This is a genomic window from Actinomyces sp. ZJ308, assembly GCF_011752065.1.
Classification (GTDB): Bacteria; Actinomycetota; Actinomycetes; order Actinomycetales; family Actinomycetaceae; genus Actinomyces.
Genome location: NZ_JAAIJY010000009.1, coordinates 57,672 through 114,397, shown reverse-complemented (window position 1 = coordinate 114,397; position 56,726 = coordinate 57,672). Strand labels below are relative to the sequence as shown.

Genomic DNA, 56,726 nt, shown 5'->3' with positions numbered 1-56,726 from the left:
CTCCTGGAAGACCCGGCCCACCGGATCACGGATGATGAGGTCGGCGCGGGAGTCGTAGGGCGTGGGAGTCGCGTTCATGAGCACCAGGCGCTCACCGGCGTAGTAGTCGATGAGGCCCGCCGCCGGGTAGACGACCAGGCTCGTGCCGGCCACGATCAGCAGGTCCGCCTCGGAGATGGCCCGGACGGCGCCCTCGACGACGTCGTTGTCCAGCATCTCCCCGTAGAACACGATGTCCGGCCGCAGCACCGAGGCGCACTCCGGGCAGCGGGGAACCGCCCCGGAGCGGGCGCCCTCGACCTCGGACAGTGAGAAACGCTCAGCGCAGCCGGTGCAGATCAGGCGCGACCAGTTGCCGTGGAGTTCGAGGACCCGCTCGGAGCCGGCCCGCTGGTGGAGCCCGTCGATGTTCTGCGTGACCACGGCAGACAGCTTCCCGGCCCTCTCCAGGTCGGCCACGAACCTGTGGGCGGCGTTGGGGGCCACGCCCTCACGGGCGTTCTCCTGGGCGAACCACTCCCAGTAGGCCTGCGGGTGCACGGTGAAGAAGTCGATGGACAGCACCTGCTCCAGGGGGATCTCGAGGTCCTGGTGGTAGAAGCCCGTGGCTCCCCGGAAGTCCGGGATGCCCGACTCCGTGGAGACCCCGGCGCCGCCGAAGAAGACGATGCGTCTGGACTCCTCGATCCACTGGGCGAGCAGGCTCCGTCGGTCGGGTTGGCCGTCCTGTTGGTCCATGCCTCCAGGCTAACGCCGGGCGTCGATCCGGCAGGGGCAGAAGCCGAATCCGTCACGGCGCCGGACCAGGTACAGGCTCAGGGCGCAGGTGAGGGTTGACAGCGTTCCGGTGCCGTAGCGCTCGAAGGCACTGGTGGTGATGAGGAGATTGAACACCGAGGCGATGAGCAGCCACAGGGTGGAGGCGTACACGATGGCGCGTGCGGTGCGTTCCTGCAGAGGGCGTCGCAGCAGGCCGCCGTACCTGAGGTAGGCCAGAGCGCAAGCTGACCAGACCAGGAAGAAGGCCAGGTTGACCGGCCTGAGCAGGGGAGGGGAGACGGTGTAGGCCCCTCCGAGAACGAACCGACCCAGGGGAAGCCCCAGAGCCAGTAGCAGCTGCAGCACACCGTTGGCGAAGAAGGAGACGGCGCACACGGTCGCGATCGTGGGTGACCTCATGAGCTCGACTGTACCGATTCGCGGACGCCGTATCCCCTTCAACGCCTCCGTCGTGCGACGGCGCCGCCTCCCGTCTGGAGAGGCGGCGCCGACGTTGAGAGAACGCGGCTCAGATGCCGAAGCCGACCCGGCGGGGCTCGGCCTCGCCGAGCTCGATGTAGGCCAGGGACCCGGCCGGGACGAAGACCTTCCGGCCCTTGTCGTCAGTGAGGGTGATGGCCTTGGTCTCGGCGTCGGCCACGGCGGCCAGGACCTTCTCCTGAGAGTCGGAGGTCTCCAGCGAGAGCTCGCGGCTGGCGTGCTTGATTCCGATCGTGACCTGCATGGGACTCCTTCGCATCGTCTGTGTGCCGTATTGAGCGGCGTGCCGCCCGTTCGGGGAGAGGCGGCTTGAACCTGCCCTGATCCTAGAGGCGCCTGGGTCGCGCCATGCGTCCCAGCGCCGCGGAACCGCGCCGTTTCGCGCCACGCGGACATGCGCGCGGCCGACTTCCCCGGGGGCTGCGGGCCCGCTGCCGGTGACGATCCCTTAACGGTGCGCCTTCCATGTCAGTGGCTCGTGGTGAGATGGTCCCATGTCCCAGGACCCGATCCACCTCCTCCCGCCCCCTGAGGCGCCGCAGCTCCCCTGTGCCGACGCCGACGGGCAGCGGGTCCTGGACCGCGTGTCCGAGGGCTCCAACGTCGTCGTCCTGGGCGCGCCCGGAACCGGGAAGACCTCGCTGGCCCTGAGGCTGCTGTCGGAGGCGGTCGCCGACGGTCGGGACGCCGTTCTGCTCGCCCCCACCCGCGCGCGCGCGGACTCGCTGCGCGGCCGGGCCGCCCACCTGCTGCGAGAGGGTCACGGCGACGGCGTCGTGCGGGTGCGCACGCCCACCGCCCTCGCCCTGACGATCCTGACCACCTCGCTGACCAGACGACCCGACCCGCTGCCGCCCCCGGTCCTGCTGGCCGGTGCGGAGGAGGACTCCGTCCTGGCCTCGATGATCAGCACCATCACCTGGCCCGGGCTCCCCACCGAGGCAACCGGCTCGCGGGCCTTCCGCTCCGAGCTGCGCAATCTCCTGGCGCGCGCCGGAGAGCTCGGTACCACCGCCGAGGAGCTGGCCGACCTCGGACGCCGGCTCAACGTCCCCATCTGGGAGCCGTCCGCCCAGCTCCTGCGCACCTGGGACGCCCAGGGCAGACCCAGTGCCGAACGCAGGGCGCAGACCCGAAAGATGGACACGGCCCGTCTCCAGGACCGGGCCGTTGAGGCCCTGCGGGCCTGGAGCTCCGACGGCGTCACCGTCCCCCGGCCCGTCCCCGACCTCGTCATCGTGGACGACTACCAGGACTGCACGGCCGCCACCGCCAGGCTCCTGACGGCCCTGGCCACCCCGGACCCCGACGGGCACCGGGCGCAGATCGTGGTCCTGGGAGACCCGGACGTCGCTGTCGAGACCTTCCGCGGAGGCACGCCCAGTCTGCTCATCGCCGCTGAGGACCGCTCGGGACTGGCGGCCACGCGCCTCACGCTGACCACCTGCTACCGGGGAAACCCGGCGATCGCGGCAGCAGTGGCCGACCAGAGCGCCCGCGTCCCGGTGACCGGCACGGCCACCCACCGGCAGACGACGCTGGATCCTGACCTCTCGGACTCAAGCTCCTCCCGTGCGCCTGATGATGACCGGCCTGCGGCTCCGGCCGGCGTCGAGGCGATCCTGGCCTCCAGCACCTGGCAGGAACGCGCCCACATCGCCCGGGCGCTGCGGCTCGAGCATGTCCACCACGCCACCCCCTGGTCGCAGATGGCCGTCATCGTCCGCAGCGCCGGAGACGCCGAGGCACTGGCCAGGGACCTGCGCAGACGGGGGGTGCCCCTGGCTTCCCGCACGCCCGCGGTGCTGCTGCGCGCCGAGCCGGCTGCCGCCGCGCTTCTGGACATCGTTCGTGCCGCCGTCCGCGGCCAGCTGGGGGAGACCGGCGCACCACCGCAGCGGGAGGCCGCCATCAACCTGCTCACCAGCCCCATGGTCGGGCTGACCACCATGGATCTGCGCCGGCTGCGCCGCAGGCTGCGCCAGCACCCGGCCGCCGCAGACAGGAGTGCCGGCGAGGCTGAGCCCACTGAGTCCACTGACTCCACTGGGGTTGCCGAGCTCGTGACGCCCACCGAGCCGACTCCGGGGACCGGTCCTCGAACCGGCGCCGACACCGCCCTCCTGACCCTGCTGGCGCAGACCGATCAGGCCACTGCCTTCGCCCGGTCCCTGGATGGTGAGCCGCTCAGCGCTCAGGCGGACCGGCTGCTCGCCGCCGCCCGCATCATTTCGGCGCTGCGCGACGCCATCGGTGACACCTCCGCCGACTCCCCTCGCGATGTCGAGGCCCTGCTGTGGGCCGCCTGGGCCGCTTCCGGTCGGGCCGAGGCCTGGCGGGCCACCGCCCTGCGGCCATCCGCCGGCTCGGTGCGTTCACTCCTGTCCGAGGCCGCCGAGCACGACCTCGACGTCGTCACCACCCTGTTCAAGCGTGCCGAGGTCTGGGCCGAGCGCCACCCCGGTCAGGACGCGTCCAGCTTCCTGGCCGAGCTCGACGCCGAGGTCCTGCCCTCGGACTCCGTGGCCCCCCAGGGGCGGCGTCCCGAGGGCGTGGCCGTCATGACTCCGGCGCGTTGCGCGGGGCAGGAGTGGGAGCTCGTCGTGGTGGCCGGGCTGGAACGGGACCGCTGGCCGGACCTGCGCCTGCGGGACTCCCTGACGCGCACCGGTCTGCTCGTCGATGCCGTCACCGACCGCCTGCCCGCAGGCGGCGACACCTCGAGGGGTGGGGAAAAGGTTGGAGGCAGCGGCGTCGTTGCGGCCGCCCGCGCCCAGGTGCGGGCCGACGAGCGACGCATGCTCATCATGGCTCTCTCGCGCTCCACCCGACGCCTCCTGCTGACCGCCACCGCCGACGCCGATCACTCCCCGTCACCCTTCCTGACGGAGATCGCCCGGGCAACCGGGATCGCCCTGACCGACGCCGACGGCGCCCCCGTCGTCAGTCCCGACACCGGCGACCTCACCCTGCGCGGCCTGGTGGGGGAGCTGCGCCGGGCGGCCGTCGCCGGAAACCTGGAGACGGCCACCGCCGCCGAACGTCGGCGTGGACGGGTCGCCGTCGATCTGCTGGCCGACCTCGCTCGTCAGAACGTACCCGGTGCGGACCCCGTCACCTGGATCGGTGCGGGAGGCCCCACGTCCACCGCCCCGCTCGTCGCCGCCGGCGAGCGGATTCGGGTCAGTCCCTCCGACGTCGAGGGCCTGGCCGCCTGCCCGCTCAAGTGGTTCCTGACCCGCAACGGCGGCTCCGCCCCCGCCAGCGACGCCCAGGCCCTGGGCAGCCTCATCCACGCGGTGGCCGAGCGGGCGGAGGCTGAGCACCTGCGCGGTCCCGCCCTGCGGGAGGCCTTCGAGGAACGCCTGGGCGACCTCGGCTACCCCGGTACCTGGCAGGGGGGCCTGGCCGCGGACCGCGCCCGCGCCATGATCGAACGGCTCGACGCCTACCTGAGCGACTGCGACGCCCTGGGCATCCGCGCCGACGTCGAGCAGCCCGTCCGTGCCGACGTGGACATCCCCCTGCGGGTCCTCAGCCCCGAGGTTCGTGACCGGGCCGGCGTGCGGATGTCCGCGGTCGGGCTCGATGCCGTCCCGGTGAGGATCGCCGGCCGCATCGACCGGCTCGAGCACCTCGGGGCCCGGGCAGCACAGACCCCGGAGGACCCCGCCGGGGCTGCCGGAAACAGTGCGGTGCGCGTCATCGACCTCAAGACCGGTCAACGCGTTCCCAAGGACGTCCAACGCCACCCCCAGCTGGCCACCTACCGGCTCGCCCTGAGCTCTCAAGGACGCGACGTCGTCGGCGGGGCCCTGGTGCTCCTGGGCAAGGAGCCCTCCAGGCGCTCCGGTGACGGCTACGTCCTGGCCCCACCGGGCGCCGCGCTCGACCCCAGCCCCGCAGCCCCGGAGCCTGCGGGCACGCCCGGTGACGAGCCCGTTGACGCAGACGTGAGCGCCGCGGCAGAGGGCTTCGAGGACTACTGGGCCGAGGATCTCGTGGCCGGCGCGGCCGTGGCCGGCCTGGGGCCCCTGCTCGAGGCCCGAACCGGCGATCACTGCCGCACCTGCATGGTCAAGGACTCATGCCCGGTCCAGGTCGAGGGAAGGAGGGTCGTCTCATGACCCCCACCGGCCCTGGCGAGCTCACCCCGCAGGTGCTGGCGGCGGCGCTCGGCATCCACACCCCCACCGAGGAGCAGGCCCGCGTCATCGCCCACCGGCTCGGCCCGCTCCTGGTGGTGGCCGGGGCGGGCTCGGGCAAGACCGCCACCATGGCGCAGCGGGTCGTCCACCTGGTCGCCACCGGACAGGTCCGCCCCGACCAGGTCCTGGGCCTGACCTTCACCCGCAAGGCCACGGCCGAGCTCGACCAGCGCGTCGCCTCCCGTCTGGCCAGCCTCGGCGCCGCCGGCCTGCTCCCAGTCAGTGCACCGGACGGCGGCGGGGGAGCCGGCGATGCCACCGACGTCGGCGAGCCGATGATCGCCACCTACAACTCCTTCGCCGGCTCACTGGTGCGGGACCACGGTCTGCGTATCGGCGTCGACCCCGACTCCACCCTCATCACCCAGGCCCGCTCCTGGCAGATCGTCACCTCCCTGCTCGAGGCGCGTACGCTCCCGCTGCCCAGTGAGGGCCTCATTCACAACGCGAGCGCGGCCCTGGTCCTGAGCGACGCCCTGAGCCAGAACCTGCTGACCATCGAGGAGGCCGCCACGGACCTGGCCGACCTGACCGAGCAGTTCACCGCCCTGGCCGCCATCAAGGGCTGCAAGACCCTGGTCGGCAAGGCGCCCGAGGTCATGACGGAGTGGGAGGCCCTGCTCGACGTCGTCGCCGAGCTGCACGACCACAAGCGCCGCCACGGCCTGCTCGACTTCGGCGACCAGATCGCCCTGGCCTGCACCATCGCCGAGTCCGTCCCGGAGGCGGCCGCCCAGGTGAGGGCGCAGTACCCCGCGGTCCTGCTCGACGAGTTCCAGGACACCTCGGTGGCCCAGGTCCGCCTCCTGTCCGCACTGTTCGCCGACTCCGGGGTGACCGCCGTCGGCGACCCCCACCAGGCCATCTACGGGTGGCGCGGGGCGAGCGCCGGGGCACTGGACACCTTCCACCAGCGCTTCAACCCCACCGGTACCGCCCGCCTCGCCTCCGGGGACTCACCGGCCGACGCCGCCCCCGTCCTGGAGCTGTCGACCTCCTGGCGCAACGACTCCACCATCCTGGAGGTCGCCAACGCCGTCTCGGCGCCCCTGCGCTCTGGGGTCGTCCAGGACGGGGACCCGGTGGGTGAGCACATCGCCGTCGCACCTTTGCAGGCCCGGCCCGTCGCCTTCGGCCTGGAGCCCGGGTCGGTGCACGGAGCCTTCCTCCAGGCCCCGGCCGAGGAGGCCCGCACCGTGACCGCCTTCCTCGCCGAGCGCTGGTCGCCCAGCGCCGAGATGGCAGTCCTGTGCCGCACCCGCGCGCAGATGGAACCCATCGCCGTCGAGCTGGAGGCCGCCGGCCTGCCCTACACGATCGTCGGTCTGGGCGGGATGCTCTACGTCCCCGAGGTCGCCGACGTCCGTGCCCTGCTGACCGCCGCCTCCGACCCCGAGCGCGGCGACAGGGTGGTCAGGCTCCTGACCGGCTTCGGCATCGGTGCCGGCGACCTGCACGCCCTGGCGGCACTGGCCCGCGAGATCGTCCGCCCCGCCCCCCAGGAGAGCCGGCCCGGCGCCGACGGCAACGGTGACCAGGCCGACTCCCCGCTGCTCAGCGAGGCCCTGGAGACCCTGCTGCGCCGCCACGAGGAGGGGACGGGCGAGGCGGTGCCCACCACCGCCGTCGAGCTGACCCCGGCCGGCCTGGCCGTCGCACTGCGCACCGCCCGGGCGATCAGACGCGTCCGGGAGGCCATGTCCCTGCCCCTGCCCGACCTCGTCGCACTGGCCGAGCAGGCCCTCGACCTCGACATCGAGATCGCCGCCCGGGTCGGAGACCCGATGGGGCACCGCGCCCTCGACTCCTTCCAGGAGACGGCCCTTGCCTACGCCACGGACACCGACGCCGCCACACTCACCGGCTTCCTGGAGTGGCTCGACGCCGCCGAGGAGCACGAGGACGCCATGAGCGCCCCCGAGGTCGACCCCGCGCCCGGTGCGGTCCAGCTCCTCACCATCCACGCCGCCAAGGGCCTGGAGTGGGACGTCGTCGCCGTGCCCGGCATGGACGAGCAGGTCTTCCCCTCCTACACCAGCAGTGTCAAGGAGGACCTGCGTGTGGTGGAGACCGGATGGATGGGCAGCACCTCGACCTTCCCCTACCCGCTGAGGGCCGACGCCGAGGACCTTCCTCCCTTCACCGTCGGCGACCTCAACCCGGCGGCGACCGACAAGCCCCTCCTGACCGAGACCATGACCGCCTACAAGGAGGCCCTGGGCCGCCAGAGCCTGCGCGAGGAGCGCCGCCTGGCCTACGTCGCCTTCACCCGGGCCCGCCACGAGCTCCTCCTGACCGGCTCCCACCTGTCCAAGACCGCCTCCAAGCCACGTCAGCCCTCACGCTTCCTCACCGAGCTCCGACGGCGCGACCTCCTCGTGCCCTACGCAGAGGGCTGGGTGGACTTCGACGAGACTCGCCCCAACCCGCTGACCGCTCTGACCCATGTCGGCACCTGGCCTCCGGACGCCGAGGAACCGGAGAGCGGTGCGCCGGGTCATGGCGCAGAGGGAGAAGGAGTCTCGGACCGGGCCGGCGCCTTGCGCCGGGCCAGGCATGAGGCCGCAGCCCGGGTCAACACCGCCATGACCGAGGCCGACCCCACTGAGCCGGCTCCTGGCAGGAGGGGACCAACGGGCCTCGGCCAGGGACCGGAGGCGAGCGATGACACGTTGCGGCGCTGGCAGGTCGAGGCGGGTCTGCTCCTGGCCGAGCGCGCCAGTGCCTCGACCGAGGTCCCCTCCGTCCGGCTTCCCGAGCACCTGGCCGCCACCCGCCTGGACGACCTGCGCGCCGACCGGCGGCGATTCGCCCTGGACCTGCGTCGCCCTCTCCCGCCAGAGCCCCGCGCCGCGGGCCGGCTCGGAACCGTCTTCCACGACGCCGTCGCCCAGCGCCTGAGCGCCCGCGGCACCCTGTTCGGCCTGGGGGAGGCGGGGGTGCCCGACAACCTCGCCCCCCAGGACCGGGCCCGCATCGAGCGCTGGCTGGAGACGGCCGAGAACCTGCCGATCCTGGACGACTACGTCCTGGCCGCCACCGAGACCGACCGGGAGATCACCGTAGGCGCCACCACCCTGCGATGCCGCATGGACGCCGTCTTCCGCCGCCTGGACGGGACCGGCTGGCTCATCGTCGACTGGAAGACCGGGCGCCGCCAGGTCCCCGTGGACCAGCTCAGCGTCTACGTCCACGCCTGGGCGGCGTCCCAGGGCGTGCCCACGAGCTGCGTGCGCGCCGCCTACGTGTACGTCGACTACCCCGCAGGGCGCGTTGACGAGCTCACCGCGGAGGGCCTGCTCAGCCTCGAGAAGATCGCCTCCGCCCTGACCCCCGACTCATCGCGCAACGAGATGACGGCTCTTCCCGCCTCCGAGCAGCCGGGCTAACGTCCGCCTCAGGAGCGTCCTCGGCTCGGCCGCCCGGCCAGAGGCGGCCGGTGCGGTCCGGCACCGCTCCTCGCATTCGACGCTGTAAGGAGACTTCACGTGCTGGTGACCTGGTCGATGATCGCCTTCCTCGTCAGTGCCCTGTGCTGGATCCTCGGGGACGCGCTCATCGTCGGCTTCCACAGGCCTGACAAGCACGAGCACGGCGAGTTCATCGAGCTCATGGGTGACGACGCCTACGCCTTCTACACGCGTACTCACGAGCGCCGCCTGCGATGGGGCGCACTGGTCGCCAACTACTCGATCCCGTTCATGCTCGCCGGCCTCTACGCGCACTGGGTGCTGCTGCGCGGATCACCGGTCGGGATGGCGGGTGTGGTGCTTCTTGGAGTGGGGTTCAGCCTCTCACCCCTGGCCCACGCCTCCTTCTACCCGCTCGCGCTGGCCTCCGAGCGCGCCCACGCCGCCTACCTGGAGGCAAAGACGGTGAACGATGGGAAGGCCGACGACGAGGCGTCCGAGCCCGCCGCCCTGGAGCACGCGCGCAGGCTCTACCGCTTCCTCATGCAGGCCTGGGTCCCCGCTGTCGGGCTGACGACGCTGGGATGGATCCTCGTATGCATCGCCCTGGGCTCCGGGGCCACCGCCTTTCCCCACTGGTCACTGCTCCTGACCCCTCCGGTGCAGGCCGCCCCGTGGTACGCCCTGACCCGCCTGCCCTACCCCGGCAAGCCACTGCTGGACGGGGCCCTGCTCAACATCGTCAACCTGGTATGGGCCATCGCCTTCCTGGTGCTCCTGAGCCGAATCCCACTGACACCCCACTGACACCCCACTGACGTCCCACGGGGGTCCACTGACCTGATCCCCATGAGGCACGAGGTGGCAGCTAGCTCTCCTCGTCGTCGACGCGCACCATCGCCACCGGGTTGGTGACGGCGTCGGGCTCCGCGGGCTCGCGCTGGCCGGGCACCGGTGCCAGCCGGGGCGTGGCCGGCTCCACCAGCGGGGCGTCACCCACCTGGGCCGCCAGGTCCTCCAGCATCGCCACCGCGTCATTGATGACCGGCTTGTCCCCGGTCCGCACCCCGTGCAGCAGCCAGCGCGCCAGGCTGAGCTCACTGACCAGCTCGGCCCGCTCGCGCAGGTGCCGATCGACGCCCTCGGAGCGCGCGATGTCGTAGGCGTCCTCGATGGAGTCCAGGCAGTCCACCGGCGCCGAGGAGTACACCCAGGCCAGGTCCTCGGCCGGATCACCCACGTGCGCCTGGGTCCAGCCGCGCACGGCCACCACCGTGCCACCGGCCACCAGCACGTTCTCCTCGGCGAGGTCCCCGTGGACCACGGTGGGGCGGAAGCGCCACAGGGCGGTGTCCTCCAGGGCCTGCTCCCACCGCCCCAGCAGGGACGGCGGAGTCTTGCCGGTCGCGGCGGCGTCGTCCAGCAGGCTCAGCCAGCGCCGGCGCACCTCCTCGGCGTCGTAGACCGGCATGCCCGCCTCGGAGATCACCGACATCGCCAGCTCGTGGATCTCGCCGAGGGCCTTGCCCAGGCCCGCCGACATTCCCGGGCCCGGACGAAGCGCCTCCACCGGGATCGGCTTGCCCTCCACGTGGGAGCGGACCTGGACGTGGGCGCTCTTCTGGCGCAGGGACCCGCTGACGCGAGGAACGTCGAAGGAGAGCCTGCCGTCGTCGACGACCCGGCCGATGCGGCGCAGCACCTCGGCCTCGGCCTCCAGGGACGCGCCGACGGCGTCGGTGCGCGCCTCATGAACCTCCCAGTGCCGTCCCTGGGTGTCGATGACGCCGATGATGTGCCGTTCCGCGGTCTCGGACTGCGGCAGTGCCAGCCGGGCCGGGTTGAGACCGGCGACGGCGACGCTGGCCATCGCGGCCAGGGCCAGCGCGGAGTGATGGGGCCGGGGTTCCTCGATGGGCTGGGCCTGCGGGGCCGGTCCGCCGCTCGGCGGCGGCCCGGCCGATGCGCCGGGCAACGGCGCGACGACCACGGGCGCGCGGTAGCCGTCGTCATGCTCGTCGGGCAGCTCAGTGTGCTGATCGCCGGGATCGTCGCGGTCATCGGCAGTCGGAGCCGCAGCGACGTCGGAGGCTGCCTCGTCGGTGAGGCCGTCGACACCGTTGTCGACATCGGTGGTGCCGGGGGCGTCCGGGGACTGCGGAGGCTGTGACATGGTCCAACCGTAGGCGACAGGTCCTACATCTCGCAGGACAGCCGCGCCCGTCCGCTGGCGGCAAACGTCGAAAACGATGGGAGCCGGTCCGACCGATGCGCGACACCCTCCGAGTTATCCACAGGTCCTGCCAAGGCAGTGGCCATTTCGTGACCAGGTGCCCTAGAGTTCATTCGTGACAGCGGTCACCAACCGACCGGTGTGTCGGGGGTTCGGCGCTGAACCCCCGATCGATCCTCATTCATCCTCACTTCTCCCTCTGACAACCCCACACACGCTGAGAGGCATCATGGACGCTGCCGATCTTCTCCTGACGGAGGTTCGCGAGCTGGTTCGCGCTCGCGAGATCGACCCGCTCAAGGACACCTCCGCCCTTGAGCAGCTCGTGACCGAGGCAGAGGATGACTACCTGCGCCGCTCCGACGCCGGACTCGTCCCACCGCTCATCGACCCCACTGGCGCCCGCTCCCACGTGCTGGACTCCATGGCGGGCCTGGGACCGCTCCAGAGCTACCTGGACGACGAGTCCATCGAGGAGATCTGGATCAACGCCCCCGGTCGCGTCTTCATCGCCCGCTCCGGGCGCCCCGAGCTGACCACCACGATCCTGGAGAACGAGGACCTCACTGTCCTGGTCGAGCGGATGCTGCGGGCCTCCGGGCGGCGTCTGGACCTGTCCAGCCCCTTCGTCGACGCCCAGCTGGCCGGGGGACAGCGGCTTCACGTCGTCATCCCGCCCATCACCTCCCAGCACTGGGCGGTCAATATTCGTAAGCACACGTCCCGTGCCTCACGCACCAGCGACCTCGTGCGCATGGGCTCGCTGACCAGCCAGGTGGCCGCCTTCCTGGACGCCTCCGTGCAATCCGGTCTCAACATCCTGGTCTCAGGGGCCACACCCAGGCCGGGAAGACCACGATGGTCCGGGCACTGGCCGGGGCCATCCCGGGCGGGCAGCGGGTGATCTCCTGCGAGGAGGTCTTCGAGCTGGCTCTGCGCAACCGGGACTGCGTGGCCATGCAGACCCGGCCGCCCAACCTCGAGGGCGTCGGTGAGATCAGCCTGCGCCGACTGGTCAAGGAGGCCCTGCGCATGCGCCCCGACCGGCTCCTCATCGGGGAGGTGCGTGAGGCCGAGGCCCTCGATCTTCTCATCGCGATGAACTCCGGTCTGCCCTCGATGTGCACGTTGCACGCCAACTCCGCGCGAGAGGCCGTCATCAAGATCTGCACGCTGCCTCTACTGGCGGGGGAGAACGTCTCGAGCGACTTCGTGGTCCCCACCGTGGCCAGCGCGATCGACCTGGTGGTCCACCTCGATCTGGACCGCAGTGGGCGCCGTACCGTCAGAGAGGTCTCGGCCCTGTCCGGTCGGGTCGAGAACGGCGTCATCGAGCTCTCCGACGTCTTTCACCGCGACCCAGCCGGCAACCTCGTGCGGGGCGCGGGTATGCCGGGCTCCGCCGAGCGCTTCAGCCGGGCCGGTCACGACCTCACCGCCCTGTTGAACGCGCGCCCCGCCAACGGCAGGGAGGGGTACTGATGGGTGCTGTCGCGGGACTCCTCGCCGGCGTGGGGATGCTGCTCATCTGGCTGGCCTGCACCTCCGACCCGCCCCAGTGGCGCTCGCGGCGCTCCCGGCTCCTGGCCGACATCCTGGTTCAGGCCGGTGCCGGACGCACCAGTCCCACGATGTTCGTCCTGGGCTCTGTCGGGCTGGGGCTGCTCGTCGGTCTGGTCTTCCTGGGAGTGTCTCGCGCCTGGCCGGTCGCGGCCTCCTTCGCCGCCATCTTCACGACGATCCCCTTCCTCGTCATCTCCTCGCGGGCGCGCAACCGCCGCACCCGCCTGCGTGAGGTGTGGCCCGAGGCCGTCGATACCCTCGTCTCCGGTGTCCGTGCGGGCATGAGTCTGCCGGAGGCCCTGACCAACCTCGGTGAGCGTGGCCCGGAGGCTGTCCGTCCCCAGTTCCGGGCCTTCGCCACCGACTACGCCGCCACCGCCCGCTTCGACAGCTCTCTGGACCGACTCAAGGCCCGCTTCGCCGACCCCGTCGCCGACCGGATCGTCGAGGCCCTGCGCCTGGCCCACGAGGTCGGCGGTACGGACCTGGGGACGCTGCTGCGCTCCCTGTCGCAGATGCTGCGCGAGGACATGCGCACCCGCGGAGAGCTCGAGGCTCGCCAGTCGTGGACCGTCAACGGCGCCAAGGTCGCGGTCGCCGCCCCCTGGCTGGTCCTGGCACTACTGTCCACCCGCCCCCAGGCGGCGGCCGCCTACGCCACCACCACCGGTGCCCTCATCCTCCTTGTCGGCGCCGTCGTCTCGGTGATCGCCTACCGCCTCATGCTGCGCCTGGGGCGGCTGCCCGAGGAGGAGAGGATGCTGCGATGACGCCGATGAACGCAACACTCGCCGGAGGACTCGCGGGTCTGGTGGGCGCCGTGGGGATCCTGACTATCATCTCAGCCGTCCGCCGACGCCGTCCCACCCTCATGGCCAGGCTGGAGCCCTATGTCCACCGGCAGCCCAGGACCTCGGGACTCCTGACCTCACCGGCGGGCCTGGCCTCCGACGGGCGCACCGTGGTCGGTCTGCTCATGTCGTCGACCGCCAGTGCCCTCAACCTTGGCCGGATGCTCGACTCCCTGGGCTCATCGGCGGAATCGGTCCGTCGGCGTCTGACGCGCTCCGGTTCATCTGTCGATCTCGACCAGTTCCGCCTTCAGCAGGTCCTGTGGTCGACGACGGCGCTTCTCCTCGTTCTGGCAGTCGGTGGCCTGGCGGCCCTGGTCAGGTCCGTCAACGTGCCCGCGCTCATCGTCCTGTCCCTCATGGCGACCGTGGCCGGGGCGGCCGCGCGTGACTGGTGGCTCAGCCGGGCGGTGGCGAAGCGGCTCTCACGGATCGAGGCCCAGCTGCCCGACGTCGTCGAGCTCCTGGCCCTGGCCGTCGGCGCAGGCCAGGGCCCGGTGGCCGCCATTGAACGCGTCGTGGCACTCGGACGGGGCGACCTCATCGACGAGCTCGGTGCCACCTTGACCGACATCCGCTCCGGAACCGTCCTGTCCACCGCGCTGGACCGTATGGAGAGGCGAGTCGGCTCCGTCCACGTCACCCGCCTGTGCGAGGCGATCGTCGTGGCTCTCGAGCGCGGCACGCCACTGGCCGACGTCCTGCGCTCCCAGGCCACTGACGCGCGTGAGGCGGCACGTCAGGACCTCATGGAGGAGGGCGGCAGACGCGAGATCGCCCAGATGGTCCCCGTCGTCTTCCTCGTCCTGCCCGTCACCGTCGTCTTCGCCCTCTTCCCGGGGCTGTTCGTCCTCAGGCTGGGGGTGTGAACGCAACAGCCGTCCTCCACCTCATCTCCAGAGCTCGTCCATTCGCCGTTCCTCCCAGAAGATTCCTACCCGCCAGCAAGGAGCAGTCATGAAACGCCCTCTCTCCCTCTCCCGCCAGTCCTGTTCCAGCTCCAGGTCGTGGTGGCTCTCCCGCCTGCCCCGAGTCGATCTGCGGGACGAGCGTGGTGACGTTCCCGGCTGGGTACTGGTGACTCTCATGACCGCCGGCCTCGTCGTGGCCCTGTGGACGGTTGCCGGCAGCACGCTGACCGAGGTCTTCCTCAACGCCATTGCGAAGGTGACGAGTGCTATCTGAACGGGGTCATCGTCGCCTCGTGCCTCAGCGCCTGGAGCGAGCCGTCTCCTGCGGGATCCGGGGCCGTCTGGGCACTCGGGGAGAGTCGGGCTCCGCCGTCGTCGACTTCGTCATGGTCGGCGCACTCGTCATCATCGTGTTCGTGGCGCTCCTCCAGGTCGCCCTGGGGGTATACGCGCGCAACGTCCTCACCGATGCCGCCGGCGACGGGGCCCGCCGGGCCGCTCTGGTCGGAGGTACGGAGGCCGAGGCCCGCCAGCGGGTGCAGGTCCTGTCCGACGCCGCACTGCGTCGCGGCTACGTGGACACCGTCACCGTCTCCCGCGTCCCCTCCGGTGATCTGACGATCGTTGAGGTAACGGTGAAAGCCCCCTTTCCGGTTCTGGGACTCTTCGGCCCCGGAGGGACGCTGACGGCCACGGGGCACGCGGTCGACGAGTCCTCCCTCATCCGGGAGAGGTGAGTACGAGTGATTGCCGTGCCCTTCTCCAAAGTCCCCAGACTCCCCGTTGTCTCTGTCATCTCTGTCTTCTCCCGGGCCTCGGTGGAGGGGCGTGCCCGCTTGATCGGGCGGCTGGGGCGGCGCTCCGCCCTGTGGCTGCGAGGCGTTGTCGGCGGTGGCGGTCGGGGCGGCTGGAGGCTGGCGCGCCGGGAGGAGGGCAACGCCATCGTCGAGTTCATCGGCTGGAGCGCCGTCCTGGTGGTGCCCGTCCTCTACCTCGTGGTCACACTCGCCCAGATCCAGGCCACGACCTTCGCCGTTGCCTCGGCGGCCGACGCCGCCAGTCGGGTCCTGGAGGTCGATGACTCGCCCTCCGCCATGGACAAGGCCCGGGTGGCGACGGGGTTGGCCCTGTCCGACCAGGGTGTCGACGCCGATCCGGCCGGGTCCCTGTCGGTGGCCTGTGCTCGCGGCTGTGCTCGCGGTCAGGCCGCGATCGTCAAGGTCGCGGTCGGCGTGGACCTGCCGGGTTTCGCCTCCCTGGGTATCGGCCGTGACGTCGTCGTCGTGGACGCCGAACGGGCCATCACCCTGCCGGGCAAGGAGGAGCAGTGAGAGGAGCAGCGGGCGCAGGGCAGAGCATCAGGCCTCAGCGCCTCAGGGCCGTTCTTCAATGGGCCGGGGCGCTGACGCGTCGGCTTCGCCGGGAGGAGGACGGTCAGACGCTACTGCTGGGAGTCGGGCTCATCTGCGTCGTCCTCGCACTGCTGTTCGTCGCGGCCTCGGCCACCGCCGTCTACCTCGACCTCAAGACCCTCACCTCGCTGGCTGACTCGGCCGCGGCCGCGGGTGCGGACGGGGTGGACGGGAACCCGTACTACGAGGGTGAGGGGATCGACGGAACCGATACAGTACCCGGCGCTCTGACCGACGCCGCGGTGAGCACCAACGCTGCCGCCGACCTGTCCTCCCAGCCCGCAGCGGCCAGGCTGGAGGGGATCACGATCGTCAGCGCCCGAGCCGCCAACGGCCGCACCGCCGTCGTGACGCTCCAGGCCCGTTCCCGCCCGCCCTTCCTGCCCTGGGGGATCGTCCCTGCCGACGGCTTCACCATCACCGCCACCGGATCGGCCCGGATGACGACGACGCAGTGAGCCGGCGGGACTCACCGCGTCGTAGCGGACTGTTGGGTGGTGGTCGGTGAAGGAGCAGGCTGGGGCTCCGAGCCGTCAGGCCTGCTCGACGAAGCCTGTCGGGACGATGGGGGAGTGGCGCCGGCGAAGGTTCATCCGGGCCCTCAGCTCCTCCTTCTGCCGGCGGGAGAGCTGGGCGATGTAGGCCCGCTTCACCGTGAACAGGATGTTGATGCCCACCAGGAGGTAGAAGGCGTTGGCGATGACGCTGGGCCAGGCCCCGGAGTTCGCGCAGTTGATGGTCAGCAGCACGGAGCCGGTGATGTTGAGGGCCTGGTACTTGAGCGAATCGCCCGCGATCGTGCCCTTGGAGACCAGGAAGTAGGCCACGAGGAGCTCAGCGGCACCGATCCAGCCGCCGATAGAGATGAGGGAGGAGAGCACGTCGTTCACGGAACCGATTCTTGACTCCGTGCAGATGAAGGTCAATCGCATCTCTCTGCATGAGGGATGTAGATTTGCTTCATGCAGGTACTACCTCAGAGGCTCTCGGTTCTCTTGGCCGTCCACCGTGCCGGAGGAGTCGTCGCAGCGGCAGATATCCTTCACATCACGCCCTCTGCCGTCTCCCAGCAGATTCGTCTGCTGGAGCGCGAGTGCGGTGCTCGGGTCCTGGACCGCGCGCCCACCGGTGCCGTCCTGACCGCGGCCGGGAGGGTCCTGGCGGAGGCGGCCGAGCGCATCGAGGACGAGCTGACCACCGTGCGCCGGGAGCTGGCGGACCTGGACGACTCCGTCCCCTCCGGTGTGGTGCGGGTGGGCAGCTTCGCCTCCGCGGTCCGTGCGCTCCTGCTGCCCCTGCTGTCGTCGCTAGCGACCACCAGCCCGGAGCTGGAGGTGATCGTCGAGGAGGTCGAGGAGCGCAACGCCCTGTCCCGGCTGCGCCGCGGCGAGCTCGACCTGGTCCTCATCGAGCGCGACGAGCACACGCTGCCTCCCGCCCCCCGGGGCATGACTGACGTCCCGCTGCTGGACGAGTCCTGGCTCGTCGTCGTCCCGGCCGAGCAGGCGACTCCCTCCACCTTGGCGGACCTGGTCCGCGCCACGTGGATCGACCTGGCTCCGGGGACCGCGGGCGCCTTCGCCCTGGACCGCCTCGAGCGCCAGCTGGGCACACCGCTGACGATGCGGCACATCGCCTACGACTACGACGTCGTCCTGGCCATGGTCAGCCAGGGCCTGGGATGTGCGCTCCTGCCCGAGCTGGCCGTCTACTCCGGGCTCGTCCCGGACGAGCTGAGCGTGGTGCGCCTGCCCGGGCTGGGCGTGCGCCAGCTGGTGGTGCGTCACCGCTCGACCCGCACCGAGCCGGGCCCGGCGACGCGCGCGGTTCTCGAGGCGCTGCTCACCCAGGCCCAGGGGCTCGAGCTGGGGTGAGGCTTGACGGCGGACGTCCCAGCAGCTCACGACCCGGCGTGCTGGACCGGCCCCGGCGACGCCCCCGGTGCGTTCTGCCGTAGACTCCCCTTCGTGGCCACTGACTTCTCCGCCGAGATCGAACGACTCCGACACACCTACGCCTCCATCGCCGCGGTGACCGACCCCGAGGCCCTGCGTGCCCGCATCGCCGAGCTCTCCGAGCAGGCCTCCGCCCCTGACCTGTGGGACGACCCCGACTCCGCCCAGGTGGTCACCTCCGCCCTGTCCCACGCCCAGGCCGACCTCAAGCGGGTCGAGAGCCTGGGGGAGCGCATCGAGGACCTCGAGGCCATGGTCGAGCTCGCCGGCGAGGAGGAGGGCGACGACGCCGCCGAGATCCTCGCCGAGGCCGAGTCGGACCTGAACGCCATCGGCAAGGACCTATCCGACCTGGAGATCCGCACGCTGCTGAGCGGCGAGTACGACCCGCGCGACGCCGTCGTCACGATCCGCTCCGGCGCGGGCGGCGTGGACGCCGCCGACTTCGCCGAGATGCTGCTGCGCATGTACACCCGCTGGGCCGAGCGCCACGAGTACCCCGTCAAGGTCCTCAACACCTCCTACGCCGAGGAGGCGGGTCTGAAGTCGGTCACCTTCGAGGTCCACGCCCCCTACGCCTACGGGACCCTGAGCGTCGAGGGCGGCACGCACCGCCTGGTGCGCATCAGCCCCTTCGACAACCAGGGGCGGCGCCAGACCTCCTTCGCCGCTGTCGAGGTCATCCCGCTCATCGAGTCCACCGACCACATCGACATCCCCGAGACCGACATCCGCATCGACGTCTTCCGCTCCTCGGGACCCGGCGGCCAGAGCGTCAACACCACCGACTCCGCCGTGCGCATCACCCACCTGCCCACGGGCCTGGTGGTCTCCATGCAGGACGAGAAGTCCCAGATCCAGAACCGCGCCGCCGCCATGCGCGTCCTCCAGTCGCGACTGCTCCTGCTCAAGCAGCAGGAGGAGGACGCCAAGAAGAAGGAGCTCGCCGGGGACGTCAAGGCCTCCTGGGGTGACCAGATGCGCTCCTACGTCCTCAACCCCTACCAGATGGTCAAGGACCTGCGGACCAACTTCGAGGTCGGCAACCCCGACTCGGTGTTCGACGGCGATATCGACGGCTTCATCGACGCCGGTATCCGCTGGCGCAAGCAGCAGGAGACCGCCGAGGACTGAGTGAGACGATTCTCCGAAGGGTCTTCAGAGGCTCTCCGGAGGCATTGCCATTATCAGGGATCCCCCGGAGGGATCCCTGATTTCTTTTCCGGCGGCCCCTGGTTCTCGTGTTCTGCGATTGAGAGGGCTATACGGTGGGCGTACCGTGAATTTCATGAGCGCATCACACGGAAAACCTCAGTCAGTGCAGGCCTCGGCAACATTATCCTCCCTCGAGTCCTCGAATCTCGATGAATATCGATCGGATCGAGATGGTCGACTATTATTGGGCGGCAAGTTCCTGCGTGTTGCGATTGCGGTTGGTGTGATGTTCGCATGCGCGCTCACGCCGGCATTATTGAAGCAGATTCCCGCTATTCAGGCTTTTGCTATGGCCCACGAGAATCCTGATGGCGTGTTGGAGTCCATCGAGGTGAGTGCTTGCGTGCTGCTGATACACGGGTCGGCAACGCTGCTCGCTCTTGCCCTGTGCGGTCTCCTGCGCCGCACACTGGATCGGGGCCGGCGTGTCAGGTTGGGCCTGGAGATCAATCGTCACGTCCTGCTCTGGCTGGCCGGGATGGTTCTGGCCGCGCTCGTCGTGGATCTCGCAGCGGCCGGCTTCGTCCAGGTGCTCGGTGTTGCAGGTGGCGAGCAGCCCGCGTCCACGGGGCCGGCGTGGCTCGTCGCCGTGGAGTCCTTCTCCATAGCATTCCTCCTCCAGGGTATTCCCGAGGAGATCATCTGGAGGGGCTGGCTCTTCTCCTCACTGGGTGAGAGGCGGTTCGCGGCGGTTGCGAGCGTTCTGGGATTCACCGCCCTCCACCTCTTCTCCCAGGGAGGCCAGCAGAACCTGTTGGAGCGCATCACGTATCTCGCCCTGCCGTGCGGATTCGCGATAACCGCGTTGATCGTTCGGTTCATCTCGGGGTCGACCTGGGCCGCGATCGGCGTGCACGGAGGATTTCATGTGGTGAATTACTACGTCTCGGGCTCTCTGCGCCTGCCCGGTGGATCGGTGACGTGGATTCTCCAGGGCCTGCTCTGGGCCGCGGTCGGTCTTCTCATTCTCGCGGTCCATCGCCGTCGTCGGATACCGGCATCGTCCTTGCCAGGGACCTGAGCCGAGCCCATCGCGTGCACCGTCTCACCTCCGCCGTCGTCGCCATGGCGCAGGGGCTCCCTTAGGCTTGGCCACGGTGCGCACGGACGGGACCGACCGGTCGCCGTCGTCGCGCAGAACCTCCGCTCACACCCTGACGAAAGGCGCAGACGAGCAGTGGCTGAGTACATCTACCAGATGATCAAGGCGCGCAAGGCCCACGGCGACAAGGTCATCCTCGACGACGTCACCATGGCCTTCCTCCCCGGGGCCAAGATCGGCATGGTCGGCCCCAACGGCGCCGGCAAGTCCTCCATCCTCAAGATCATGGCCGGCATCGACCAGCCCTCCAACGGCGAGGCCCGCCTGACTCCCGGCTACAGCGTCGGCATCCTCCTCCAGGAGCCCCCGATCAACGAGGACAAGACAGTGCTCGGCAACGTCGAGGAGGGCGTCGCCGAGATCAAGTCCAAGCTGGACCGCTACAACGAGATCAGCGCCGCCATGGCGGACCCGGACGCCGACTTCGACGCCCTCATGGCGGAGATGGGCACCCTCCAGGACGCCCTGGACGCCGCCAACGCCTGGGACCTCGACTCCCAGCTGGAGCAGGCCATGGACGCCCTGCGCTGCCCCCCGCCGGACGCCGAGGTCAAGAACCTCTCCGGTGGTGAGCGCCGCCGCGTAGCCCTGTGCAAGCTGCTCCTGGAGGCTCCGGACCTGCTCCTGCTGGACGAGCCCACCAACCACCTCGACGCCGAGTCCGTGCTCTGGCTCGAGCAGCACCTGGCCAGCTACCAGGGCGCCGTCATCGCCGTCACCCACGACCGCTACTTCCTCGACCACGTCGCCCAGTGGATCGCCGAGGTCGACCGCGGCCACCTCTACCCCTACGAGGGCAACTACTCCACCTACCTGGAGACCAAGGAGAAGCGTCTCGAGGTCCAGGGCAAGAAGGACGCCAAGCTCGCCAAGCGCCTCAAGGAGGAGCTCGAGTGGGTGCGCTCCTCCGCCAAGGGGCGCCAGGCCAAGTCCAAGGCCCGTCTGGCCCGCTACGAGGAGATGGCCGCCGAGGCCGAGCGCACCCGCAAGCTCGACTTCGAGGAGATCCAGATCCCGCCGGGGCCCCGCCTGGGCAACCAGGTCCTGGAGGCCACCAACCTCAACAAGGGCTTCGACGGACGCACCCTCATCGACGGGCTCTCCTTCACCCTGCCTCGCAACGGCATTGTCGGGGTCGTCGGCCCCAACGGCGTCGGGAAATCCACCCTGTTCAAGACCATCGTGGGCCTGGAGCCGCTCGACGGCGGAGACCTCAAGATCGGCCAGACCGTCAAGCTCTCCTACGTCGACCAGTCCCGCGCGGGCATCGACCCCAAGAAGACCCTGTGGGAGGTCGTCTCCGACGGGCTGGACTACATTCAGGTGGGCAACGTGGAGATGCCCTCGCGCGCCTACGTCGCATCCTTCGGGTTCAAGGGCGCCGACCAGCAGAAGCCGGCCGGTGTCCTCTCCGGCGGTGAGCGCAACCGCCTCAACCTGGCCCTGACCCTCAAGCAGGGCGGCAACCTCATCCTCCTGGACGAGCCCACCAACGACCTCGACGTCGAGACCCTGGGGTCGCTGGAGAACGCCCTGCTGGAGTTCCCCGGCTGCGCCGTGGTCATCACCCACGACCGCTGGTTCCTCGACCGAGTGGCCACCCACATCCTCGCCTGGGAGGGAACCGATGAGGACCCGGCCAGCTGGTACTGGTTCGAGGGCAACTTCGCCTCCTATGAGGAGAACAAGGTCGAGCGCCTCGGACCGGAGGCGGCCCGCCCCCACCGGGTGACCTACAGGAAGCTCACTCGCGACTGAGCGCTGGGCGATCGACCTGCTCGATCCGCCATCTTCAGACAGAGACGCCTTTCCCCAGCCGACTGACCGGGGAAAGGCGTCTCTGTTATGGACAATGAGGGCGTCGCGTCATGGTGCTGGAAGCTGCTGTCGCCGGAGATCCGGAGTAATTCACCAAGAGTGGTGGCGCCGGCGTTGGTGCGACCGGATGCAGAAAATTGAACACTATAGCGGTTGGGGTAGATGTTCGTCAAGGGGGATTGACCGCTCTGGTGAGGTTCTTAAGGTGGATTTTAAGGTTTTTTCAGGCGGCGACCTCATGTGATCGTGGTCGTCGCCTTGAGTACTCCTCCACTTTGAAAGGACAATCGTCATGGGTGCGTCAATGGCTCGCCGTATCGCAAGCGCCGGCTCACTTATCATGCTCGCCGCCGGTGCTCTCCTGATTCCGACGTCGACAGCAAGTGCCGCCACGAGAGACGGGGTCTGTGACCCGGGAGAGTTCTGCCTCTACTACAACAGCAACGGGCAGGGGTCGGTCTCCGACTTCAACGGATCCATTCCCAACTATGGAAGTCGTCAGCCCAACTGCTATGAGTTCAAGGGGGCTGGCAATGGGCGAGGGAAGTGTGTGAAGAACAATGCGGCCTCGGTATGGAACAGGACGGGGACATCGGTGACGGTGTACTACAACTCCAACCACTCCGGGCGTAGTCAGGTAATTCCAAACGGCAGCTTGGTCAACCTGCAGCCCGGCCTCAAGAACGAGAACGCGTCGCACTCAGTCAACTACGACAGGGTGTGCATGAATGGGGTGTGTGCATTCTAGTCCTTGTGAGGATTTGTTGTGACGGTGGCGTCGGTCGGATCTGAGGATGTCGATCGGCGCCACTCTCATAGTAAACACCCCGATTGCGTCTCACTCGTCTTGCCTGACAACAATGACCGTGCTTAGAGTGCCTGTTGGGAGGTGTCGCGATGAGTGGGAAGGCACCAGAGCTCATTCCCGAAGGCGGTGTCATAGGGAGGCTCCCGTTCGATGGGTGGTGGCTGACCGAGGTCAGTCCCACGCGCCGCGTCCCGAGCCACGGGACCGACCTGTTCGGCACCACCTACGCCTTCGACTTCGTCGCCGTCGACGATGAAGGACGCACTGCCCCCACGCGCAGCCTGCGCACGGTCTTCGCAACTGAGCCTCCGGAGCTCTTCTACGCCTTCGGGCGCCCCCTGTACTCGCCTATGGCAGGAACGGTGGTGTCCGTCCACGACGGCGAACCCGATCACGAGGCACGTCGCTCGATGCTCACGCTCATCCCGTACGGGCTGAGCCAGCCCCGGCGAATTCGGCAGGGACTGGCCACCATCCTGGGAAACCACGTCATCGTCCAGGTCGCAGAAAGTGCTCATTACGTTGGACTCGTGCACCTTCAGCGAGGTTCCCTCCAGGTGTCGCCCGGTGACCGAGTGCGTGCTGGTGACCAGATCGGCAGATGCGGCAACTCCGGGAACTCCACGCAGCCCCATCTCCACATCCAGGCGATGGACAGCCTTGATCTCCATGCCGCGAAAGGGGTGCCGCTCCGTTTCGACGAGTTCCAGCAACGCAGCCCGAAGCAAAGCGGCCCGTCGTCGTTGCACGAGCGGACCTGTCCCGAGCAGGGGGCGATCATCAGCCGGCTCTGATGGGATGCCTTGGAGTCACCTCAGAGCCGGTGGCTCGCCATGCGTCTTGGGGCTGCGGCGGCCTGATTGAGGCGAGCAGCGGAGAATGAGCCCGCGGGTTGGCACGCTGGTCCTGATCGGGGACGTACTTTCTCCGCGAGGACTGCGTTCTCCCGCAGGTGACTTGGGGCTGACCACAGTCGTCTGCGGGAGAAGTACGTCCTGGAGGGGAATCGCAGTCCTCGATCCTCATGGCCATCCCCTTCCGATGTCAGAACGGATAACGTTGCTCGAACCATGCAACTACCGTGTCGAGATGAGGGGGCCGGCCAAGGAAGTGCTGGCCACCCTCGATCTGGACGAGTTCGACCCCGGGTGCGCTGACGAACCGGCCGAGGGCTTCCAGAGAGACCACTTCATCCTGGTCGCCGCGAATAATCCAGCTGGGAATGTCCAGCCTCGCCGGATGCTTTTCGACGAAGCGCAGGTAGGGGCACTCGAGCACTCCACGAGGCGTGTCGATCACGGTCTCTGCCTCCAGCTGTCCATCGGTCACCGAGTACTTGGCCATCATGTCCCGGATGTAGTACTCGAGGTCAAGGAGCGGCGACACCAGCCAAGCGCGTTCGAAGGTCCCGGCAGGCGTGTCGCACAAGGAGAAGTAGGCCCCAATGCTGTTCGCGAGCAGACCGACCTCGGTCGACTGGCTGTGGGCCAACCGTGCGAACGCCCTCACCTCGGGGCTCACCACCATGGCGTTGAACGCGTGGGCGATTGTCTGTGAGAATAATGCAGCACTCGAGGCGATGCACCACGGTGCGCTGTACTGTCGAGAGTACTGCGAGGATTATTCATAGCAGTCTCCGCTACCTTTCTTGAACTGCGATGGGTGTGCGGACTCTGGTGTCCACAGAAATGACATTGAAGCGGTCATGGCGGGTGCGACGCTGGTAAATCGTTGGAATTACGCCGATCCGTCGACTCGAATCCAGGTGTTGAGGCCCCAATGTCATTTCTGTGGACACAACAGCGGCATGACCTGGGCCGTCCGTGTGATTCTTGGCCACTGAGTCCCGCCGTGAGCGTTGCGGTCGGGAGCGAGACTCCGGTTCGAGCCTTCAAGGTACGGACTCGGCGTCTCCGTTACCCCTTCGAACGCGGTGTCCCCTGTACCCAGCACGGGCAAGATCACTCATGGCCAGCCCCGTGAATAAGCCTTTGCGCGTGGGCATATCTGCCCGATCAGGGGGCGATCATCAGTCGAAATGATTGGAACCTCAAGCGAACCATGCCGTGGCACCGTGAATGACAGCAGCGATTGACGGACCGATGATCATCGCTGTTTCTCTGCGCCGGATGCCGATGCCGACGTCGATGACCTGAACCGTCATCGCAGCCATGAGGATCAGCCTCACGGTACTGATGTCTGAGGCGACGGTGAACGGAGCGACTGCGGTGATGACACCGAGCGGAACCGCCCGGGCCGCATACATCTGAGCGAAGAACCGCTCACCGGCACTGACCTCTCGCGACTTGCTCATCATGTGAGGCCGGAAGACGACCAGTAGCGACGACGCCGTGCTGATTGCCGCTGCGATGGCGTTGAGAACCGGTAGCACGGTAGGTAGCACGGCAGTCACCGCCTTGAATCGTTTGAGACGATGGAGATGGATGCGCAGAGAGTCAGCCGGGAATCGGGCTGCCGTCGTCGCCCTCGGCAACGCGAACCCGCCAACGGCCCGAGCCGCCGTCGGGCTCGGAGTCGGTGGGCATGCGAACCATGCCCTCCTGGGCGATGGTCGACACGAGCCTGCCCGACGAGTCGAAGACCTGGGCGCGGGCCATCCCGCGACCGCCCTGTGAGGAGGGGGAGTCCTGAACGAACAGCAACCAGTCGCCCATGTCGACGTCCCGGTGGAACCACTGGGTGTGGTCCAGAGTCGCCAGGCTCATGCCCTCACTGCGCCAGGACAGCCCCTGGCTGCGCAACACCGGCTCCAGCATCACCTGGTCGCACACGTAGGCCAGCAGTGCCCGGTGCACGGTCTGAGGGGTCTGCTCCGGGATGCGGCTGCGTGAGCGCATCCACAGGTGCTGGATGTTGCTCCGCTCCTTGCTCGGGCGCAGGTAGAGATTGCCCTCCACGTGCCTGAGGTCGAAGGCCGCCGTGCGTCCCAGAAAGCGCGCCACCGGGTGGTCGATGGTGCGGAAGATCTCCAGGGCGCTCGTCAGCTCCTCCGGGAGCGGAACCGAAGGGGCGGTGACGTGGATACTGGCGCCCTCCTGCTCCTCCTGGAAGGAGGTGAGCATCGTGAGGATCGGCGTGCTCTCCTGGGAGGCGGCGGTGCGCCGCTGAGAGAAGGACCGCCCGTCGTGCAGTCGCTCGACGGCGAAGCTGATCGGCTTGTCCGGCTGACCGCCCCGCATGAAGAAGGCGTGGACCGAGTGCGGCAGGCGCTCTCCGTCGCCATCATCCTCGACCGTGGCGGCCGCCGCGAGCATGCCCTGGGCCACTACCTGGCCCCCGTAGACCCGGCCCGACAGCTGCGGCAGGGAGCTGCCGGTGAAGACATCCTCCCCGTCACCCGCCGCCAGGCTGAGAACCCGGGTCACCGAGCCGAGGGGCTCCTCCGTGGCGGCGGGGACGGGATAGGGGGTTGTCACAGACCGAGCTCCTCCAGGATCGGCAGCTGGGCGCGCACGGATGCACGAGCGTCCTCGGCGGTGGCGGAGGCGATGGCGATCCTCGCCAGCTCCCGGCACTCGTCGAGCGTGATGGACTTCAGGACGGCGTCGACGTCCGGTAGCGCGCGTGCCGTCATCGACAGCGAGGCGACGCCCAGACCCACGAGCACGGCGGCCAGCGCCGGGTCCGCGGCGGCCTCACCGCACACGCCCACCGGGCGTCCCTTGGGGGATGCCCCCTCGCACGCCGTGCCGATCAGGCGCAGCACCGCCGGCTGCCAGGCCGTGGACAGGTCCGCCAGCGAGGACAGCAGACGGTCGGCCGCCATGACGTACTGGGTGAGGTCGTTGGTGCCCACGGAGGCGAAGTCCGCGTGCTCGAAGAGCTTGTCCGCCATGAGCGCGGCCGAGGGCACCTCGATCATCATGCCGGCCGTCTTCAACCCGTAGGAGCGGGCCTTCTCCGTGAACGCCTTGGCCTCGTCGGCCGTGGAGATCATCGGGGCCATGACCCACACCTTGGCCTCGGTGGCCGCCTCGGCCTTGGCCAGCGCCTCGAGCTGGTGCTCCAGGACCTCGGGGTCGCGGCGCGTGGTCCGGTAGGCGCGTACGCCGAGAGCCGGGTTGGCCTCGGTGGCGTCGGTCAGGAACGGCAGCGGCTTGTCGGCTCCGGCGTCGAGCGTGCGCACGACGACCTTCTTGCCGGGGAAGGCCGCCAGGACCCCTTGGTAGGCCTCCACCTGGGCCTCCACCGTGGGCTCCTCGGGCTGGTCGAGGAAGCAGAACTCGGTGCGGAACAGGCCGATGCCCATGGCTCCGGCCTCCGCGGCACTGCGGGCGCCGGCCGCGTCGCCGACATTGGCCAGCAGCTGGACCTCGTGACCGTCCTTGGTGGCTCCGTCGCCGTTGAAGACGCGTACGCGTGAGGCGAGCTCCCGAGCCCGGCGCAGGGCGTCCTCGGACGGATTGATGGTGATGGTTCCCTTGGTGCCGTCCACCAGGACGATATCGCCCTCGGCCAGCGCGTCGGTGACCTCCTCACCGGTGCCGACGATCGCCGGCATGCCCAGGGCGCGCGCCAGGATCGCGGTGTGGGAGGTGGGCCCGCCCTCGGAGGTGATGAAGGCGATGACCTTCTCCGGGTCCAGCAGCGCGGTGTCCGCCGGGGCCAGGTCCGTGGCCACGAGCACGAAGGGCTCGGGCAGGCGGGGGATGCCCGGCATGGGGGACTCGGTCAGGACGGCGACGATGCGGTCGCGCACGTCCTGCACGTCCCGGGTGCGCTCGGCCATGTAGCCGCCCAGGGACTCCAGCATGGTGGCCAGTGTCCCCGCGGACTCCCACACGGCCCGCTCGGGGACCAGGCGCTTCTCGCGCACCATGGCCTGCGCCGTTGAGGTCAGGGTGGGGTCGGCCGCCATCTGCGCGGTGGTCTCAAGGAGCGTGCGGGCCTCGGCCTTGGCCTCGGCGGCGGACAGCTCCAGGCCCTTCTTGACCTGCTGGGCCGCCAGCGCAATGCGCTCGCACTCCTTCTCGATGTCTCGGCTGGGCTCGAGGGTGGCGATCTCGGGCTCGGGAATAGGGGGCGCCATCCTGGCGACGGGGCCGGCCACAAGGCCAGGGCTCACACCGATGCCGGACAGGGTTGTGGAAGTGGTGTCGGACGCTGTCATGTGGTGCTCCTCATCGGAGACGAAAGGGGATCATCGCTCATTGTGCCCCGACTACGGCCTGAATGAGACGTTTCCGCCAGGGGAATAACGATCTCCTCTGTGGCGCCGTCAAGGCGTCTATCGCGTTCCCGTAAGGTTACGCGAGGGAACGTCGTTGAGCGAGGAGGGCCCTGCGGTGGGGCCGCCTCTCGTCTCGGGCGGCGGAGTCCCTTCAGTGTCCCTTCAGTCCCCTCACGGTCTCGCCTCCGTCCCGACCTGACTCCTTGGCCGCGAACGGCGTGGAGGTGGGATAAAGTGATCGTGACCACGAAGGACCGTAGCCGCCCGACCGACCGCATGACAGACGGGGATTGCGCGAGGACGGGGAACCGAGAAGGAGTAGCCATGAGCACTGCATCAGACATCGTCGCCGGTCTTGGCGGCCAGGAGAACATCACCGATCTCGAACCGTGTATCACGCGTCTGCGCGTGGAGGTCGCCGACCAGGCGAAGGTCGATGAGGAGGCGCTGCGGGCGGCCGGCGCCTTCGGCGTGGTGCGTTCCGGCCGCGTCGTTCAGGTCGTCGTCGGCCCGACGGCGGACACCCTCGCCTCAGAGATCGCCTCCCTCTGACCCCGATCCGTCATCAGGCGGTCGGCGGATCGCCCGACTCGAGCACCCACATGCTTGAGCCGGGCGATGTCTCTGGCCGGACGGCGTCGGGGCGGGCCGGCGGCCCACTGACTGCCCGTCCGTTCAACCGACGGTGCGGTCCTCGACACACGCATCGGGGTCATCATCCTCATCGGCACGATCCCGGGGCGCCGTGGTGAAACAGTTGCAGCAAAACGTCAGCGGACACGGTGCGGCAGGGTGCACAACCGTCAGCCGCTAGGGCACACTTGGACACTGCTAGTCCTCCTAGCGCCTGCGTCCCGTTCCAGCCCACCAGGCCCCTGCGGGCTGACGGCGGAGCGCAACCCTGCTCCACGGCACTCCACCGCACATCTGCTCACGCAAGGCTGACCCACGCACATGAACGAGTTCAACGACGACCAGCTACCTGCTTCTGAGAGCCTCAAGCACCTCGCTGAGGCGCATGGCGTCTCCACCGAGTACTGGGACTACCACGGCAACCTTGCCTCGCCCTCAAGCGCCACCCTCAAGGCCGTGCTCACCGCGCTCGGTGTGAGTGCGCGCACCGACGAGGAGATCGAGCGTTCCCTACGAGAGGTCGAGGACGCTCCTTGGCGGCACACGCTCGCCCCCACCGTCGTCACGCGCGGTGGTGTGGAGTCCACCGTCCCCGTCTACGTTCCCGACGGCGCCAAGGTGCGGGTGCGCGTCGAGCTCGAGGACGGTGAGGTTCGCGAGCTGACCCAGACCGAGGACTGGACGGTTCCCCGTGAGGTCGACGGGATCAAGCGCGGTCGCGCCTCCTTCATCCTGGGAGCCGACCTTCCCCTGGGCTGGCATCGGCTCATCGCCGAGGTCAGCCCCGGCTCGGACTCCATCGACCAGGCGGCTCTGCAGGGGGCGCACGCCGCCCCGCCGACTGACGGTCAGGCGGAGACGGTCACGGTGACCTCGGCCCTCGCCGTCACTCCCAACCACCTCGATCTGCCCAAGTCCCTGGGGGATCGTGGCTGGGGCGTCATGACCCAGCTCTACTCGATCCGCTCGCGGGGCTCATGGGGGACCGGTGACACCGACGACCTCACCGAGCTCGCCTCCTTCCTGGGGGACCAGGGGGCCGACTTCCTGCTCATCAATCCGCTGCACGCCGCCGAGCCCGTGGCGCCGATGACCCCCTCGCCCTACCTGCCGGTCACCCGTCGCTTCGTCAACCCGCTCTACATCCGGCCCGAGAGCATTCCGGAGGTCGGCCGGCTGTCGGGCCCCAAGCGCTCCTTGGTGCAGTGGGCCTTCGAGGAGGTCAAGGACAGCGACCTGAGCGCCGAGCCGATAGACCGCGATGCGGTGTGGAAGGCCAAGCGCGAGGCCCTCGAGGTCATCTTCGCAGCCGGCCGCTCCTACTCCCGCCAGCGTGACTTCGAGCGTTTCCGCGCCGAGCAGGGCGAGGGGCTGGAGCGCTTCGCCCTGTGGAGCGCGCTGGTGGAGAAGCACGGCCCTCTGGAGACGTGGCCCGCCACTCTGCGTGAGGCTGACTCCGCCTACGTCGCCAATGAGGCGCGCATGCTGGCCGAGCGCATCGACTTCTTCGCCTGGCTGCAGTGGGTCGTGGACGAGCAGCTGGCTCGCGCCCAGTCCGAGGCCCTGGCCTCGGGAATGGCTCTGGGCATCATGGACGACCTCGCCGTGGGCGTGCACTCGCAGGGCGCGGACGTGTGGTCCAACCCGGAGGCCTTCGCCTCGGGAGTCACCGTGGGCGCCCCGCCGGACATGTACAACCAGCAGGGCCAGAACTGGTCCCAGCCGCCGTGGAACCCCGAGTACCTGGCGCGCTCCGCCTACGCCCCTCTGCGTGACATGGTGCGCACAGTGCTGCGTCACGCCGGAGCGCTGCGAGTGGACCACGTCATCGGCCTGTTCCGCCTGTGGTGGATCCCTGAGGGAATGGGTGCCGATCGAGGTGCCTACGTGCGTTACGACCATGAGGCCATGCTCGGCGTCGTCCTCCTGGAGGCCTACCGGGCCGGCGCCGTGGTCATCGGTGAGGACCTGGGAACCGTGGAGCCCTGGGCCCGCGACTACCTGGCCAGCCGTGGTGTGCTGGGGACCAGCGTGCTGTGGTTCGAGAAGCAGCACGATGGTTGGCCCCTCCAGCCCCAGGACTACCGTCACCTGGCTCTGTCCACGGTCAACACTCACGACCTCCCCCCGACCGCAGGCTACCTCGCCGACGAGCACGTCGAGCTGCGTGAGCGTCTCGGCCTGCTCACCGAGCCGGTTGAGCAGGTGCGCACCGAGGCGCGCATCGAGCGTGACCGGATGACGGCCCGGCTGCGCGAGCACGGCCTGCTGGGGGACGCTCCCACTGAGCGCCAGGTGGTTGAGGCTCTGCACCGTTACGTGGTGCGCACCCCCTCGGTGCTGGTTGGCATCGCCTTGGTCGACGGCGTGGGGGAGCGGCGGGCCCAGAACCAGCCCGGTACCGACCAGGAGTACCCCAACTGGAGGATCCCCCTGGCCGACGGTGCGGGCGAGGTCGTCCTGGTCGACGACCTGCCCGAGAACGCCCGCCTGGGCAGTCTTCTGTCCGTCGTGCGCGACGAGATGGCGTCTCAGGACTGAGAACCGGTCGCCGACCAGGTCCAAGGTCGATGACACGATGATGTGGTCCCCAGCAGTCGGGCGGACTGCTGGGGACCAGTCTCCATCACCTCGGTCTCGAGATGGCGGCTGTATCGTGCCCGTCGCCTCGGCGGCGGTCCCTGGTGAGATCGATTCGAGCCGGACGAGGCCGGGGGCGATCGGCCCTACACCCAGGTCACAAGCGCTTCGCCGGCTGTGACCCTGCGGCCGGGCAGGGTCTGCTCCATCGTGGACTCGTCGCCCTCCAGGGCGATGACGGGGACGATCGGGTTGAGACCGTCGGCCTCGACCCGAGCGGGGGACCAGGTGATGACGGGCTGACCGGCGTCGACCGCCTCGCCCTCACTGGCCAGCAGGGTGAAGCCGTTTCCTCCCAGGCTCACGGTGTCCAGGCCCAGGTGGACCAGGACGCTGTGGCCGTCGTCGTCGGTGATGACGTAGGCGTGCGGGTGGATCTTCGCGATGGTTCCGCTGATCGGCGCCAGGGCGCTGATGTCGTCGCTGTTGGCGCGGTCCGGGGTGACGGCCACTCCCGGGCCCACGATCCGGCCGGAGAAGACGGGGTCGGGGACGTCGTCGAGGGCGACGACGACGCCGGTCACCGGGGACCGGACGGCCAGGCTCACCGCAGGTCCTCGATGTCCTCCGCGATCGTGTCGGCGTTGGGACCGACGACGACCTGCACGATCTTACCGAGCTTGACGACTCCGTGCGCGCCCGCGGCCTTCAGGGCGGGCTCGTCCACGAGAGTGCCGTCCTCGAGCTCGCAGCGCAGGCGCGTGATGCAGGGCTCGATCTCAACGATGTTGTCGAATCCGCCGAGGGCGTCGACGATGCTCTGGGCCTGGGACATGGGTTCCTCCTGGGTCTGCCCGGTCGGGTGCCGGGCTCGGGTGGGTGGTAGTGCCGAGGTGGAGTGGTCAGAGTGGTCAGGAAGCAGGGGAGACGCAGTCAGGTGCGGCCCCTTCGCCGGTACCGAACTAGTGGTCCATACCAGTACTCCATGGTACAGGTCGCCATGGGCATGTCCAGTGCTGATCAGCGAGTGTTTCTCAAGGCCGCTGGCGAGCGGGGCGGAAGGCCGGCTTGGGGGCGGCCACCGGGACCCACAGGGTGTAGCGGTCGGCCCGGAACAGGGTGTGCGAGTAGTCGATCGCGCAGTGCTCGTGGAAGGTGCGCCGGGTGATGTCCAGGGTGGGGGCGTTCTCCTGGACGGACAGCAGGGCCGCCTCCTGGGCCGTGGCCGCGTGGGCCTCGATCATGTCCTCGCCCCACTCCGGTGTCAGGCCGGCCTGGGTGAGCTCGGCGTAGACCGAGAAGTTCGGGCTGGTGCGCAGCAGGTCGGGAAGGAGCGCGGCGGGGATCCAGTTCTCCTCGATGGCCATGGGGATCGCGTTGGCGGTCAGCAGGCGACGCAGGTGGTGAACCTCGGCCTCCGCCTCGATCTCGAGCGCCTCCGCCACGGTCTCGCCGGCGGGAACGGTCTCGGCCTGCAGCATGACGACGCCGGGCTCCATCCCACGACGTTGCATCTCCTGGGTGAAGGAGGTCAGTCGCACCTGCAGGTCGAGCTTCGGGGGTGAGACGAACGTTCCCCTGCCCTGCTGACGCTCCAGGACCCCGTCGACGACGAGGGTGTCGATGGCCTGGCGCACGGTCATGCGGGAGACCTCGAACTGCTCGCACAGCTCGCGCTCGGACGGGACCGGGCTGCCGCTGGCGAGTCCGTTCCTGATGAGCTCCAGCAGGTGGTTGCGCACGATGACGTACTTCGCCGGTCTCTTGCCTGGCTTCTTGGGCATGAGGCTCCCCTGGTTGACAATGGGTGGAGGCGGCCAGAGAGGCGGGCTGGTCGCGACCACTGCTTCCGCTCCGTCGCGTCGACTCCCCTCATTATGGCCGAAGAGTGCACTCAGTGCTTGACATTGAAGGCTCTATCGGTTTTTCTGGTTGTACTGGTCCAGACGTGTTCGGTGTCGATCCGTCCCGACTACCACCGTCATGGTGACGGTCTCTGACGCGGCAGTGCTGCTGCTTGATCCTGAACTGGAGAACATCATGTCAGACAAGAAGAGGACGAGGGGGGCCTTCGCCGTTGCTCAGAGGCTGGGGCGATCCCTGATGCTGCCCATCGCCACACTCCCTGCGGCGGGGCTGCTGGTGCGTCTGGGGCAGACGGACATGCTGGGAGCCGAGGGGCTCGCTGCGAAGCTGTCCTGGGTTCAGCCCGTCGCCGATATCTTCGTCGCGGCCGGCGGCGCGGTCTTCGACAACCTTCCTCTCATCTTCGCCGTCGGCGTCGCCGTGGGCTTCGCCAGGAAGGCCGATGGCTCCACCGGAGTGGCCGGCCTGTTCGGCTACCTCGTCTACCGCGCGGTCACCTGGGCCATGTCGCCCATCGTCATGGGCAAGCCCGAGCCCCTGAGCCAGGAGGCCCTCGACTGCCTGCACGGCTTCGATCCCGCCAAGGGTGAGATCACCCAGGTGGGGCCCTGGAACCAGGGCGTCAAGATCTGCGACATCCCCACCCAGACGCCCATCAACTACGGCGTCCTGGGTGGAATCATCATCGGCGTCGTCGCCGCCCTGCTCTGGCAGCGCTACTACCGCGTCAAGCTGCCCGACTGGCTGGCCTTCTTCGGCGGACGCCGCTTCGTCCCGATCATCACCTCCGGCGCGGCGCTCATCATCGCCCTGGCCATGTCGGCGCTCTACCCGGCCTTCAACTGGCTCATCAACGAGCAGCTCGGCGGCTGGCTCATCAACGCCGGAAACTCCCAGGGCGCCGCCGGTGCCCTGGCGGTCTTCGTCTTCGGCACGGTCAACCGGCTGCTCATCCCCTTCGGCCTGCACCACCTGCTCAACTCGGTTCCCTGGTTCCAGCTCGGATCCTGCCAGACGGCCTCCGGAGGCACCGCGCACGGCGACCTCACCTGCTTCTTCCAGGGCGTGGACGGCTCGAACTCGTGGACCGGCAGCTTCATGACCGGCTTCTTCCCGATCATGATGTTCGCTCTGCCCGCCGCCGCGCTGGCCATCTGGCGCACGGCCAAGCCCGCCAAGCGCAAGACGACCGGCGCCCTCATGATCTCGGTGGCCCTGACCGCCTTCATCACCGGCATCACCGAGCCCCTCGAGTACGCCTTCGCCTACGTGGCCTTCCCGATCTACGCCGTCCACGCGGTCCTGACCGGATCCTCCCTGGCGATCGCCAACCTCCTGGGCGCCAAGGACGGCTTCTCCTTCTCCGCCGGGGCGATCGACTACCTGCTCAACTTCGGCAAGTCCGCCGAGCTCTCCGGAGGAGTGGTTCACGGGCCGGTCGTGATCATCATCATGGGCCTGGTCTACGCCGTCATCTACTACTTCCTCTTCCGGTTCCTCATCGTCAGGTTCGACTTCAAGACCCCGGGGCGCGAGGACGACGACGTCGACGCCTTCGCCGCCGCGCAGGCCGCCGCCGCCAGGTCCACGGGCAAGAAGTCCGCGGAGGCGAGCCGGCCCTGACCGCCACCGTCTGGCACCGTCGCGCTGGCGAGCGATGCTCACCTGGCCGGGGCCGGGCACCTGAGGTGCCCGGCCCCGGCCAGTGCGGATCCTGATCCTGCTCGGTGCAGGGACCCGATATGACTGATACGGCTACATACGGCTACTGGTCGGTGGCGTTCTCAGCGGCCTGAGCCCTGGCCACGCGCAGGGTGTCGTCGAGGTTCTCACGCACGATCCGCCGTAAGGCGGCCGGCGCCTGGGCGTGGGAGTCCAGCCAGCCCTCCAGAGCGGCGGCCGGGTCTGAGCCGTCCAGGCCCACCGTGGCGCAGGACCACAGTCCCGTCAGCAGGTTCTCCGCCATGTGGAAGGTGCGCGAGGACCACACGGAGTCGATGGCCTCCACGTACTGACTCACGAAGGGCACCAGCAGCTCGGGATGACGCTCGACGTTGGTCAGACCGCGCAGCACGCGCACCTGCGTCTCGTTGGGCATGGAGGCGTCATCAATGAGCGCCCGCCAGGTGGCCTTCTTCGCCTCCGGCGTCGGAATGGCGGCGCGGGCCTCGGCGGCGCGCTCACGCCCGGTGGTCGTGCGGTCCCGAGCCTCCTCGGTGCGGATCTGCTCCTGTCCGCCGCGACCGGCCGCGACCAACCCGGTCAGCAGGTCCCAGCGCAGGTCCTGGTCGACGTCCAGGCCCTCAAGCTCCCCAGTGCCCTCCAGGAGACCATCGACGACGTCGAGCTGCTCACCGGTGACGGCGTGAGCGGCCAGAGCCCGGACCAGCTGGAGCTGCTTGTCGCTACCTGCTCGGGCCGCCCGAGCCAGCTCCAGCAGCCGGCCGGCCGCTGCCGGAGCGAGATCTCGCCGCACGGCCGGGGGCAGGAAGGCGGACAGGCAGGTGGCGATCCGTCCCAGGAGCCCCTGGATGACCGAGGAGTGCTCCTCCACGCCCAGGGCCCGCAGTGCCGCCTCAAGGAAGCGGGAGGCTGCCAGCTCTCCGTCACGCACCATGTCCCAGGCCGAGGCCAGGACGATCGAGCGTGGCAGGGATTCGGTGAAGGCCTCGATATGAGCGAGCCCGTGGAGCAGTGACGCCTCGTCGAGGCGGACCTTGGCGTAGGTGAGGTCGTCGTCGTTGAGGACGAGGACGTCGGCCCGCTTGGTGCCCACCAGCTCGGGGACGTGCGTCAGCTCACCATCGACGTCGAGCTCGACGCGGCCGGTGCGCTCCAGACGCGCCTCGGCGCCCTGACCGGTCAGGCTGTAGCAGCCGATCGCCACCCGGTGCGGACGCAGAGAGGCCGGTGAGCCGGAGGGGATCTCCTGGCTGACAGCGGCCTGGGTGATGACTCCCTCGGCGTCGGTGCTGATCCGGGTGCGCAGGGTCGTCACGCCGGCCTCCTGGAGCCACAGGCGGGTCCAGGCACTCAGGTCGCGGCCCGAGACCGCCTCCAGCTCACGGAGCAGGTCGCCCAGCTCCGCGTTGGCGTAGGCGTGCGCCGCCAGGTAGCGCTGGATACCGGCGAAGAAGTTCTCCCTGCCCACGTATCCCACCAGTGCGGCCAGGACCGAGGCTCCCTTGGCGTAGGTGATGCCGTCGAAGTTCACCTCGACGTCGTGGAGGTCGTTGATCTCGGCGGCCACGGGGTGGGTGGAGCTGAGCTGGTCCTGGTTGTAGGCCCACCCCTTCTCCAGGGTCTGGAAGGTCGTCCAGGCCTGGTTCCACCGGGTGATCTCGGCGGTGGCCAGGGTGGAGGTGAACTCGGCGAAGGACTCGTTGAGCCACAGGTCGTTCCACCAGGTCATGGTCACCATGTCGCCGAACCACATGTGGGCCAGCTCGTGCAGGATGGTGACGGCTCGCCGCTCCACGCGGGCCTCGACCGGCCGGGAGCGGAAGATGTAGTCGTCACGGTGGGTGACGCAGCCTGCGTTCTCCATCGCCCCGGCGTTGAACTCGGGCACGAAGATCTGGTCGTACTTGGTGAAGGCGTAGGGCGTTGCGAACAGGTCCTCGTAGTAGGCGAAGCCCCGCTTGGTCAGGTCCAGGATCTCCTCGGAGTCCATGTGCTCGGCCAGGCTCCTGCGGCAGTAGACGCCCAGTGGCACGGTGCGCCCGTCGCTCGCCACGTACTCATCGGTGGCTCCGACGTAGGGGCCGGCGACGATCGCCGTGACGTAGGAGCTCATCGGCTCGGTGGGGGCGAAGGCGAAGGTGAGGGCGTCTCCTGAGCCGTCGGAGGCCTCGGCCGCAGTCGGCTCAGGCGTGGGGGAGTTGGACAGCACCGTCCAGCTCGCCGGGGTGGTGACGGTGAAGGTGAAGGACGCCTTGAGGTCGGGCTGCTCGAAGACGGCGAAGACCCTGCGGGAGTCGGGCACCTCGAACTGGCTGTAGAGGTAGGTCTCGCCGTCGACCGGATCGGTGAAGCGGTGTAGCCCCTCCCCGGTGTGCATATAGGCGCAGTCCGCGACGACGACCAGCTCGTTGTCCGTCGCCAACCCAGTCAGCGCGATCCGGGAGTCCTCGTAGACCTCGGCGGGGTCGAGGGCCCGCCCGTTGAGAGTGATGGAGTGGACGGCGGGGGCGATCAGGTCGATGAAGGTGGAGGATCCCGGCGTCGCCGTGAACCGCACAGTGGTGGAGGACCCGAAGACCCTCTCACCGCGCGTGAGATCGAGGACGACGTCGTAGCTGCCGGTGTGCACCGTCGCACTGCGCTCGGCGGCCTCGAGACGAGTCAGGTTCTGACCGGGCATAGGAACTCCTGTCTGAAAGGGGGAAGCGGCTCATGGAGCGCCGGGTGATTGTCTCATCTTCCTGTCTCAGGCGGGAGCCCCGCAGTGCACGACGTCACCGGGGGACGACACACGATGTGTCGTCCCCCGGTGACCGAGGCAGTTCCTGTGAGCTCAGGAACGTGAGGAGATCGCTGGGACCTGCTCAGGCCTTGTTGCGGCGACGCAGGAACAGGACCGTCCCTCCGATCGCGACGAGGAGCGCGGCGATACCGCCGAAGATCATGCCGTTCGCACCGGTGTGCGCCAGGGACCTGCCGTTGTCGTTGGTGTTCGTACCGGCGGCCCTGCTGTCGGAGGAGGACTCCTTCGCGCTCGTGCTCGTGCTCTTGTCGTTCTCGGTCCGGTTGTTGACCTGCTGGTCGGCCGCGGCCTTATTGTTCTCGCCGCCGCCGGCCTGGTTATTGTTGTTGGCAGCATTGCCGTTGGCCTGGGTCTCCCCGCCGCCTGCCTGGCTGCTGCCGTTGTTGTTGCCGCCGCCGTTGTTCACGGCGCTGTTGCGCTCGGTAGTGGCCCTGTCGCCACCGCCGCTCGCCTGGTTGTCGCCGCCACCGTTGTTCGCGGCGCTGTTGCGCTCGGTGGTGGAGCGCTCGGTGTTCTGGCTCTCGGAGGTGGAGCGCTCAGTGTTCTCCTGCTCGGTGGTGGAGCGCTCGGTGTTCTGGCTCTCGCTGGTCGAGCGCTCGGAGTTCTCCTGCTCGGTGGTGGAGCGCTCGGAGTTGGCCCTGTCGCCGCCTCCGTTGGCCTGGTTGTCACCACCGCCGTTGTTGTTGCCGCCACCATTGTTCTCGGAGGTGGAGCGTTCAGTGTTCTCCTGCTCGGTGGTGGAGCGCTCGGAGTTCTCGATGGTGAAGGTGTGGTTGGTAACCGTGGTGACGGTCTGGCTCGTGGCCGTCTCACTGTGGTGGGAGCCGGTCAGAACCAGCAGGTACTCCCCGTTGGCCGCGTCGGTGGGCGCGGGCAGGTTGCCCTGGAGGTTGCCGTTGGCGTCAACCGTCAGCTCTCCAAGGGTGTAGGTGATGCTGGAGTCGCTCTTGCTCTTGAGCAGGACGGTCACCGTCTCGCTGGCGTAGAAGCCCTGTGCGTTGAAGGTGAAGGTCTGGGACTGGCTCTCGGTGCGGGCGGAGACCTCGTAGGAGCCGGTGATGCGCGTGTCGTCGAAGTAGATCTGAGTCTGCTGCTGAGTCGTCGCCTGGGTCGTCTCCGTCTTGCCGCCGTAGGTCATGCATCCGGCACCGATGGTCCACCCGTCGGTGGTGGTGGCGGAGGAGGACCCGATCGACTTGATGAGTGCCGCCAGGTCGAGGTCGGTGGTCCAGCTGCCGTCCGAGGCCGCCTCGGTCCTGACGACGTCGGAGGCGGTGCCGTCCGGGGCGTACAGCGCGATGCCGACGGTCGCCTGCTGACCGGTGCAGCCGGTGCCGGAGACGGTGAAGGACGTGTTGGTGCTGGCGGAGACGAAGGTCTTCTCCTGGGTGATCCTGAAGCTGCTGCCCGAGCTGGTCTCACTGGAGTTGCCGGGAGTCGATGGGGTCTGGCTGGGGGTCGGGCTGCCAGGGCTGCTCGGAGTGGCCGGGGCGCTCGGGCTGCTGGAGCTGCTCGGGCTACTGGGGCTGTTCCTGTTGGAGTCGTTGGCGAGAGCCGGGGAGGCGATGAGCGAAGCTCCGGTCATTGCGGCCACTGCGCTCGCTGCGGCCAGGGGACGTCCAAGACGCATGTGTCCTCCTAGGTTGACGGGGACGATGACTGCCGGCGATCCGATTCTTCACCGGCTCGTTATCTACCGTAACGAGGAATAGGGCGAGGACGTGGGTATGTCATGTGATACCGAGCACTTCTGATAGTGTCCTCGCTCACGTGAGAAAGGCGATGATTGACCGAGCGCTTCACGAAACGTTGAGATGGCGGGGATTACCTGTGGTGTCGACGATGGGCGATCAGGAGCTCGCCGGGTGGCAGGTCTTGGGACTGTACCCGTAACGGGCCAGCAGGTCGCGGGACTCCTGATTGGGTGAGACGATGATGGACTCGTCTCGAGGCCCCGCCGGAAGGTCGATGATCGTGGTGGCGTCGGCGGATCCGGCCTTCGACGCACTACGGCCCAGCGCGGCCAGATCGCCGAGTCCGGTGCCTGAGTCCAGAGTGATGTTGCCGGCGACAGTGTGCGCCATGTGATGGAGTGTCAGAGGGTTACGGGCCTTCTGCCCGACGGCGGACAGCACCGCCTGCATCACCTTGGCCGTGGACTCGCTGCGGCGCCGGGCGCCGTCGGCCTCACTCATGGGAACCCAATCGCCGTCGCGCAGAATCTCGGGGTGCCGGGAGCGGACGAGGGCGAGAGCGTCGATCCCCGTCAGCCTGTGGCGGCCGGCAGCATTCAGGTTCAGCCCGGTGTAGGCGTCCCGCACTGGCTCGGGGACGTCCACCTCGACGCCTCCCAGGGAGTCGATGATGTCGGCGAACTGGGCCATGTCGATGGTGACCAGATGGGTGGTCGGAATCCCCAGGCCGGTGCACAGCGCATTGACCGTGTTCTGTGGTCCGGGAACGTAGGTGGTGGCCAGGCGGTCCAGCTCTTTGCCCTTGCTGTTGATGGTGAGGTCCCGGGGCAGGTTGATGACCGTGAGTCCCGTCTGCGAGGGGCGCACCAGGGCGATGACGTCGGCTCGGGAGCCCTCCACCTCCTGAGCGGTGCCGTATCGGCTCTGGTCCCCCGGCACGGTGGCGCGCGAGTCCGTCCCGAGGATCAGCCAGGTCTCGCCCGCCGTCGGAGATGATGTGGACGGCATGGCGATGCTGACGCGTGCGGGACGATGAGCCAGGACTGCCACGTCGGCCCCCAGAGCAAGTCCGGCGGCCAGCATCATGACGCTCAGTGCAACAGTGATCTTTCGGCGTTTCGACCACTGCCTGCGACCTTGGCCCCGGCGGCGCTGCTGAGGCGGTTGAGGAGGGGACGGGATGTCGTCGTCGGCGCCTCCAGGGCGCTCGGAGGTGGTGGGGGAGTCTGCGCTGTGCTCGTCGTCGGCAGTGGAGTCCATGGTCTCTCTGTGTGTCAGCCCCGGGGGAGTGTCGTGGTTTCAGGTGGGATCGTCGATGCGCCGTGCGGTGTCGACGGGTATGACAAGACCGCCGGGGATACGGCGCACGACGGTGCCGTATCCCCGGCGGGAAGTGTTCCCAGTCATGCTGGGAGGTTGCTGTCAGGCCTTGCGGCGACGCAGGAACAGGGCGCCTCCACCGATGGCCACGAGGGCCGCGGCGATGCCGCCGAAGAGCAGGCCGTTGGAGCCGGTCTGGGCCAGCGGCTTGTTGGAGGTGGACGCAGCCTGGGTGGCGCCGGTGCTGGCCGGGACGTTCACGTTGCTGCCGTTGTTGCTGGGGGTCGCCGGGTCGGTGGTGCTGCCTCCGTTGCCGGAGAAGCCGCTGTCACCGCTGGGGTCGTCGGCGAGCCTGAAGACGCCGTTCTCGACGACGACGACGCCATCGCCCGTGCCGCCCTCGCCGTAGCGCGCGCCCTCGAGGGTCAGCAGGTACTGGCCGTCAGCGACGCCTGAGGGGGTGGCCAGGGAGCCCTGCACCGCGCCGTTGGCGTCAGCGGTCAGCGTGCCGACGGGGTAGGTGATGGACTGGTCGTCCTTGCCGACGAGGGTCACGGTGACCTGCTCGTTGGGGGAGAAGCCGGTGGCGTCGATGGTGAAGGTCTGTGCGCCGTTCTCGTCGGTGGCAACCCTGTAGGTGCCCTCCACGTCGGTGTCGTCGAAGACGATGCCGTGCTGGGCCTGCTCGCCCTGCGGCTGGCCGTAGGCCAGGCAGCCGGCGTCAATGGTCCAGCCGTCGGCCGAGCCGTCGGTCTTGGCCTCGACGCCGGTCGACTTGACGAGCTCGGGAATGTTCAGCGTGGTGGACCAGCTGCCGTCCTCACCGGGCGTGGCCGTCACGACGGTGGACATGGTGCCGTCGGGGGCGTACAAAGCGATGCCGACGGTGGCGTCCTGGCCGGTGCAACCGGTTCCGGACACCGCGAAGGCGGTGTCGGTGGTGGTGACGGTGTGGGGCTGGTTGTCAGCGAACTTGATGCTGCCGTCGGCCAGGGCGGGGGAGGCGGCAAGGGTGGCGCCGATGGCGGCGGTCATCACGCTCGCGGCGGCCAAGGGGCGTCCAAGACGCATGAGTACTCCTAGATCTATGGGTATGGGTGGCAACCGGTGAGCCGGGGTGTCACCGCGTCGTTATCTACCTTAGCGTTCGATGGGAGGAGGATCCATCGTTTTCTGTGAATGAGGTGTTGGCCTCAGTATTAAACCGGCGTGATTCGTCTCACCCGGTTCGATGAATCGGCAGAGGCTGCTGAGCGCTGAAGCCGACTACCAGATCGAGACCCGTTTCTCCGGAGCCAGCCACAGGGCGTCGTCGGGTGCGACATCGAAGGCCTTGTAAAAGGCGTCGACGTTGCGCACGATTCCGTTGCACCGGAACTCGGCGGGAGAGTGCGGATCCACGGTCAGAAGCAGCTCGGCGTAGTCCGGGCGGTTCTTGGAGCGCCAGATCCGCGCCCAGGAGTAGAAGAAGCGCTGCAGGCCGGTCAGCCCGTCGATGACCGGGGCCTGGTCCACTGAGCCGATACCGGAGTCGGCCAGGGCCAGGGCGTAGGCCTTGAGGGCGATCCCCAGGCCGCCCAGGTCACCGATGTTCTCCCCGATGGTCAGGGCGCCGTTGACATGGGGGACCTCCGACTCCGTCGTGCCCGCGGCCTCGTGCTTGGCGGTGACGACCTCGGGCGTGTAGACGTCGTACTGGTCGATGAGCGCCCGGGTGCGCTCGGTGAAGGCCTCGCGGTCCTCCTGAGTCCACCAGTCGCTCACCTTCCCGGTGCCGTCGAAGGTCGATCCCTGGTCATCGAAGCCGTGGCCGATCTCGTGGCCGATGACGGCGCCGATGCCCGCGTAGTTCACGGCGTCGTCGGCCTGCGGGTCGAAGAAGGGCGGCTGCAGGATCGCGGTGGGGAAGACGATCTCGTTCATCGTGGGGTTGTAGTAGGCGTTGACCGTCTGCGGAGTCATATGCCACTCGTCGCGGTCCACCGGCTTGGTCAGCTTGCTCAGGGAGTAGGCCATGTCGGCGCGCTCCACGCTGCGCACCGAGGCCAGAACGTCCCCGGGGGTGACCTCGACGGCCGAGTAGTCCCGCCAGCGCACCGGGTAGCCGATCTTGGGGGTGAACAGCGCCAGCTTGTCCAGGGCGCGCTCCCGTGTGGCGGGACTCATCCACTCCAGTGAGGAGATGGACTGGCGATAGGCCTCGATGAGCCGGTCCACCAGGGCCTCCATCGCCAGCTTGTGCGACGGCGGGAAGTGCCGCTCGACGTAGATCTCGCCCAGCGCCTCGCCCAGGCAGGACTCCACCAGTCCCACGCCGCGCTTCCATCGGGCCCGCAGCTCGTCGGTTCCCTGGAGCGTGCGGCCGTAGAAGCCGAAGTTCTCCTCCACGAAGGCGCGTGAGAGCAGGGTCGCCCGCCCGTGAACGACGTGCCAGGCCGCCCAGGCCTTGAGGTCCGCCAGGTCGGTGCCCTGCCAGACGCCGGCCGCGTGGGGCAGGTAGTCGGGCTGGGTGACGATGGCCTCGTCGAGGAACGTGGTCTGCTCGATGCCGGTGGTCCGAGCCGCTGTGCGAACTCCCTCGCGCCACTCCTGCCAGGGCAGGTCCGGTGCCGAGTCGACGATCTCCTGCCAGGACATCGGGTTGTTCATCTTCTCCACGTCGCGGCAGGTGACGCGGTCCCAGTGGCCCTTGGCCAGAGCGGTCTCCACGGCCATGACCCGCTCGGCAAGGCTCTCGCCGGAGGCGCCGAAGGACTCCGTCAGTCCGGCCAGCTCGAGCATCCTGGCCACATGCGCCACGTAGGCCTGGCGCAGGGGGGCCTGCGCCTCCTCGCGGTAGTAGGACTCGTCCGGCAGTCCCAGACCCGACTGGCCGATCCAGCTCGTGTAGCGCTGCGGGTCGTTGATGTCGACCTCGACGTCGGCGCCCACGACGCCCATGAAGCCGATCGGCGTCATCTCTCCGAGCACCTTGGCCAGCTCCTTCTTGGAGTCTGCGCCCAGTACCGGCGCCAGCTCCTCAGCCAGGGGTGCGGCGCCGAGCTCCTCCAGGTGCTCCTCGTCCATGAAGGCCGCGTAGAGGGCGCCGACACGACCCCGGTTCGTGGTCAGGGCCTCAGAGGCCGCCTCCACAGGCGCCGCGGAGAAGCTGTCGGCGAGCTCCTCAACGATCTGGCGGCAAGCGGCCTCGGCCTCGTCGCGCAGGGTGGTGAAGGCGCCGCTGCCGGGGCGGTCCGCGGGGATCTCGGCGGTGGCGAGCCATCCGCCGTTGACGAAACGGAACAGGTCGTCCTGGGGGCGAACGGAGGAATCGGTCGTCGCCGTCTCCAGGACGCCGGCGAGAACCGCGTCTGCAGAGCCGACAGTGTCACTCGACTGCTCGGAGGGCCGGGACGATGAGTTGGTGGAAGGACCGTTGGGATTCGGCGAGGCGTCAGTCATAACGGACACGCTAACCCGCTCCGGCCCTGCCGGGCGTGTTGACGACGCTCACGCCCTCCTGGTGCGAAGCGCTGTTCGCGTGAGGCACAATCCTGTCATGCGCATCCACATCGCCTCCGACCACGCCGGCTTCGATCTCAAGAGCGCCGTGATCGAGCACCTGCGGGACGAGGGGCACGACGTCATCGACCACGGAGCCCACGCCTACGACCCGGATGACGACTACCCGGCGTTCTGCCTGGCCTGCGGGGAGGCCGTGGTCGCCGACGCCGGAAGCCTCGGCATCGTTCTCGGGGGAAGCGGTAACGGGGAGCAGATCGCCGCCAACAAGGTTGACGGGGTGCGTGCGGCCCTGGCGTGGTCGATCGAGACCGCCCGGCTGGCTCGCCAGCACAACAACGCCAACGTGGTCGCCCTGGGGGGGCGCATGCACGACCTGGGTGCGGGCCTGGCGATCATTGACGCCTTCCTCGACGAGCCCTTCAGCGGAGACGAGCGTCACGTGCGCCGCATCGCCCAGCTCGCCGACTACGAGATGCGCATCCATGACGGCGTCGCCCCTGCGGGAGGTCCCTCAGGCGCTCCCACCATCACACCCGCCGGGGCCTGAGTCGGGCTAGCCATGCCGGAGGGACACACCATCCACCGGCTCGCCGCCGCCCTGGACGAGCTCTACGGTGGACAGAGCCTGCGCGCCTCATCCCCGCAGGGGCGCTTCGCCGACGGGGCGAGCCGCCTGGACGGCCAGGTGCTCCTGGGCAGCCAGGCCCACGGCAAGCACCTCTTCCTGCCCTTCGGGCCCCGCTCCGACATGCCACTCGACGACGCCTCCGTCACCTGGCTGCGGATCCACCTGGGCCTCTACGGCTCGTGGACCTTCGACGGCGACCGCGAGTTCACCGCGCCCCACGCCATCGGCGCACCCCGCCGGCGCGTCGGTGAGCGCGGTGAGCACGCCCTCAAGGGCGGGGGAGGATCCGCCCTGACCGGGCTGAACGGCGGGACCTCCGATGCCGTCGGTACCGAGGGAGCCGACGACGCTTCCAGTCGCGTCGGCCCGGATCCCGAGGAGTGGGAGCCGCCCGAGCCGCGCGGTGTGGTGAGGCTCCGCCTCCAGGGCAGGCACGGGGTGGCCGACCTGACGGGGCCGGCGGCCTGCGAGCTCCTGGACGCCGAGGGCGTCGCCGCCGTGCGCCGCCGGCTCGGCCCGGACCCGCTGCGCGCCGACGCCGACGTGGAGGCCTTCGTGACCAAGGCGCGCTCGCGGCGCAAGAGCATCGGCGAGCTGCTCATGGACCAGGCCGTCATCTCCGGGGCCGGCAACATCTACCGGGCCGAGACCCTCTTCCGGGTGGGTGTCTCGCCCTTCCGTCCCGGCAACCGCGTCAGCGAGGAGCGACTGCGGACCATCTGGGAGGACCTGGGGCCCCTCATGGAGTACGGCGTGGCCACCGGCTTCATCACCACCGTTGACCTCGACGACGTCCCCGACCCCCTGCCGCCGGAGGATCCCGAGGCCGGACGGTGGTACGTCTACCACCGCACCGGTCGCCCCTGCCTGCGCTGCGGGACCCCGGTGGCGGAGCGGGAGGTTGCGGCCCGCCGCCTCTTCTGGTGCCCCTCCTGCCAGTCCCACTGAACCCGCACGCTGGCCGCGAGACGAGGAGGTCCGGGCCGCAGGACAGATGGATAGGCTGGCCGCATGTCGAACGCCTCGCCCCGCCTGCGCTCCTCGAGCTGGACCTCTCAGACCGTCGGTCTGCTGACCCGGGAGCACCGCTTGGACGTGCCCCTGGACCGCAGCGGACAGGGCGACCCCGCCCCTGACGGAACGACCTCCATCACCGTCTACGCCCGCGAGATGTCAGCCGCCGGCATCGACCCGCTCTCCCGGCCACCACTGGTCTTCCTTCAGGGAGGACCGGGCTGCGAGGCGCCCCGCCCCAGTGCCGACGCCGGGCTGGGATGGATCGGCGCGATCCTGGAGCACCACCGGCTCATCCTCGTCGACCAGCGCGGCACGGGAGCCTCCAGCCCGGTGGACCGGCCCGATGCCGCCGGCTCGCCCACGGCCACCGCCCGGCTGCTCACTCACCTGCGTGCCGACGAGATCGTCGAGGACTGCGAGGACCTGCGCCGAGGCCTGGGCCTGGAGCGCTGGAGCCTGCTGGGCCAGTCCTTCGGAGGGTTCTGCGTCACCCGATACCTGTCCGAGCACGCCGAGAGCCTGGAGACCGTCTACATCACCGGGGGCCTGCCCGCCGTCGGGCACAGCATCGACGAGGTCTACGCCCTCAGCTATGAGGCGATGCGCGTCAAGAGCGAGGAGTACTACACCCGCTACCCCCAGGACCGTGTCCGGATGGCCCGCCTGTCCGAGCTGGCCGGCCGGGGTGAGCTGATCACGGCGAGCGGGGACGCCGTCGGGCCCGAGCGCCTGCGCTCGCTGGGCGCCCTGCTGGGAGGAGCCGGGGGAGCGGATACGATCCACTACCTCCTGGAGCGCGACCCCGTCTCCTGGGCCTTCCGCTATGACCTGGGGCAGTCCCTTGCCTTCGGTGGCAGGTTCCCGCTCTACGCCGTCATTCACGAGTCCTGCTGGGCCGACGCCGGCACCACCGACTGGGCCGCCCAGCGCGTGCGGCCGGCGGCCTTCGACGACGACCCCACGCTGCTGACCGGCGAGCACGTGCGCCGTGAGGTCTTTCTGGAGGACGCGGGCCTGCGACCCTGGCTGGAGGTGGCCGACCTCCTGGCCGCGCACGAGTGGCCGGCGCTCTACGACCCGGTTCGCCTCGGGGCCACGACGACTCCCGGGGCGGCCGCCGTCTACGCCCGCGACGTGTTCGTGCCGATGACCACCTCGCTGGAGACGGCCGCGCTCATCCCCGGCCTGCGCACCTGGATCACCAGCGAGTACGAGCACGACGGCTCGCGAGCCTCGGGCGGCAAGGTCTTCACCCGTCTGCGAGACCTCGCCTCAGGGATGACCGCGCGCTGACCGGACGTGCTGTCGGCCGGGACGGCCGGCGATCCGGTGACGCGCAGAGGCGACCGCCAGGCGATCAGATGTAGATGGTCGGGTCCATCATGAGCTCGGGGTCGGTACGGGGGTCCCGGGCCCGACTGGGGACACCCACCGCGACGTGCCCCTGAGGCAGGTTCTTCACCAGCACCGCGTTGGCCCCGACCTTGGCGCCGTCCTCGACGACCACCGGGCCCAGGACCTTGGCACCGGCTCCGATCTGCACGTCGTTGCCAATGGTGGGGTGGCGCTTGCCCGGGCTCATGGACACCCCGCCCAGGGTCACCCCGTGGAACATGAGGACGTCGTCTCCGACCTCGGCGGTCTCACCGATGACCACCCCCATGCCGTGGTCGATGAAGAAGCGCTCACCGATCCTCGCCGCCGGGTGGATCTCGATGCCGGTGAGGTTGCGGGCGGCCTGGGACAGGGCCCGGGCGGCGAAGCGGTGCCCCTTGTGCCACAGCTTGTGGGCGGCTCGGTGAGCCCACAGGGCGTGGACGCCGGGGTAGAGGAGGGCCACCTCCACGTTGGAGCGGGCGGCGGGGTCACGTCTGCGGGCCGTGGCCAGGTCCTCGCGGGCCAGGTCCAGCAGGGACCGGTGAGAGTTGTGCATGGTGTGCTCCTCTGGTGGGTGGCGGTGCGGCCCAGGTCGGCTTGTCAGCCTTCACCTCACTCGCTGCGCCGGTGACAACACCGACGGCGGCTCCCCTGTTCCCAGGCTCGCCGCCGTCGGAGCAGTCAGTCGAGGTAGTCCTTGTACAGAGGCGTGGTCAGGTAGCGCTCGCCGGTGTCCGGCAGGACGGTGACGATGGTCTTGCCCTCCAGCTCGGGGCGCCTGGCCAGCTCGCTGGCGGCGGCCAGGGCGGCTCCCGAGGAGATGCCCACGAGGAGGCCCTCCTCCGCGGCAGCACGCCGCGCGTAGGTGATGGCCGTCTCGGATTCGATGTGGAGCAGCTCGTCCCAGATGCCCTGGTCGAGGATCTCGGGAACCACGTTGGGTCCCAGGCCCTGGATCTTGTGCGGAGCGGCCTGGCCCTCGCTCAGCAGTGGGGACTCGGAGGGCTCGACGCCGTAGATCCTGACCCCGGGCTTCTCCTGGCGCAGCACCTGGCCCACGCCGGTCAGCGTGCCTCCGGTGCCGATGCCGGCCACGAAGACGTCGATGTCGCCCCCGGTCTGCTCCAGGATCTCCCGGGCCGTGGTCTCTCGGTGAACCTTGGGGTTGGCGGGGTTGGTGAACTGGGAGGCCAGGATCGAGTTCGGGGTGGCCGCCTGGATCTCCTCGGCGCGCTTGACCGCCCCGGCCACGCCGCCCTCGGTGGTCAGCACCAGCTCGGCGCCGAAGGCGCGCATGATGGCTCGCCGCTCCTTGGACATGGTCTCGGGCATGGTGATGATGACCTTGTAGCCCAGGGCCGCGCCCACCATGGCCAGGCCGACACCGGTGTTGCCGGAGGTCGCCTCCACGATGGTGCCGCCGGGCTTGAGAGCGCCGGACTCCTCCGCTGCGCGGACGATGGACAGGGCGATACGGTCCTTGACCGAGGAGGCCGGCTCGAAGGCCTCGACCTTGGCCAGGACGGTGGCGGGTGCGCCATCGGTCACGCGGTTGATGCGAACCAGGGGAGTGTTGCCAACCAGAGCGGTTGCGTCGGGTGCGAAGGTCATAGTGACGTCCTTTGAGGGTTGTGGGTTGGATGAGCACTCGGTGCTGATCGGCCCGCCGGTGAGCCAGGCGGTACCGAGCCCGTGAGAACTCCTGAGAACAGAGAGGGGGAGACGGTCCGCGTCCGTCAGCGGGGTGCCACGTCGTCGTCTAGGTGGTCGTCTAGGTGGCGGGAACAGCAGGAGTGACCGCCTGCTCCGGGAGCGCCGGGCATGCGCGCAGCGGTACGCGCACAGATGTCGTGGCCTGGCGCCCTACCGACACCGGCAGCAGCAACACATGGGGGCGCAGGACGCAGACGGCACGGAGAACGCGGAGAACATGGTGCGCATGACGGTCGTGGCCATCATGGGTCCTCCTGTCCTCAAAGGCGACTGAACTGCGCCTGCCTGTGTCCGAACTGCTCACTGCTCGTGGGCTCCTCCGGGGCCCTGGCGTCCCCGGGTGCCCCCGGCTGCTGCCGGAACCTTACCCCGTGCCCGGCGGCGATCGCCACATCTGCTCTCCGCCTGTGTCACATCGTGGGCATCTGCTGGTTGTGTCCCTGAGCGTGTCGCAATCACACCGGTCAGGGCGTCAGTCAGCGCCGGCGCAGGACCAGTGCCGTCAGGCAGGGGCCACCGGAACCTCGACCAGCCGGCTTCCAGCGGGTTCGGCCCTGCCCTCGCCTCGGGTGATGGCAGCCAGGGGTGCTCGCAGCAGTGCGGCGTCGGCACAGGGGCTCGCCAGAACCACAACGGCGTGGGTCGGTCCCCAGATCGTCTCCTCGACGTGGATAGCCGGCTCGGCCTGCGAGGCGTCGTCGGCCCGGGTGGGTCCCGCCGACACGCCTCGGTCCCGGGAACGCAGATCCGCCTCGATCCTGCCGGCCTGGGCGATCGGCACCCGCAGGTCCCACAGGTGAAGTCGGGTGAGCAGGACGCACGAGGCCCGCTCCAGGGCCTGGGCGGCGGCCTCCGAGTAGGCCCGCACCAGCCCGCCGGTTCCCAGCAGCGTCCCGCCGAAGTAACGGGTGACGACGACGCTCGTGTTGGCCAGTCCCGTTCCCCTCAGCACGTCGAGCATGGGCTGGCCCGCGGTGCCGGAGGGCTCGCCGTCGTCGTTGGAGCGCTCGGTGGGCTGGTGGGAGGCTGCCGAGGCCGACAGGGCGTCGGCCTCCGAGAGGTCGGTGAGCGTCATGGCAGAGCAGTGGTGGCGGGCATCGGGGTAGGTGGAGCGCACACGGGCGATGAACTCGCGGGCCTCGTCCATGGAGTCCGTGCGGCAGGCTCGCGCCAGGAAGTGCGACCTCTTGATCTCCAGGTCGATCTCGGGCTGCTCGCCGCGGGCCAGCGTCAGAAGCCCGGGGGAGACCTGTTCCTGAGACGACTGGTCGGACGGTGCGTGAGGGGCGTGCGAGGCCATGGGGCGATCCTCGCACGGGCAGGTGCGGGATCGATGTCACACGCATTGAGACGGTCCTGGACTGGAAGCCGTCACGTCAATGTCGTTATGGTGTCCCTCGGTCCAGTTTCGAGGGGTCATCTGATCCCTGTGGTTTATGAGAGAGGAGCGGGCCCATGGCAGTGCCGAAGCGGAAGATGTCCCGCAGCAACACCCGCAACCGCCGCTCGCAGTGGAAGGCCAAGCTCACCGAGCTCAACACCATCCGCGTCCAGGGCCGCGAGATCTCCGTGCCCCGCCGTCTGGCGCGGGCCTACAAGGAGGGCCTCATCGAGCAGTGAGGCCGCCGGTGGAGGGTGTCAGCCCTTCATCCCTGCGGGTGTAGCTCAATGGTAGAGCCTCTGCCTTCCAAGCAGATTGCGCGGGTTCGATTCCCGTCACCCGCTCTGTGAGCCGAAAGGGGCCGCCTCCTCGGCGGTCCCTTTCATCACGTCACGGGCTGTGGCGCAGTTTGGTAGCGCACCTGCTTTGGGAGCAGGGGGCCGCGGGTTCAAATCCCGCCAGCCCGACCCCTCGCCGCGCGGGCGACGGTGCGATACGGACGCGTGCGCGCCGGAGAGTGACCCGCGAGCGTGCCGTGCTGCGGGGCCATAGGCTGATGGCATGCCCTCGTACCGATCGATTCTTACGGTGACCGTGCTCAAGACGGGGCACCGACCTGAGGATGTCGAGTCCGCCGCTCGCAACGCCGTGAGACGAACGACCGTTCTGGAGTCCTTTCAGGTCGACGTCGTGCGCGGCGAGCCCCGAGTGACGGTTCGCTTCACCGGTTCTGATGACGTCGAGGCCCGCCGGGTGCACGCCGACGTCGTCGACGCGGTCGGGAAGGTCGCCCGGGTGGAGCGGGACTGGCCGGCCGTCGTCGCCGGTGGTCGGAGCGTGCCGCTGGGCCGGAGGCGGTGACGGATGCTTTCGACCCTGTGTCCAGACTCATGCGCCAGGTGGGGGCGCATCATCGATCCCACTGCCCGTTTGCCCTAAGATGGCACGGATTGACGCCGCAGACACGCGTCCACCGAACGCCTCCGACGGCTTCGGTGTTACCGCAGAACTCAGACCTTGGGAGCAACCCCCGTGAAGACCACTGTCGAGAATCTTGACCCCAGTCGCATCAAGTTGACCGTCGAGGTCCCCTATGAGGAGCTCAAGCCCAGCCTTGATGCCGCCTACAAGGAGATCGGCTCCCAGATCCAGGTTCCCGGCTTCCGTCGCGGCCACGTCCCCAACCGGGTCATCGACCAGCGGGTCGGTCGTGGTGCCGTCATCCAGGAGGCCGTCAACAACAAGCTCTCCGACTTCTACCGGGACGCCATCACCGAGGCCGAGCGGGTTCCCATGCTCCAGCCCGAGGTCGACGTCGTCGAGCTGCCCAACGCCACCGGAGAGAACGGCGGTCGGCTCGCCTTCACCGCCGAGGTCACCGTCCGCCCCGTCATCGAGCTGCCGGACCTGAGCCGGACCGAGCTGAGCGTCGACGCCGTCGAGGTGACCGACGAGGATGTCGATACCGAGCTGGACAGCCTGCGCGCCCGATTCGGCTCCCTGAAGTCCGTGGGCCGTAAGGCCAAGACCGGCGACTTCGTCACCATCGACCTCAAGGCCGTCATCGACGGCGAGGAGGTCGACTCCATCTCGGGCGTCTCCTACGAGATCGGCAAGGGCAACATGCTCAAGGGCCTGGACACCGCCCTGCGCGGCCTCAAGACGGACGAGTCCGCCACCTTCACCACCGAGCTGGCCGGTGGCGAGCACGCGGGTGAGCAGGCCGAGGTCACCGTGACCGCCACCGCCGTCAAGCAACGTGAGCTGCCCAAGGTCGACGATGAGTTCGCCCAGCTCGCCTCCGAGTTCGACACCGTTGAGGAGCTGCGCGAGGACCTCGTCAAGCAGGTCACCGAGCGCAAGACCGGTGAGCAGGCCGTCGCCGCACGTGACGCCCTGCTCGAGCAGCTGCGCAGCGAGATCGCCTTCGACGTCCCCGAGGCCGTCGTCGAGGCCGAGATCGCCCAGCACCTCCAGGCCGAGGGCAAGGAGGGCGACGACGAGCACGCCAAGGAGATCCGCGAGGACATCGTCACCGGCGTGCGCGACCAGATCATCCTCGACGTCCTGGCCGAGGACCTCAAGATCGGCGTGGCCCAGGATGAGCTCCTCGAGTTCCTCTTCCAGACCGCCCAGCAGTACGGCATGGAGCCCGCTCAGTTCCTTCAGGGCGCTCAGCAGGCCGGCCAGATCCCCGCCTTCGTCTCCGAGGTCGCCCGCAACAAGTCCCTGGCCACGGCACTGCGTCAGACCAAGGTCGTCGACTCCAAGGGCGAGACCGTGGACCTGTCCGCCTACGTCGGCTCTGACGAGGACGACGCCACGGCGGCCGCCGAGGCCGCTGCCGTCGCCGCCGAGGCCACCGATGAGGACGGCGCCGACGACTCCGCGGAAGTGAGCTGATAGCCGCCCTGCGCTGGGAAACCTGACGTCGGGGGGCCCACCTTCTTCAAGAAGGTGGGCCCCCCGACGTCCTGTGCGCCGACAGCGTGCTGCCGTGCCGCTGCGGGGAATCAGCTGGCCGTCACCAGCTCCTTGCGCTTGGGGCGAATGACTCCGAAATTGCGCTCGGGAATCGCCATCTTGAAGTAGTACGCCACACCGATGGGGACCACGATGAGACTGACGAAGAGGCAGTAGAACGGCTGGAAGATGAGCCACTTGTTCCCGTGGTCCCAGTGAAGCCACACGATCGCGGCGTAGTAGATGAACAGTGCGAGCAGCAGCGTCCATCCGGGATTGACGACGGCGATCCACCTGAGGACGAACATACTGATCACCACGATGCCGCTGTAGAGCCACAGGAATGGGTGCTGGAAGACGAATCGGAAGTTGATGATGAAGAGTCTGAACGATCCGCCGCTCCACGCAATCCGCTGACGCCACCAGGCGTAGAGCGTATCGGGGGCGTTGGTGTTGACATGGGCAAGAATGTGGACCGCCCTGTATCCCAGGGCGTCACCGATAATGCCCGACTCAATGTCGTTGCCCTGGAAGAACAGGGAGTGACGGGCCATGATCTGGCGCATGACGTCGGTCTTGCCGATGTGAAGGGCGCCACTGAGCAGCCAGGGCATGATTCTGCGGGCGCGCATGGAGACGACGTACTCGTGACGCTGCATCTGGACGATGAAGGGCCCCTTCTTCTGAGGCACGATGGTGACCGAGGCGAAGTCCGCCTTGTTGGCCACCAGGGCGCCGATGATCTGGGTCAGCGGCTCCTGAGCCGTGGTGTCGGCGTCGAGGCAGACGGTGTAGGAGTTGAGCGGGGCGGCCAGCAGCGCGTCTCGGACCACCGTGTCTCTGGTAATGCCCGAGGTGCTCCGCTTGCGTCCCACCTTGCGGGGGACGTACTCGCTGCGGAAGATCCTGAATCCGTAGCGAATCGCGAGGTCCTCCAGGTCCCGGTAGAACTCCTCGGACTCACCGGAGGTCGTGCACAGGACCACGCGATCACCGTAGGGATGCAGGTAGTCCGCGTTCTGGAGATACTTGACGTTGCCGTAGATCGGCACGAGGACACTGAAGTCGTCAGAGCTGATGCTCGGATCCAGCTCTACCGCCTTGTACCACTTCGAGGTGACGCCGGCCCATATGTCAATTCCGATCCAGAACAGGATTCCCACCAGCAGGGTAATGACGATCATGCGGCGGTCCTCTCTGATGCATGGAATTGTGTGGGCGTGCTGAACACTGGTAGCCCCTTACTGGGTTGTGCGGCAGGCGAAGGATATGGCGGTCGGGAGGGAGAGGGGTTATTGAACGGTGAAAGAACGTGGTAGAGTGGTTGAGCAGAGAAGCGAGGCTTGAATTCGTCAGAAGACATGCAGGCTCTCTTGGTGTTCTCTGGGTGGATAAAATCGATGGTGCCACGCCCGCCCCGCATGTGCCACGGTGTGGGAAGCGAGTCACGTCAAGATCTCGGGCACCCACAACCTAACCTATGGAAGGTTTAGTTTTCCTACAAGGGGCCGTGAGTCGACCTACCGGGCCCGTTTGCCACTCGATCGTCGTCAGGCGCGACACCGTGCGTGATGCTCGTGGTCGAGAGGAATCCCACTGGCCCTACGGCGCACCCTGACATACTTCTAGTTTTGCGGATCCCACAGGAACGGGCGGGGTGCGGAGAGCTCAGCGCTCCGCACCCCGCCCGTCCGGCCGCTGCCGCTCCGCCGGGTCGGCGAACTCGTTGATGGCAGGGGTGTCGCCTCCCGCCTTACTTCGCGGCCGTCGCCTCGATCCTGTCGACGTCGACCATCACCAGCTGCATGCGGCACGGCGTCACCGCTGTCAGGGCGTGGCGGTCGTTGGGAGCCAGGTAAATGACGTCCCCGGCGCTCATCCGCTCGGTGCGCTCGCCGATGGAGAAGTCCATCTCCCCCTCCAGGAGCGTGACGACCACGGCGCGAGGGGAGGCGTGCTCAGTGAGGGCCTGACCGGCGTCGAAGGTGAAGACGACGGTGCGGAGGATGTCATTGTTGACGACGACTCGTGAGGTCGTGGCCTCCTCAGAGATCGGGAGGGCGTTGTTGAGGTCGAGCCGGAACAGGGACTCGGTGGACGGGGTGCTCGAAGAGGGGGGCATGGTGTACTCCTTCGGTATGGTTGATGAGGGACGGGTGACGACGAGTCCTGTGGAGACTACGAGGGCAGGGACGACCACGCCATGAGGCGTCGGCGCAGCGGGCGCAGGATGCACAGCTCAAGCATGAGCGTCAGTGCGGCCATGATGACGGACAGGGCGAAGACGTCGGCCGTCTCCAGGTTGGTGCGTGCCTGCTGGACCTGCGCGCCGAGCCCCGTCGGGGTGCTCAGAAGCTCTGCCATGACCGTCACCCTCACGGACTGCCCGACGGCGACTGTCAGCGCGGACAGTACCGGTGGTGCGACCGCGGGCAGGATGATTCGGCGGATCGTCCACACACGGGACTTGGAGAAGACCGTCGCCATCTCCAGCAGATCGCCGTCGACATTGAGGACCGCGTCGCGCATGGAGGCCACCAGCAGTGGCAGCGTGACCAGGGTGACGACCAGGATGACGACTCCCGCCGTCGGGCCGAGCCAGATCATCCCGACCACGACGAGCACGATCGGCGGCACGGCCATGAGGACCTGAACCCAGGAGTCCAGCAGCTCGCGCAGCCAGGTCCAGGTGCCCAGTGCCCAGCCCGTCGGGATGCCGATGAGGCAGGACAGTCCCAGACCGATGACGGCTCTGGAGACAGTCAGCCACAGCGTCCAGCCCAGGTCGCCGTCGTCGATGAGCCCCAGGAAGGCGCGCCATGTCGCCTCCGGGCCGGGAAGCGCGTACTCGGGCTGGTCCAGCGCGGCCCAGTACCAGATGAGGATCGCCAGACCGATGCCGGCCCACCACAGCAGGCGCGCGCGCCAGCGTGCGAGGGTGGAGGGACGCTCCGGGATCACCGGGGGTCTTTCAGGTAGAAGTCGTCGGCCGGCATCTTGCCGCCGACGATGTCCGGGCTGACAGTGGACAGGCGGGTGTAGAAGTCGACCAGCTGGTCCTTGGCCTGGGCCGCCGGAACCAGGTTCAGCTGGAGACGGGGGATCACCTCGGTGACGATCGGAGCGGGGACCTCGGTCCTCTGGGAGATCGCGTTGACGGTCTCCTCGGAGGCCGCGTTGGTGGCCGCGATGCAGGCCTCCACCTCATTGAGGACCGCTCCGACCGCCTGTGGGTTGGAGTCCGTGATCTCCTGCGGCATGACGAGGCCGGCCATGGGGAACCTCGCCTCTCCACCGGTCACCTCGGACCAGACCTGCTGGAGGTCGGCCGTCCGCTCCAGGACCTTGCCCTGCTGCTTGGCCCTGGCCAGGCTGACACTGGCGGGGTGCTCCGGAAGGACTGCGAACTCGGCGTTTCCCGCCAGAAGGTTGGACAGGGCCTCCTGACCGTCGGTGTAGCTCTGGATCGTCAGGTCCTTGTCCGTGTCCCAGCCCTTCTGCCCGAGCAGGTAGCGGAAGACGAGGTCCGGCATGTTGTTCGGCATGGGCACGGCCACCGTCTTGCCGCGCAGGGCCTCGAGACCCTGCGCCGAGGACCCCTCCGGGCCGACGACGTAGAGCATGCCCCATACCTGCATCGCCACCAGGCGCAGCGGGACGCCCTTGTTGAACAGGTTGGCGGCGGCGTAGGACGGGGTGGCGGCCAGGTCGGTCTGCTTCTGCACGAGCAGTGTCCTCATCGCATCGATGCTCGACCAGTTCTCCACCGTGGCCTTGCCGATCGTCGGGGCCAGCTTGCCCTGCTGGCCGAACAGTGTCATCGGCGCCATGTAGGCCAGGGTGGTGGGAACGTGCACGCGCAGGGTGTCGATATGCCCGCCCGTCCCGCTGGAGGAGGCTCTGCCCGAGCGCGATGAGCAGGCCGACAGGAGCGCCGGCGACAGAAGTCCGAGGCCGGCCAGGGTCATGAGGGAACGGCGCCTGATCGGGGCCGCCAAGGTGCGTGCGGTGCCTGCGCGTGAGCTGGTCATGGTGCTGAGTCCTTCGTGGTCGAGGTGGATGAGGCTGTAGGGGTGTGGAGGAGGACGTGGAGAAGGGCGCGGCAAAGGGCGCGGGAGGTGGTGGAG

The 56,726-nt window shown here is 68.7% G+C and carries 48 protein-coding genes, 2 tRNA genes and 1 pseudogene (1 of these 51 only partly in view); 27 read left to right on the top strand and 24 right to left on the bottom strand.

Going from position 1 to position 56,726, the window contains the following annotated elements:
- The 3 genes from HCR68_RS06080 to HCR68_RS06070 form a co-directional block, all read right to left on the bottom strand.
- Positions 1–738, bottom strand: partial view of an NAD-dependent protein deacylase gene (locus tag HCR68_RS06080; protein WP_167147568.1) — the 5' portion only. The gene continues 27 nt to the left of window position 1, outside the view; only the first 738 of its 765 coding nucleotides appear in the window; the start codon lies at positions 736–738; the stop codon falls past the left edge of the window.
- Between the two features lie 9 nt (positions 739–747).
- Positions 748–1,179 (bottom strand): hypothetical protein, encoded by a 432-nt coding sequence (locus tag HCR68_RS06075; RefSeq protein WP_167147565.1) that lies wholly within the window; start codon positions 1,177–1,179, stop codon positions 748–750.
- Between the two features lie 109 nt (positions 1,180–1,288).
- Positions 1,289–1,504: a DUF3107 domain-containing protein gene (locus HCR68_RS06070; protein WP_167147562.1), complete on the bottom strand. Its 216-nt coding sequence runs from the start codon at positions 1,502–1,504 to the stop codon at positions 1,289–1,291.
- Between the two features lie 250 nt (positions 1,505–1,754).
- On the opposite strand from HCR68_RS06070, the gene HCR68_RS06065 reads away from it, so the two are divergent.
- The 3 genes from HCR68_RS06065 (at position 1,755) to HCR68_RS06055 (ending at position 9,685) form a co-directional block, all read left to right on the top strand.
- Positions 1,755–5,387 (top strand): UrvD/REP family ATP-dependent DNA helicase, encoded by a 3,633-nt coding sequence (locus tag HCR68_RS06065; RefSeq protein ID WP_167147559.1) that lies wholly within the window; start codon positions 1,755–1,757, stop codon positions 5,385–5,387.
- Complete coding sequence (locus tag HCR68_RS06060) at positions 5,384–8,857, top strand: ATP-dependent DNA helicase (protein WP_167147556.1); 3,474 nt, start codon at positions 5,384–5,386, stop codon at positions 8,855–8,857. Before HCR68_RS06065 ends, HCR68_RS06060 begins: the two co-directional genes overlap by 4 nt.
- Before the next feature lie 99 nt (positions 8,858–8,956).
- Entirely contained in the window at positions 8,957–9,685 is a 729-nt protein-coding gene (locus HCR68_RS06055) for a hypothetical protein (protein WP_167147553.1), read from the top strand.
- A gap of 61 nt (positions 9,686–9,746) precedes the next feature.
- On the opposite strand, the gene HCR68_RS06050 is transcribed toward HCR68_RS06055, so the two are convergent.
- A complete protein-coding gene (locus tag HCR68_RS06050) occupies positions 9,747–11,051 on the bottom strand; it encodes a phosphotransferase (protein ID WP_167147550.1) in 1,305 nt (434 codons plus the stop codon).
- Positions 11,052–11,340: 289 nt separating this feature from the next.
- Between HCR68_RS06050 and HCR68_RS06045 the strand changes: the two are divergent.
- The 7 genes and pseudogenes from HCR68_RS06045 (at position 11,341) to HCR68_RS06015 (ending at position 16,306) form a co-directional block, all read left to right on the top strand.
- Positions 11,341–12,593: pseudogene (locus HCR68_RS06045) on the top strand (ATPase, T2SS/T4P/T4SS family).
- On the top strand, positions 12,593–13,444 hold the full coding sequence (locus HCR68_RS06040) for a type II secretion system F family protein (protein ID WP_167147547.1): 852 nt from the start codon (positions 12,593–12,595) through the stop codon (positions 13,442–13,444). The pseudogene HCR68_RS06045 and the gene HCR68_RS06040 overlap by 1 nt, the downstream one beginning before the upstream one ends.
- The gene (locus tag HCR68_RS06035; protein ID WP_167147544.1) at positions 13,441–14,394 is read left to right on the top strand and encodes a type II secretion system F family protein; all 954 of its coding nucleotides are present in this window, start codon (positions 13,441–13,443) and stop codon (positions 14,392–14,394) included. The genes HCR68_RS06040 and HCR68_RS06035 overlap by 4 nt, the downstream gene beginning before the upstream one ends.
- An 88-nt stretch (positions 14,395–14,482) precedes the next feature.
- Positions 14,483–14,710 carry a hypothetical protein gene (locus HCR68_RS06030; protein WP_167147541.1) on the top strand — a complete coding sequence of 76 codons (228 nt, stop codon included), beginning with the start codon at positions 14,483–14,485 and terminating at the stop codon, positions 14,708–14,710.
- Between the two features lie 31 nt (positions 14,711–14,741).
- Positions 14,742–15,173 carry a TadE/TadG family type IV pilus assembly protein gene (locus HCR68_RS06025; RefSeq protein ID WP_347878310.1) on the top strand — a complete coding sequence of 144 codons (432 nt, stop codon included), beginning with the start codon at positions 14,742–14,744 and terminating at the stop codon, positions 15,171–15,173.
- Between the two features lie 135 nt (positions 15,174–15,308).
- Complete coding sequence (locus HCR68_RS06020; protein ID WP_243858965.1) at positions 15,309–15,767, top strand: hypothetical protein; 459 nt, start codon at positions 15,309–15,311, stop codon at positions 15,765–15,767.
- Positions 15,768–15,793: 26 nt separating this feature from the next.
- Positions 15,794–16,306: a glycosyltransferase gene (locus HCR68_RS06015; protein ID WP_167147623.1), complete on the top strand. Its 513-nt coding sequence runs from the start codon at positions 15,794–15,796 to the stop codon at positions 16,304–16,306.
- A gap of 75 nt (positions 16,307–16,381) precedes the next feature.
- On the opposite strand, the gene HCR68_RS06010 is transcribed toward HCR68_RS06015, so the two are convergent.
- Positions 16,382–16,738, bottom strand: a complete 357-nt coding sequence (locus HCR68_RS06010; RefSeq protein ID WP_208320517.1) for a hypothetical protein — start codon at positions 16,736–16,738, stop codon at positions 16,382–16,384.
- A gap of 72 nt (positions 16,739–16,810) precedes the next feature.
- Here HCR68_RS06010 and HCR68_RS06005 point away from each other — a divergent pair, with 72 nt between their 5' ends.
- The 6 genes from HCR68_RS06005 (at position 16,811) to HCR68_RS05980 (ending at position 23,540) form a co-directional block, all read left to right on the top strand.
- Positions 16,811–17,722 carry a LysR family transcriptional regulator gene (locus tag HCR68_RS06005; RefSeq protein ID WP_167147536.1) on the top strand — a complete coding sequence of 304 codons (912 nt, stop codon included), beginning with the start codon at positions 16,811–16,813 and terminating at the stop codon, positions 17,720–17,722.
- 93 nt (positions 17,723–17,815) lie between these two features.
- Complete coding sequence (prfB, locus tag HCR68_RS06000; protein WP_167147533.1) at positions 17,816–18,937, top strand: peptide chain release factor 2; 1,122 nt, start codon at positions 17,816–17,818, stop codon at positions 18,935–18,937.
- A gap of 154 nt (positions 18,938–19,091) precedes the next feature.
- Positions 19,092–20,039 carry a CPBP family intramembrane glutamic endopeptidase gene (locus HCR68_RS05995; RefSeq protein WP_347878308.1) on the top strand — a complete coding sequence of 316 codons (948 nt, stop codon included), beginning with the start codon at positions 19,092–19,094 and terminating at the stop codon, positions 20,037–20,039.
- A gap of 156 nt (positions 20,040–20,195) precedes the next feature.
- Positions 20,196–21,878: an energy-dependent translational throttle protein EttA gene (ettA, locus tag HCR68_RS05990; protein WP_167147531.1), complete on the top strand. Its 1,683-nt coding sequence runs from the start codon at positions 20,196–20,198 to the stop codon at positions 21,876–21,878.
- A gap of 352 nt (positions 21,879–22,230) precedes the next feature.
- The gene (locus HCR68_RS05985) at positions 22,231–22,686 is read left to right on the top strand and encodes a peptidase inhibitor family I36 protein (protein ID WP_208320516.1); all 456 of its coding nucleotides are present in this window, start codon (positions 22,231–22,233) and stop codon (positions 22,684–22,686) included.
- A 149-nt stretch (positions 22,687–22,835) separates the two neighbouring features.
- Entirely contained in the window at positions 22,836–23,540 is a 705-nt protein-coding gene (locus HCR68_RS05980; RefSeq protein ID WP_167147528.1) for a M23 family metallopeptidase, read from the top strand.
- 250 nt (positions 23,541–23,790) lie between these two features.
- On the opposite strand, the gene HCR68_RS05975 is transcribed toward HCR68_RS05980, so the two are convergent.
- From HCR68_RS05975 to ptsP, 4 genes are all read right to left on the bottom strand, one after another.
- Positions 23,791–24,267, bottom strand: coding sequence for a hypothetical protein (locus HCR68_RS05975; protein WP_243858963.1), 477 nt, complete (start codon positions 24,265–24,267; stop codon positions 23,791–23,793).
- Between the two features lie 529 nt (positions 24,268–24,796).
- Positions 24,797–25,150 carry a hypothetical protein gene (locus HCR68_RS05970; RefSeq protein ID WP_243858962.1) on the bottom strand — a complete coding sequence of 118 codons (354 nt, stop codon included), beginning with the start codon at positions 25,148–25,150 and terminating at the stop codon, positions 24,797–24,799.
- 52 nt (positions 25,151–25,202) lie between these two features.
- Complete coding sequence (locus tag HCR68_RS05965) at positions 25,203–26,183, bottom strand: acyl-CoA thioesterase domain-containing protein (RefSeq protein WP_167147525.1); 981 nt, start codon at positions 26,181–26,183, stop codon at positions 25,203–25,205.
- Positions 26,180–27,877, bottom strand: coding sequence for a phosphoenolpyruvate--protein phosphotransferase (gene ptsP, locus HCR68_RS05960; RefSeq protein WP_167147523.1), 1,698 nt, complete (start codon positions 27,875–27,877; stop codon positions 26,180–26,182). Before ptsP ends, HCR68_RS05965 begins: the two co-directional genes overlap by 4 nt.
- Positions 27,878–28,213: 336 nt before the next feature.
- Here ptsP and HCR68_RS05955 point away from each other — a divergent pair, with 336 nt between their 5' ends.
- Together HCR68_RS05955 and malQ are read left to right on the top strand one after the other, a co-directional pair.
- Positions 28,214–28,489: a PTS glucose/sucrose transporter subunit IIB gene (locus HCR68_RS05955; RefSeq protein WP_167147520.1), complete on the top strand. Its 276-nt coding sequence runs from the start codon at positions 28,214–28,216 to the stop codon at positions 28,487–28,489.
- A gap of 402 nt (positions 28,490–28,891) precedes the next feature.
- Positions 28,892–31,111 (top strand): 4-alpha-glucanotransferase, encoded by a 2,220-nt coding sequence (gene malQ, locus HCR68_RS05950; RefSeq protein WP_167147517.1) that lies wholly within the window; start codon positions 28,892–28,894, stop codon positions 31,109–31,111.
- A 185-nt stretch (positions 31,112–31,296) separates the two neighbouring features.
- Here malQ and HCR68_RS05945 read toward each other — a convergent pair whose 3' ends face one another.
- From HCR68_RS05945 to HCR68_RS05935, 3 genes are all read right to left on the bottom strand, one after another.
- Positions 31,297–31,758: a PTS glucose transporter subunit IIA gene (locus HCR68_RS05945; RefSeq protein WP_167147514.1), complete on the bottom strand. Its 462-nt coding sequence runs from the start codon at positions 31,756–31,758 to the stop codon at positions 31,297–31,299.
- Complete coding sequence (locus HCR68_RS05940) at positions 31,755–31,985, bottom strand: PTS glucose/sucrose transporter subunit IIB (RefSeq protein WP_167147512.1); 231 nt, start codon at positions 31,983–31,985, stop codon at positions 31,755–31,757. The genes HCR68_RS05945 and HCR68_RS05940 overlap by 4 nt, the downstream gene beginning before the upstream one ends.
- Positions 31,986–32,184: 199 nt before the next feature.
- Positions 32,185–32,934: a GntR family transcriptional regulator gene (locus tag HCR68_RS05935; protein ID WP_167147509.1), complete on the bottom strand. Its 750-nt coding sequence runs from the start codon at positions 32,932–32,934 to the stop codon at positions 32,185–32,187.
- A gap of 256 nt (positions 32,935–33,190) precedes the next feature.
- Here HCR68_RS05935 and HCR68_RS05930 point away from each other — a divergent pair, with 256 nt between their 5' ends.
- Complete coding sequence (locus HCR68_RS05930) at positions 33,191–34,639, top strand: PTS transporter subunit EIIC (protein WP_167147507.1); 1,449 nt, start codon at positions 33,191–33,193, stop codon at positions 34,637–34,639.
- 142 nt (positions 34,640–34,781) lie between these two features.
- Here the strand turns inward: HCR68_RS05930 and pepN are convergent, their stop codons facing one another.
- The 5 genes from pepN to HCR68_RS05905 all read right to left on the bottom strand — a co-directional run bounded on the left by pepN (position 34,782) and on the right by HCR68_RS05905 (position 43,957).
- Positions 34,782–37,379, bottom strand: coding sequence for an aminopeptidase N (gene pepN, locus HCR68_RS05925; RefSeq protein ID WP_167147504.1), 2,598 nt, complete (start codon positions 37,377–37,379; stop codon positions 34,782–34,784).
- Between the two features lie 184 nt (positions 37,380–37,563).
- Positions 37,564–39,132, bottom strand: a complete 1,569-nt coding sequence (locus HCR68_RS05920) for an LPXTG cell wall anchor domain-containing protein (protein WP_167147501.1) — start codon at positions 39,130–39,132, stop codon at positions 37,564–37,566.
- Positions 39,133–39,352: 220 nt separating this feature from the next.
- Positions 39,353–40,456 carry an LCP family protein gene (locus HCR68_RS05915; RefSeq protein ID WP_167147498.1) on the bottom strand — a complete coding sequence of 368 codons (1,104 nt, stop codon included), beginning with the start codon at positions 40,454–40,456 and terminating at the stop codon, positions 39,353–39,355.
- A gap of 162 nt (positions 40,457–40,618) precedes the next feature.
- Positions 40,619–41,587, bottom strand: coding sequence for an LPXTG cell wall anchor domain-containing protein (locus HCR68_RS05910; protein WP_167147495.1), 969 nt, complete (start codon positions 41,585–41,587; stop codon positions 40,619–40,621).
- A 195-nt stretch (positions 41,588–41,782) separates the two neighbouring features.
- The gene (locus HCR68_RS05905; RefSeq protein ID WP_167147464.1) at positions 41,783–43,957 is read right to left on the bottom strand and encodes a M13-type metalloendopeptidase; all 2,175 of its coding nucleotides are present in this window, start codon (positions 43,955–43,957) and stop codon (positions 41,783–41,785) included.
- A 97-nt stretch (positions 43,958–44,054) separates the two neighbouring features.
- Between HCR68_RS05905 and HCR68_RS05900 the strand changes: the two genes are divergently transcribed.
- From HCR68_RS05900 to HCR68_RS05890, 3 genes are all read left to right on the top strand, one after another.
- On the top strand, positions 44,055–44,567 hold the full coding sequence (locus tag HCR68_RS05900; RefSeq protein ID WP_167147461.1) for a ribose-5-phosphate isomerase: 513 nt from the start codon (positions 44,055–44,057) through the stop codon (positions 44,565–44,567).
- A gap of 12 nt (positions 44,568–44,579) precedes the next feature.
- Positions 44,580–45,596, top strand: a complete 1,017-nt coding sequence (locus HCR68_RS05895; protein ID WP_167147459.1) for a zinc finger domain-containing protein — start codon at positions 44,580–44,582, stop codon at positions 45,594–45,596.
- A gap of 63 nt (positions 45,597–45,659) precedes the next feature.
- Positions 45,660–46,958 (top strand): alpha/beta fold hydrolase, encoded by a 1,299-nt coding sequence (locus tag HCR68_RS05890; protein ID WP_167147456.1) that lies wholly within the window; start codon positions 45,660–45,662, stop codon positions 46,956–46,958.
- Positions 46,959–47,022: 64 nt separating this feature from the next.
- On the opposite strand, the gene epsC is transcribed toward HCR68_RS05890, so the two are convergent.
- The 3 genes from epsC to HCR68_RS05875 form a co-directional block, all read right to left on the bottom strand.
- Positions 47,023–47,598, bottom strand: coding sequence for a serine O-acetyltransferase EpsC (gene epsC / locus HCR68_RS05885; RefSeq protein ID WP_167147453.1), 576 nt, complete (start codon positions 47,596–47,598; stop codon positions 47,023–47,025).
- Positions 47,599–47,723: 125 nt separating this feature from the next.
- On the bottom strand, positions 47,724–48,653 hold the full coding sequence (gene cysK / locus HCR68_RS05880; RefSeq protein ID WP_167147450.1) for a cysteine synthase A: 930 nt from the start codon (positions 48,651–48,653) through the stop codon (positions 47,724–47,726).
- Positions 48,654–49,257: 604 nt separating this feature from the next.
- Entirely contained in the window at positions 49,258–50,055 is a 798-nt protein-coding gene (locus HCR68_RS05875; RefSeq protein ID WP_167147448.1) for a YigZ family protein, read from the bottom strand.
- 155 nt (positions 50,056–50,210) lie between these two features.
- Between HCR68_RS05875 and rpmF the strand changes: the two genes are divergently transcribed.
- The 5 genes from rpmF to tig all read left to right on the top strand — a co-directional run bounded on the left by rpmF (position 50,211) and on the right by tig (position 52,539).
- On the top strand, positions 50,211–50,375 hold the full coding sequence (gene rpmF / locus HCR68_RS05870; protein ID WP_003784449.1) for a 50S ribosomal protein L32: 165 nt from the start codon (positions 50,211–50,213) through the stop codon (positions 50,373–50,375).
- 34 nt (positions 50,376–50,409) lie between these two features.
- Positions 50,410–50,480 (top strand) — tRNA-Gly (locus HCR68_RS05865).
- 49 nt (positions 50,481–50,529) lie between these two features.
- Positions 50,530–50,603: transfer RNA gene (locus HCR68_RS05860), tRNA-Pro, on the top strand.
- A 94-nt stretch (positions 50,604–50,697) separates the two neighbouring features.
- Positions 50,698–50,997 (top strand): FMN-dependent dehydrogenase, encoded by a 300-nt coding sequence (locus tag HCR68_RS05855; protein WP_167147445.1) that lies wholly within the window; start codon positions 50,698–50,700, stop codon positions 50,995–50,997.
- A gap of 171 nt (positions 50,998–51,168) precedes the next feature.
- A complete protein-coding gene (gene tig, locus HCR68_RS05850; RefSeq protein ID WP_167147442.1) occupies positions 51,169–52,539 on the top strand; it encodes a trigger factor in 1,371 nt (456 codons plus the stop codon).
- Between the two features lie 110 nt (positions 52,540–52,649).
- On the opposite strand, the gene HCR68_RS05845 is transcribed toward tig, so the two are convergent.
- From HCR68_RS05845 to HCR68_RS05830, 4 genes are all read right to left on the bottom strand, one after another.
- Entirely contained in the window at positions 52,650–53,783 is a 1,134-nt protein-coding gene (locus HCR68_RS05845; protein WP_167147440.1) for a glycosyltransferase family 2 protein, read from the bottom strand.
- A 569-nt stretch (positions 53,784–54,352) separates the two neighbouring features.
- Positions 54,353–54,721 (bottom strand): cupin domain-containing protein, encoded by a 369-nt coding sequence (locus HCR68_RS05840; RefSeq protein WP_167147437.1) that lies wholly within the window; start codon positions 54,719–54,721, stop codon positions 54,353–54,355.
- Positions 54,722–54,777: 56 nt separating this feature from the next.
- A complete protein-coding gene (locus HCR68_RS05835; protein WP_167147434.1) occupies positions 54,778–55,560 on the bottom strand; it encodes an ABC transporter permease in 783 nt (260 codons plus the stop codon).
- Positions 55,557–56,630 (bottom strand): MqnA/MqnD/SBP family protein, encoded by a 1,074-nt coding sequence (locus HCR68_RS05830; RefSeq protein ID WP_243858961.1) that lies wholly within the window; start codon positions 56,628–56,630, stop codon positions 55,557–55,559. The genes HCR68_RS05835 and HCR68_RS05830 overlap by 4 nt, the downstream gene beginning before the upstream one ends.
- Positions 56,631–56,726: the final 96 nt, after the last annotated feature.

What these genes read in the sequence shown, in the direction of transcription:
- pepN (WP_167147504.1), bottom strand. Translation starts at nt 37,379, where the DNA reads ATGCCCGGTCAGAACCTGACTCGTCTCGAGGCCGCCGAGCGCAGTGCG.
- HCR68_RS05845 (WP_167147440.1), bottom strand. Translation starts at nt 53,783, where the DNA reads ATGATCGTCATTACCCTGCTGGTGGGAATCCTGTTCTGGATCGGAATT.
- HCR68_RS05830 (WP_243858961.1), bottom strand. Translation starts at nt 56,630, where the DNA reads ATGACCAGCTCACGCGCAGGCACCGCACGCACCTTGGCGGCCCCGATC.
- HCR68_RS05915 (WP_167147498.1), bottom strand. Translation starts at nt 40,456, where the DNA reads ATGGACTCCACTGCCGACGACGAGCACAGCGCAGACTCCCCCACCACC.
- HCR68_RS05895 (WP_167147459.1), top strand. Translation starts at nt 44,580, where the DNA reads ATGCCGGAGGGACACACCATCCACCGGCTCGCCGCCGCCCTGGACGAG.
- HCR68_RS05935 (WP_167147509.1), bottom strand. Translation starts at nt 32,934, where the DNA reads ATGCCCAAGAAGCCAGGCAAGAGACCGGCGAAGTACGTCATCGTGCGC.
- HCR68_RS06050 (WP_167147550.1), bottom strand. Translation starts at nt 11,051, where the DNA reads ATGTCACAGCCTCCGCAGTCCCCGGACGCCCCCGGCACCACCGATGTC.
- HCR68_RS05875 (WP_167147448.1), bottom strand. Translation starts at nt 50,055, where the DNA reads ATGGCCTCGCACGCCCCTCACGCACCGTCCGACCAGTCGTCTCAGGAA.
- HCR68_RS06040 (WP_167147547.1), top strand. Translation starts at nt 12,593, where the DNA reads ATGGGTGCTGTCGCGGGACTCCTCGCCGGCGTGGGGATGCTGCTCATC.
- HCR68_RS05840 (WP_167147437.1), bottom strand. Translation starts at nt 54,721, where the DNA reads ATGCCCCCCTCTTCGAGCACCCCGTCCACCGAGTCCCTGTTCCGGCTC.
- malQ (WP_167147517.1), top strand. Translation starts at nt 28,892, where the DNA reads ATGAACGAGTTCAACGACGACCAGCTACCTGCTTCTGAGAGCCTCAAG.
- rpmF (WP_003784449.1), top strand. Translation starts at nt 50,211, where the DNA reads ATGGCAGTGCCGAAGCGGAAGATGTCCCGCAGCAACACCCGCAACCGC.
- HCR68_RS06060 (WP_167147556.1), top strand. Translation starts at nt 5,384, where the DNA reads ATGACCCCCACCGGCCCTGGCGAGCTCACCCCGCAGGTGCTGGCGGCG.
- HCR68_RS06075 (WP_167147565.1), bottom strand. Translation starts at nt 1,179, where the DNA reads ATGAGGTCACCCACGATCGCGACCGTGTGCGCCGTCTCCTTCTTCGCC.
- HCR68_RS06030 (WP_167147541.1), top strand. Translation starts at nt 14,483, where the DNA reads ATGAAACGCCCTCTCTCCCTCTCCCGCCAGTCCTGTTCCAGCTCCAGG.
- HCR68_RS05980 (WP_167147528.1), top strand. Translation starts at nt 22,836, where the DNA reads ATGAGTGGGAAGGCACCAGAGCTCATTCCCGAAGGCGGTGTCATAGGG.
- HCR68_RS06035 (WP_167147544.1), top strand. Translation starts at nt 13,441, where the DNA reads ATGACGCCGATGAACGCAACACTCGCCGGAGGACTCGCGGGTCTGGTG.
- HCR68_RS05905 (WP_167147464.1), bottom strand. Translation starts at nt 43,957, where the DNA reads ATGACTGACGCCTCGCCGAATCCCAACGGTCCTTCCACCAACTCATCG.
- HCR68_RS05855 (WP_167147445.1), top strand. Translation starts at nt 50,698, where the DNA reads ATGCCCTCGTACCGATCGATTCTTACGGTGACCGTGCTCAAGACGGGG.
- HCR68_RS05920 (WP_167147501.1), bottom strand. Translation starts at nt 39,132, where the DNA reads ATGCGTCTTGGACGTCCCCTGGCCGCAGCGAGCGCAGTGGCCGCAATG.
- ptsP (WP_167147523.1), bottom strand. Translation starts at nt 27,877, where the DNA reads ATGACAGCGTCCGACACCACTTCCACAACCCTGTCCGGCATCGGTGTG.
- HCR68_RS05940 (WP_167147512.1), bottom strand. Translation starts at nt 31,985, where the DNA reads ATGTCCCAGGCCCAGAGCATCGTCGACGCCCTCGGCGGATTCGACAAC.
- HCR68_RS05955 (WP_167147520.1), top strand. Translation starts at nt 28,214, where the DNA reads ATGACAGACGGGGATTGCGCGAGGACGGGGAACCGAGAAGGAGTAGCC.
- HCR68_RS05900 (WP_167147461.1), top strand. Translation starts at nt 44,055, where the DNA reads ATGCGCATCCACATCGCCTCCGACCACGCCGGCTTCGATCTCAAGAGC.
- HCR68_RS05995 (WP_347878308.1), top strand. Translation starts at nt 19,092, where the DNA reads ATGAGCGCATCACACGGAAAACCTCAGTCAGTGCAGGCCTCGGCAACA.
- cysK (WP_167147450.1), bottom strand. Translation starts at nt 48,653, where the DNA reads ATGACCTTCGCACCCGACGCAACCGCTCTGGTTGGCAACACTCCCCTG.
- HCR68_RS05890 (WP_167147456.1), top strand. Translation starts at nt 45,660, where the DNA reads ATGTCGAACGCCTCGCCCCGCCTGCGCTCCTCGAGCTGGACCTCTCAG.
- HCR68_RS05910 (WP_167147495.1), bottom strand. Translation starts at nt 41,587, where the DNA reads ATGCGTCTTGGACGCCCCTTGGCCGCCGCGAGCGTGATGACCGCCGCC.
- HCR68_RS05930 (WP_167147507.1), top strand. Translation starts at nt 33,191, where the DNA reads ATGTCAGACAAGAAGAGGACGAGGGGGGCCTTCGCCGTTGCTCAGAGG.
- HCR68_RS05985 (WP_208320516.1), top strand. Translation starts at nt 22,231, where the DNA reads ATGGGTGCGTCAATGGCTCGCCGTATCGCAAGCGCCGGCTCACTTATC.
- HCR68_RS06070 (WP_167147562.1), bottom strand. Translation starts at nt 1,504, where the DNA reads ATGCAGGTCACGATCGGAATCAAGCACGCCAGCCGCGAGCTCTCGCTG.
- HCR68_RS06005 (WP_167147536.1), top strand. Translation starts at nt 16,811, where the DNA reads ATGCAGGTACTACCTCAGAGGCTCTCGGTTCTCTTGGCCGTCCACCGT.
- HCR68_RS06065 (WP_167147559.1), top strand. Translation starts at nt 1,755, where the DNA reads ATGTCCCAGGACCCGATCCACCTCCTCCCGCCCCCTGAGGCGCCGCAG.
- epsC (WP_167147453.1), bottom strand. Translation starts at nt 47,598, where the DNA reads ATGCACAACTCTCACCGGTCCCTGCTGGACCTGGCCCGCGAGGACCTG.